This window comes from Neorhizobium sp. T6_25 (genome assembly GCF_002968555.1).
GTDB lineage: Bacteria > Pseudomonadota > Alphaproteobacteria > Rhizobiales > Rhizobiaceae > Neorhizobium.
Window position 1 is genome coordinate 1 of the sequence record NZ_PVBL01000032.1, and the last position, 56,664, is coordinate 56,664.

The 56,664-nt window shown below is 61.9% G+C and carries 53 protein-coding genes, 1 tRNA gene and 1 pseudogene (1 of these 55 only partly in view); 27 read left to right on the forward strand and 28 right to left on the reverse strand.

The window, feature by feature from the left end; translation table 11 throughout:
* From C5L10_RS29180 to C5L10_RS29205, 6 genes and pseudogenes are all read left to right on the forward strand, one after another.
* Positions 1-112, forward strand: a pseudogene (locus C5L10_RS29180) (IS630 family transposase); the annotation flags it as partial.
* Positions 113-135: 23 nt separating this feature from the next.
* Positions 136-1,266: a HAMP domain-containing sensor histidine kinase gene (locus C5L10_RS29185; RefSeq protein WP_245448275.1), complete on the forward strand. Its 1,131-nt coding sequence runs from the start codon at positions 136-138 to the stop codon at positions 1,264-1,266.
* Positions 1,263-1,580, forward strand: coding sequence for a hypothetical protein (locus C5L10_RS29190; RefSeq protein ID WP_172717248.1), 318 nt, complete (start codon positions 1,263-1,265; stop codon positions 1,578-1,580). Before C5L10_RS29185 ends, C5L10_RS29190 begins: the two co-directional genes overlap by 4 nt.
* A 61-nt stretch (positions 1,581-1,641) precedes the next feature.
* Complete coding sequence (locus tag C5L10_RS29195) at positions 1,642-2,310, forward strand: SOS response-associated peptidase family protein (RefSeq protein WP_105432532.1); 669 nt, start codon at positions 1,642-1,644, stop codon at positions 2,308-2,310.
* A gap of 28 nt (positions 2,311-2,338) precedes the next feature.
* Complete coding sequence (locus C5L10_RS29200) at positions 2,339-2,983, forward strand: SOS response-associated peptidase (protein WP_105432533.1); 645 nt, start codon at positions 2,339-2,341, stop codon at positions 2,981-2,983.
* Positions 2,984-3,100: 117 nt separating this feature from the next.
* Entirely contained in the window at positions 3,101-3,343 is a 243-nt protein-coding gene (locus tag C5L10_RS29205; RefSeq protein WP_105432534.1) for a DUF2934 domain-containing protein, read from the forward strand.
* Here the strand turns inward: C5L10_RS29205 and C5L10_RS29210 are convergent.
* From C5L10_RS29210 to C5L10_RS29260, 12 genes are all read right to left on the reverse strand, one after another.
* Entirely contained in the window at positions 3,323-3,667 is a 345-nt protein-coding gene (locus C5L10_RS29210; RefSeq protein WP_105432535.1) for a hypothetical protein, read from the reverse strand. The genes C5L10_RS29205 and C5L10_RS29210 overlap by 21 nt on opposite strands.
* A gap of 1 nt (position 3,668) precedes the next feature.
* Positions 3,669-4,466 carry a Ku protein gene (locus tag C5L10_RS29215; protein WP_105432536.1) on the reverse strand — a complete coding sequence of 266 codons (798 nt, stop codon included), beginning with the start codon at positions 4,464-4,466 and terminating at the stop codon, positions 3,669-3,671.
* An 11-nt stretch (positions 4,467-4,477) separates the two neighbouring features.
* Entirely contained in the window at positions 4,478-5,383 is a 906-nt protein-coding gene (locus C5L10_RS29220) for a Ku protein (protein WP_105432537.1), read from the reverse strand.
* Between the two features lie 1,183 nt (positions 5,384-6,566).
* A tRNA-Pro gene (locus tag C5L10_RS29225) sits at positions 6,567-6,640 on the reverse strand.
* Positions 6,641-6,924: 284 nt separating this feature from the next.
* Positions 6,925-7,248 (reverse strand): hypothetical protein, encoded by a 324-nt coding sequence (locus tag C5L10_RS29230; RefSeq protein WP_046636537.1) that lies wholly within the window; start codon positions 7,246-7,248, stop codon positions 6,925-6,927.
* 185 nt (positions 7,249-7,433) lie between these two features.
* Complete coding sequence (locus C5L10_RS29235; RefSeq protein WP_046636538.1) at positions 7,434-7,622, reverse strand: hypothetical protein; 189 nt, start codon at positions 7,620-7,622, stop codon at positions 7,434-7,436.
* A 104-nt stretch (positions 7,623-7,726) separates the two neighbouring features.
* Positions 7,727-7,876 (reverse strand): hypothetical protein, encoded by a 150-nt coding sequence (locus tag C5L10_RS33965; RefSeq protein WP_046636539.1) that lies wholly within the window; start codon positions 7,874-7,876, stop codon positions 7,727-7,729.
* 78 nt (positions 7,877-7,954) lie between these two features.
* Entirely contained in the window at positions 7,955-8,248 is a 294-nt protein-coding gene (locus tag C5L10_RS29240; protein WP_105432538.1) for a helix-turn-helix transcriptional regulator, read from the reverse strand.
* Positions 8,249-8,279: 31 nt separating this feature from the next.
* Positions 8,280-9,551 carry an O-antigen ligase gene (locus tag C5L10_RS29245; protein ID WP_105432539.1) on the reverse strand — a complete coding sequence of 424 codons (1,272 nt, stop codon included), beginning with the start codon at positions 9,549-9,551 and terminating at the stop codon, positions 8,280-8,282.
* Positions 9,548-11,101 carry an undecaprenyl-phosphate glucose phosphotransferase gene (locus tag C5L10_RS29250; protein WP_105432540.1) on the reverse strand — a complete coding sequence of 518 codons (1,554 nt, stop codon included), beginning with the start codon at positions 11,099-11,101 and terminating at the stop codon, positions 9,548-9,550. The genes C5L10_RS29245 and C5L10_RS29250 overlap by 4 nt, the downstream gene beginning before the upstream one ends.
* A 99-nt stretch (positions 11,102-11,200) precedes the next feature.
* Positions 11,201-12,361 carry a glycosyltransferase family 4 protein gene (locus tag C5L10_RS29255; RefSeq protein ID WP_105432541.1) on the reverse strand — a complete coding sequence of 387 codons (1,161 nt, stop codon included), beginning with the start codon at positions 12,359-12,361 and terminating at the stop codon, positions 11,201-11,203.
* A 7-nt stretch (positions 12,362-12,368) separates the two neighbouring features.
* On the reverse strand, positions 12,369-12,926 hold the full coding sequence (locus tag C5L10_RS29260) for a polysaccharide biosynthesis/export family protein (protein WP_172717254.1): 558 nt from the start codon (positions 12,924-12,926) through the stop codon (positions 12,369-12,371).
* Positions 12,927-13,139: 213 nt separating this feature from the next.
* Between C5L10_RS29260 and C5L10_RS29265 the strand changes: the two genes are divergently transcribed.
* Positions 13,140-15,371, forward strand: coding sequence for an exopolysaccharide transport family protein (locus C5L10_RS29265; RefSeq protein ID WP_105432542.1), 2,232 nt, complete (start codon positions 13,140-13,142; stop codon positions 15,369-15,371).
* On the opposite strand, the gene C5L10_RS29270 is transcribed toward C5L10_RS29265, so the two are convergent.
* Complete coding sequence (locus C5L10_RS29270) at positions 15,372-16,619, reverse strand: GNAT family N-acetyltransferase (protein ID WP_105432543.1); 1,248 nt, start codon at positions 16,617-16,619, stop codon at positions 15,372-15,374. It lies immediately after the preceding gene.
* A 118-nt stretch (positions 16,620-16,737) separates the two neighbouring features.
* Positions 16,738-16,950 (reverse strand): DUF2842 domain-containing protein, encoded by a 213-nt coding sequence (locus C5L10_RS29275; RefSeq protein ID WP_046667802.1) that lies wholly within the window; start codon positions 16,948-16,950, stop codon positions 16,738-16,740.
* A gap of 144 nt (positions 16,951-17,094) precedes the next feature.
* On the opposite strand from C5L10_RS29275, the gene C5L10_RS29280 reads away from it, so the two are divergent.
* Complete coding sequence (locus C5L10_RS29280; RefSeq protein ID WP_105432544.1) at positions 17,095-18,195, forward strand: COX15/CtaA family protein; 1,101 nt, start codon at positions 17,095-17,097, stop codon at positions 18,193-18,195.
* Positions 18,196-18,356: 161 nt separating this feature from the next.
* Positions 18,357-18,764 (forward strand): DoxX family protein, encoded by a 408-nt coding sequence (locus C5L10_RS29285; protein WP_046667800.1) that lies wholly within the window; start codon positions 18,357-18,359, stop codon positions 18,762-18,764.
* A 106-nt stretch (positions 18,765-18,870) separates the two neighbouring features.
* Here the strand turns inward: C5L10_RS29285 and argC are convergent, their stop codons facing one another.
* From argC to C5L10_RS29300, 3 genes are all read right to left on the reverse strand, one after another.
* Positions 18,871-19,803: an N-acetyl-gamma-glutamyl-phosphate reductase gene (gene argC / locus C5L10_RS29290; RefSeq protein ID WP_105432545.1), complete on the reverse strand. Its 933-nt coding sequence runs from the start codon at positions 19,801-19,803 to the stop codon at positions 18,871-18,873.
* Positions 19,804-19,867: 64 nt separating this feature from the next.
* Positions 19,868-20,827, reverse strand: coding sequence for an agmatinase (gene speB / locus C5L10_RS29295; protein WP_105432546.1), 960 nt, complete (start codon positions 20,825-20,827; stop codon positions 19,868-19,870).
* An 83-nt stretch (positions 20,828-20,910) separates the two neighbouring features.
* On the reverse strand, positions 20,911-21,702 hold the full coding sequence (locus C5L10_RS29300) for a phenylalanine 4-monooxygenase (protein WP_105432547.1): 792 nt from the start codon (positions 21,700-21,702) through the stop codon (positions 20,911-20,913).
* Between the two features lie 152 nt (positions 21,703-21,854).
* Between C5L10_RS29300 and C5L10_RS29305 the strand changes: the two genes are divergently transcribed.
* Positions 21,855-22,316: an Lrp/AsnC family transcriptional regulator gene (locus tag C5L10_RS29305; RefSeq protein ID WP_038541909.1), complete on the forward strand. Its 462-nt coding sequence runs from the start codon at positions 21,855-21,857 to the stop codon at positions 22,314-22,316.
* 66 nt (positions 22,317-22,382) lie between these two features.
* Here the strand turns inward: C5L10_RS29305 and rpsI are convergent, their stop codons facing one another.
* The 3 genes from rpsI to C5L10_RS29320 all read right to left on the reverse strand — a co-directional run bounded on the left by rpsI (position 22,383) and on the right by C5L10_RS29320 (position 24,468).
* A complete protein-coding gene (gene rpsI / locus C5L10_RS29310) occupies positions 22,383-22,850 on the reverse strand; it encodes a 30S ribosomal protein S9 (RefSeq protein WP_046667795.1) in 468 nt (155 codons plus the stop codon).
* 2 nt (positions 22,851-22,852) lie between these two features.
* Positions 22,853-23,317, reverse strand: a complete 465-nt coding sequence (rplM, locus tag C5L10_RS29315; RefSeq protein ID WP_037080613.1) for a 50S ribosomal protein L13 — start codon at positions 23,315-23,317, stop codon at positions 22,853-22,855.
* An 800-nt stretch (positions 23,318-24,117) separates the two neighbouring features.
* Positions 24,118-24,468 (reverse strand): hypothetical protein, encoded by a 351-nt coding sequence (locus tag C5L10_RS29320; RefSeq protein ID WP_105402993.1) that lies wholly within the window; start codon positions 24,466-24,468, stop codon positions 24,118-24,120.
* Between the two features lie 88 nt (positions 24,469-24,556).
* Between C5L10_RS29320 and C5L10_RS29325 the strand changes: the two genes are divergently transcribed.
* Positions 24,557-24,985 carry a CoA-binding protein gene (locus C5L10_RS29325; protein ID WP_105432583.1) on the forward strand — a complete coding sequence of 143 codons (429 nt, stop codon included), beginning with the start codon at positions 24,557-24,559 and terminating at the stop codon, positions 24,983-24,985.
* Between the two features lie 18 nt (positions 24,986-25,003).
* Here C5L10_RS29325 and C5L10_RS29330 read toward each other — a convergent pair whose 3' ends face one another.
* On the reverse strand, positions 25,004-25,441 hold the full coding sequence (locus tag C5L10_RS29330; protein ID WP_105432548.1) for a DUF6455 family protein: 438 nt from the start codon (positions 25,439-25,441) through the stop codon (positions 25,004-25,006).
* A 124-nt stretch (positions 25,442-25,565) separates the two neighbouring features.
* On the opposite strand from C5L10_RS29330, the gene C5L10_RS29335 reads away from it, so the two are divergent.
* Together C5L10_RS29335 and C5L10_RS29340 are read left to right on the forward strand one after the other, a co-directional pair.
* A complete protein-coding gene (locus tag C5L10_RS29335) occupies positions 25,566-26,849 on the forward strand; it encodes an O-acetylhomoserine aminocarboxypropyltransferase (RefSeq protein WP_105432549.1) in 1,284 nt (427 codons plus the stop codon).
* A 96-nt stretch (positions 26,850-26,945) separates the two neighbouring features.
* On the forward strand, positions 26,946-27,290 hold the full coding sequence (locus tag C5L10_RS29340; protein ID WP_105432550.1) for a cupin domain-containing protein: 345 nt from the start codon (positions 26,946-26,948) through the stop codon (positions 27,288-27,290).
* Here the strand turns inward: C5L10_RS29340 and C5L10_RS29345 are convergent, their stop codons facing one another.
* Entirely contained in the window at positions 27,291-27,779 is a 489-nt protein-coding gene (locus C5L10_RS29345; protein WP_105432551.1) for a MarR family winged helix-turn-helix transcriptional regulator, read from the reverse strand.
* A 204-nt stretch (positions 27,780-27,983) separates the two neighbouring features.
* Here C5L10_RS29345 and C5L10_RS29355 point away from each other — a divergent pair, with 204 nt between their 5' ends.
* Positions 27,984-28,793 (forward strand): SDR family oxidoreductase, encoded by an 810-nt coding sequence (locus tag C5L10_RS29355; protein ID WP_105432553.1) that lies wholly within the window; start codon positions 27,984-27,986, stop codon positions 28,791-28,793.
* Between the two features lie 54 nt (positions 28,794-28,847).
* Here the strand turns inward: C5L10_RS29355 and C5L10_RS29360 are convergent, their stop codons facing one another.
* Positions 28,848-30,116 (reverse strand): cytochrome P450, encoded by a 1,269-nt coding sequence (locus C5L10_RS29360; protein ID WP_105432554.1) that lies wholly within the window; start codon positions 30,114-30,116, stop codon positions 28,848-28,850.
* A 116-nt stretch (positions 30,117-30,232) separates the two neighbouring features.
* Between C5L10_RS29360 and C5L10_RS29365 the strand changes: the two genes are divergently transcribed.
* Complete coding sequence (locus tag C5L10_RS29365) at positions 30,233-31,054, forward strand: hypothetical protein (protein WP_105432555.1); 822 nt, start codon at positions 30,233-30,235, stop codon at positions 31,052-31,054.
* Here the strand turns inward: C5L10_RS29365 and ggt are convergent, their stop codons facing one another.
* A complete protein-coding gene (gene ggt, locus C5L10_RS29370; RefSeq protein ID WP_105432584.1) occupies positions 31,055-32,773 on the reverse strand; it encodes a gamma-glutamyltransferase in 1,719 nt (572 codons plus the stop codon).
* Positions 32,774-32,909: 136 nt separating this feature from the next.
* Entirely contained in the window at positions 32,910-34,160 is a 1,251-nt protein-coding gene (locus C5L10_RS29375; RefSeq protein ID WP_172717250.1) for a GGDEF domain-containing protein, read from the reverse strand.
* A 375-nt stretch (positions 34,161-34,535) separates the two neighbouring features.
* On the opposite strand from C5L10_RS29375, the gene clpP reads away from it, so the two are divergent.
* From clpP to C5L10_RS29400, 5 genes are all read left to right on the forward strand, one after another.
* A complete protein-coding gene (clpP, locus tag C5L10_RS29380; protein WP_105432557.1) occupies positions 34,536-35,168 on the forward strand; it encodes an ATP-dependent Clp endopeptidase proteolytic subunit ClpP in 633 nt (210 codons plus the stop codon).
* 285 nt (positions 35,169-35,453) lie between these two features.
* The gene (gene clpX, locus C5L10_RS29385; protein ID WP_046635404.1) at positions 35,454-36,731 is read left to right on the forward strand and encodes an ATP-dependent Clp protease ATP-binding subunit ClpX; all 1,278 of its coding nucleotides are present in this window, start codon (positions 35,454-35,456) and stop codon (positions 36,729-36,731) included.
* Between the two features lie 406 nt (positions 36,732-37,137).
* On the forward strand, positions 37,138-39,555 hold the full coding sequence (gene lon / locus C5L10_RS29390) for an endopeptidase La (protein WP_105432558.1): 2,418 nt from the start codon (positions 37,138-37,140) through the stop codon (positions 39,553-39,555).
* Between the two features lie 200 nt (positions 39,556-39,755).
* The gene (gene hupB, locus C5L10_RS29395) at positions 39,756-40,031 is read left to right on the forward strand and encodes a DNA-binding protein HupB (RefSeq protein WP_007753405.1); all 276 of its coding nucleotides are present in this window, start codon (positions 39,756-39,758) and stop codon (positions 40,029-40,031) included.
* Positions 40,032-40,211: 180 nt separating this feature from the next.
* Positions 40,212-42,401 carry an esterase-like activity of phytase family protein gene (locus C5L10_RS29400; RefSeq protein WP_105432559.1) on the forward strand — a complete coding sequence of 730 codons (2,190 nt, stop codon included), beginning with the start codon at positions 40,212-40,214 and terminating at the stop codon, positions 42,399-42,401.
* Positions 42,402-42,537: 136 nt separating this feature from the next.
* Here the strand turns inward: C5L10_RS29400 and C5L10_RS29405 are convergent, their stop codons facing one another.
* Entirely contained in the window at positions 42,538-43,524 is a 987-nt protein-coding gene (locus tag C5L10_RS29405; RefSeq protein ID WP_105432560.1) for an aldo/keto reductase, read from the reverse strand.
* A gap of 115 nt (positions 43,525-43,639) precedes the next feature.
* Between C5L10_RS29405 and C5L10_RS29410 the strand changes: the two genes are divergently transcribed.
* Both C5L10_RS29410 and C5L10_RS29415 read left to right on the forward strand, forming a co-directional pair.
* Positions 43,640-44,875: a DNA repair exonuclease gene (locus tag C5L10_RS29410; protein ID WP_105432561.1), complete on the forward strand. Its 1,236-nt coding sequence runs from the start codon at positions 43,640-43,642 to the stop codon at positions 44,873-44,875.
* 3 nt (positions 44,876-44,878) lie between these two features.
* Entirely contained in the window at positions 44,879-48,331 is a 3,453-nt protein-coding gene (locus C5L10_RS29415; protein WP_105432562.1) for a YhaN family protein, read from the forward strand.
* On the opposite strand, the gene C5L10_RS29420 is transcribed toward C5L10_RS29415, so the two are convergent.
* Positions 48,328-49,176 (reverse strand): DUF6030 family protein, encoded by an 849-nt coding sequence (locus C5L10_RS29420; RefSeq protein WP_105432563.1) that lies wholly within the window; start codon positions 49,174-49,176, stop codon positions 48,328-48,330. The two genes, C5L10_RS29415 and C5L10_RS29420, sit on opposite strands and share 4 nt — an antisense overlap.
* A 132-nt stretch (positions 49,177-49,308) precedes the next feature.
* Positions 49,309-50,094 carry a metallophosphoesterase gene (locus tag C5L10_RS29425; RefSeq protein WP_105432564.1) on the reverse strand — a complete coding sequence of 262 codons (786 nt, stop codon included), beginning with the start codon at positions 50,092-50,094 and terminating at the stop codon, positions 49,309-49,311.
* Positions 50,095-50,542: 448 nt separating this feature from the next.
* On the opposite strand from C5L10_RS29425, the gene C5L10_RS29430 reads away from it, so the two are divergent.
* The 5 genes from C5L10_RS29430 to C5L10_RS29450 form a co-directional block, all read left to right on the forward strand.
* Complete coding sequence (locus C5L10_RS29430) at positions 50,543-51,613, forward strand: polysaccharide biosynthesis/export family protein (protein WP_245448279.1); 1,071 nt, start codon at positions 50,543-50,545, stop codon at positions 51,611-51,613.
* A 138-nt stretch (positions 51,614-51,751) separates the two neighbouring features.
* A complete protein-coding gene (locus tag C5L10_RS29435; RefSeq protein ID WP_245448282.1) occupies positions 51,752-54,025 on the forward strand; it encodes a polysaccharide biosynthesis tyrosine autokinase in 2,274 nt (757 codons plus the stop codon).
* Between the two features lie 184 nt (positions 54,026-54,209).
* Entirely contained in the window at positions 54,210-55,316 is a 1,107-nt protein-coding gene (gene gmd, locus C5L10_RS29440) for a GDP-mannose 4,6-dehydratase (protein WP_371412003.1), read from the forward strand.
* On the forward strand, positions 55,309-56,280 hold the full coding sequence (locus C5L10_RS29445; protein ID WP_105432568.1) for a GDP-L-fucose synthase: 972 nt from the start codon (positions 55,309-55,311) through the stop codon (positions 56,278-56,280). Before gmd ends, C5L10_RS29445 begins: the two co-directional genes overlap by 8 nt.
* On the forward strand, positions 56,280-56,664 hold the 5' end (the start) of the coding sequence (locus C5L10_RS29450) for a WcaI family glycosyltransferase (RefSeq protein WP_105432569.1). It continues 923 nt past the right edge of the window; 385 of the gene's 1,308 nt are visible here — the first part of the coding sequence; its start codon is at positions 56,280-56,282; its stop codon lies off the right edge, out of view. Before C5L10_RS29445 ends, C5L10_RS29450 begins: the two co-directional genes overlap by 1 nt.

Here is a 56,664-nt window from a genome sequence, read left to right on the forward strand (position 1 = left end):
GGCGGAGCGAAAGGTCGATGCTCTATGGGATGCCGTCGGCGCCTTGATCCCCCGCTTCACACCGGCAGAATGCGCAAACTACTTCAGGGCTGCTGGATATGACCCGGATTGAACAGGATGTGCTCTAGGCAGCCGATGGACCACGATATCGATTTCCGCGATCTGTTCGACAACGCACCGTGCGGATACCTCGTTTTGAACGACAAGGGCCGCATCGTGCTCGTAAACGAGACGCTCCGAATATGGCTCGATCTGGTGGACGACGAGCTTCTAGGCAAACGCCTGCTCGATCTCCTGCCCGTGGCGGGCCGTGTGTTCTACGAAACCCATTTCGCACCCCTCTTGCGCATGCAGGGGTTTTTCCACGAGGTCGCTTTGGACGTAGTCCGGAGGGACGCTACGAGGCTCCCTGTCCTTGCCAATGCGACTCAGCGAGTCGATGCAGATGGCGAAGTCGTGGAAACGAGGATCGCTCTCTTCCAGGCGACGAGCCGACGCAAATATGAGCGGGAACTGTTCGAAGCAAACGAGGCCGGTGATCGGGCACGGAGCGAAATTGAGACCCTCAATAAGGCCCTGACCGAAACAGGTCGCCTGCGCGACGAATTCATCGCCATCCTCGGACATGATCTTCGGAACCCAGTCGCTGCAATCGGGGGCGGCATGCGCATCCTGTCAAAAGAGGACCTCAGTTCAAGAGGTCAGCAGGTCGTCCGACTGATCGATGGCAGCGTTGCCCGCATGGGAAGATTGATCGATGACGTACTTGACCTGACCCGTGGTCGAATGGGTGGCGGCCTTACGATTTCCCGTAAGGTCGAAGAGGAACTTTCCCTCCACCTCAAGCAAGTCGTGGCGGAGCTTTCCACTGGGAGCGGCAGACGCATCGACGTCGAGATTGACCTGCCTGAACCAGTGTTCGTGGATGCCGGACGCGTTGGCCAACTCGTCTCGAACCTTCTCGGGAACGCACTGTCTCATGGAGCGGAAGACAAACCCGTCGGGCTGTCGGCACGAGTGGCTGGACATGACCTGATCATTTCTGTCTCCAACGGCGGCGACCCAATCCCGCCCGAGACGATAGGCCGCCTGTTTCAACCTTTTTTTCGAGGAGGTGACGCTGCGGGACGTCACGAGCAAGGCCTGGGGCTCGGTCTTCATATCGCCTCCGAGATCGCAAAGGCACATGGCGGAACGCTCTCAGTGTCGTCGTCCGCGGAGAAAACAACATTTGAGTTTCGCATGCCGATCGGTGCGGAAAATTGAAGGTGCGCGGTGACGCGGTAACCGACTTCATTTCCGAGCTCGTCGAAGCCGCTAACACCCTCCCTTCGTTGGCTCCATCCGAGCGTCGGCGGCTGATCGAACGGGGCATCTCGACGGTGCAGGCCCAGAGAGAGCTACTGCACGTCAATGGAAACATGGTCGCAATCCAGCCCGGCTTCATGGCGGACATGCCAACGCTGGCCGGGATGGCCGGGGACAACGACGCCGTAGATGTCATCGTGAGCGCCGGGATGCTGATGCTCGCCGGAGAGATCAGGCGTCTGCGCATCCTCTGTAACGGGGACGGAGACTAGTTCGCGTTGTTCTTATTCCGTTCCTGTGTTATCCCGTTGCGCGTTTCTGTGGGACCAGTCAATGTCACGCCTGTATGCGATAACGCGAACCATGGACGAGATCGTCGCCCATTTCGGCGTGGACGTTCCGAGTCCGGCTGACCTCCCGAGCGAGACGATCGAGGGCACACAAGGACTGATCGTGCTCGAGAAGGACGGTCTCCGTCTGCTCAAGTCGATCCCGTGGGGCTTCCCGAGGCAGACACGCGAGATGCGGACAGGCGGGGAGCCGCCAAGTCGCATCGGTCTCGTAGCTGACCTCACCAATCCGCTCTGGGATCGTATTGTCGTTGATCCGCGCTATCGATGCCTGATACCGCTCACTCACTTCGCAAACCCCGACGGCCCCAAGGGCGAGAAGAAGAGGACATGGTTCTCGATGAACCGCCAGCCCTTGATGGCTTGGGCCGGGTTCTGCAAGAACACGGCCGACTTCGGACCCGTGTTTGCCGGAATGACGATGACAGCGAACGAGAAGATCAAGCCGTTCAACGACCGCATGCCGGTCCTTCTGAAACCAGACGAATACGACCGCTGGCTTCACGGTTCGATCCAGGACGTCATCGCGATTCAGTTTCGCGATCCCCCGCCTTCGGAAGACTTCGAAATCCTTTACACTCGAGACCGCTGGCAAAGCGGGAGCCCGCCGGGGAAAGCCTTGCCGCGCAGCGCCAACGACGCCATGTTCTAGCAACCCGCGACCTACCGGGAGACAACGCATGTGTAACTTGTATACCGTCCGCAAGTCCGCCGCCGAGGTTGCCGCACACTTCCGGGTGGCGAACCCGATGGCATCCAACGCTCCTGAGGAAGTTTACCCGGGGACACCTGGCATGGTCGTCACGGAAAACGAAGGCGTGCGGGAACTGCGGTCGATGACGTGGGGGTTTCCGATGCGGTTCGCGACTATGAAGCCGGACGCGAAGCCCAAGCCCGTCAACAACATCGCGGACTTGACCAAGGGTACTTGGGTCGGTCTGGCCCGCAAGCCGCAATGGCGTTGCTTAATCCCCCTTACGCATTTCGCTGAACCCGAGGGGCAGAAAGGTGCGATGACCAGGACGTGGTTTTCGTTGCCGGGCGAGCCCGTTTTCGCCTGGGCCGGACTCTGGCGCGTCAGCGACGAGTGGGGTCCGGTATACTCAGGCACGATGACTGACGCCAACGCGTTCGTGGCTCCCGTCCATAACCGGATGCCAGTGATACTCCGCCGCGATGATTACGATCGATGGCTACACGGAAGCTTCGAGGATGTACTGGCCTTCCAAAGGCGGTCCTTCCCGCCAGAGCTGATGTCGATGGAGAGGACGTCCGAACTCTGGGTCAAGAAAAAGACGGCGACGGAAAGTCCGCTACTCCTGTGACATGACCATTGAGCTCGCCCTCAAGCTTGCCCGTTGGCCAGGCGTCAGCTGGCCTTGACGTCAGGAACGACTTCGCGAGGCACGGGTTATATTCAGTGAGCCGTGGAGGAGCGCGAGATGGTAGACAAGGAACAGCAGCAGCGTGAGCGGGCTTACAAGATCTGGGAAGACGATGGTCGCCCGGAAGGTTCACACGACGAACATTGGCGGCGTGCCGAAGAACAGCATGAGCTGGCCGAGCAAGAATCCGAGGATGTGACGAAGGTCAATCAGCAGGCCGACGACAGGTTCGCGAGGGACGACACCGAAAGCACGTCGGTAGCAGACATAAAGCCGCCATCAGCGGTGAGCCCCGATTGATAGAGACGACAACTTCCTGCGGCCATTGAAATCCCGAGGCCTTTGCTTCGCTCGAAGTGCAAGGACGTCCTTTTCGAATATCCAAACCTTGCCGTCGTCGCCATCTCCCCGCGCCAACATGACTTCGGCCATGTCACGGTAGACATCTGCATAGCGTGCCAGGCGCTTTAGCGACGCCTCTGGAGGATCGGCGGTGGCGATCATCGCCTCGCGGGTTACGACGACGATCCAGACCGACGTGCCATCAGTCACTCCGAGATGGCCGTTCTCTCCGAAGAGAAAAGGGGAAGGTTCGCACAGTTCGATTTCGACGACATTGTCCATCCTATCCCGCCTTTTTGCTTTTGAGTTCGTCGGCCAATGACTTTTTCAATGCGTCCATGATGTTGATGACGTTGGAGGCCGGAGCGGCCGTCCCTTTGCCTTTAGTTGATTTCTTGGCAGGCTTGAGGGCTTTCTTCTTTTCAGCGATGAGTTTGAGGAGGCTCTCCTGGATCGGGTCGCTGACCATGTCCGGCGACCACCGCGCAGTCTTCTGCTTGATCAGCTTTTGGACCAGCGGCAACAGATCTGGATCGGCTTCGTCCTCGATGTCCTCGAAGTAGTTCTCCTCGGGTCTGACCTCGTCTCCGAAACGAAGCGACCAGAGTACGATGCCCTCACCGCGAGGCTCGAGGACGACAGCGCGCTCGCGGCGGCCGATGACGAGCTTCGACACACCGACAACCTTGTCAGCTTTCATCGCATCACGGATGACAGCGAATGCCTCGTTTCCGACGGCGTCGTCGGGCATCAGATAGTGCGGTTTCTCCAGATAGACCCACTCGATGCTGTCGGCGGGCACGAACTTCTCGATGTCGATCGTCTTCACGGTATCGAGGTCGTCTTCAGTCAGGATGACATAGTCGTTTTCGCCGCGGGCGTACCCTTTCGCCTCGTTCTCGTCGCGCACCGGTTTTCCCGTCACCGAGTCGAGGTACTGGGAGACGACGCGGTTGCCGGTCGCCTTGTTCAGGGTATGGAAGCGCACCTTCTCGGATTCGGATGTCGCCGGGGTCATCGCTACCGGACAGGTGACGAGGGAGAGTTTCAGATAGCCTTTCCAGTAGGGACGCAATGCCATGATCCGTCTCCTCAGCCTGCTTTGCGCTGTGGGGCTGTCTTCACCGCGGAGGACTTCGCGGCCGTCCCGCGCGCGGCGCGTTGCCGTCCGGTGCCAGCGTTGGCATTGGCGGCAGTGCGTTTCGGTTTGTCCGCTGCGGCCTTCATCATTCCGGCGCTTTCACGCAACGCGGCCAGCAGGTCGTTTGGCTTCGAGACTTCGACCTTCTTCTTTTTCGGGAGTGCCTTGCCTTCGATCTTTGCCTTGACCAGTTCGGCCAGCGCCGCTTCATAGCGGTCATCGAAGGTCGCAGGATCGAACTCGCCCTTCTTGGTGCCGATGATGTGCTTGGCGAGATCGAGCATCTCACCCTCGATCTTGATCTTCGGCAGTTCTTCGAATACCTTTTTCGACGAGCGTACCTCGTAGTCGTAGTTCAGCGTCGTGGCTATGAGGCCCTTGCCATGGGGCCGGATCAAGACGGTGCGCATCCTGCGGAACAGGACCGTGCGAGCGATCGCGGCGACATTCGATTTCCGCATGCCATCGCGCAGGGCTGCGTAGGCGTCGGAACCCATTCTGTCCGGCGTCAGGTAGTAAGGCTTGTCGAAAAATACGTCGTCGACATCGGAGCAGGGGATGAACGCCTCGATCTCGAGCGTCTTGTTGCTCTCGGGGATCGTTGCCGCCACCTCTTCGGGGTCGATGATGATGTATTGCCCGTTTTCGATCTCGAAGCCCTTGGTCTGGGCTTCTTTCGGTACAGGCTCCTCGGTCTCGCTGTCGATAAACACGCGGTTGACGCGGTTTCCGGTGGCGGTGTTGATCGTGTTGAAGGTGATGCGCTCCGATGTGGATGCGGCAGTGTAGAGCGCCACCCCGCATGACACTTCTCCGAACTTCACGAAGCCTTTCCACTGTGCCCGCTGACCTGCCATGACGCTAAACTCCGACTCGACTGATTGGCGACTCAATCATTACGCAACCGATTCGTTCCGAATCGAAACGAATCAGTTTTCAATGACTTAGCGATGCCTGCGGAATCGATCTCTGAATCCCGACGACCAGGCCAGGGATGCAATCAGCGACCGGCACCACTAAGACGTAGGCCGGCCATCAGCCGAGTGGTTCGCGGGGCACCCATCATGATTTCGCGGAATCCCGGGGCCATAGTCAGCTGATAGGTTTGCGCTGCTAAAAGATTGTGCAGACACTCTACCTCGGTCGGCCAATGGGACGAACGTCGTCGCCCCGGGGCCGTCGAGTTGGCATCAGCCAGCCGCGAACGCGCGTTGCTCGACGACAGCAGAGGGAGGTCGGACCAGCACTTTTCCGCCGGTCAGCATGATCTTGTTGAAATAGCTGGATACACACATGAGAAATCGATCACGACAGTATCTGAAGACCCCGATGCCTATTTCGAGCGCGCAATTGTTGATAGCGCGCGACAGGATGCGTTTGAGCGAAGTCGACCGTCATCGCTTCCCGTGTTAATCGCGAGAGGCTGTCACAATTATCGCGATCGTCCCGCTCGTGCTTGAATAGTTCGGTGACGTCTTTGAACATCTCCAAACCTATCTGCTTGCGAACTGACCCGCCGAAGCGCCCTTCGGCAGCAATTGCTGCAATCCCCTTCTCAACGTAAAGAAATTTTACGAGGGGAGAATGTAGAGTTTCTGGGGTAGGGGGACGTATCGCGAGAGATTTTCTAAGGTGTGGGAGTCCGATGGAACGCCGGGTTTAGGCGTACCAACCAACGCTACCTGAGAGCGGTTTCTTAAACCGGCGGGATAGGAACCTAAAAGCCCAGAGGGTCCGTACGGCTCCGCCGAAAATGACGGCCTAGCGGCCGGCTTTCTTAGGTCAAAGGTGTATCGGTGATCTTCCGGCTTTATCCGAGGCAATCGCCGGATCACCGATCCTTTGACAAAGCAGAATGCGGGAAAACCCGCATTAGTCTTTCTTCATGAGGGTCGATGGAATCTGAACACTTGCAGTTGAACAAATATTGTCCTGTCGGTGAAGCTCCTTCATTGAAGTTCACTCGTGTTGAGGACACGCACTCAAGTACTCATCAACATCAAGGCGAGTCCTAAGTTTTTGATTTTAAAGCGAAAAACCTCGGAATGGCCGGATTCGAACCGACGACCCCTTGACCCCCAGTCAAGTGCGCTACCGGGCTGCGCTACATTCCGTTATGGTTTCTCTACTCAGTCTGAACATAAGCCAGCGATCCCGCATAATGAACCGACGACCCCTTGACCCCCAGTCAAGTGCGCTACCGGGCTGCGCTACGCCCCGACCTGCTCAATGAGCATGTTTTCCCTAGTCGCTCCGCTATCGCGGCGCAAGCTCAAAATCCCTCGATCGGAAGAAAAAGAGAATGGCCGGCATGAGAATGCGCCGGTGAACATAAAAGCCGCGCCCAAGTTTAGGCGCGGCTTTCGCGGTCAATGGAGCGGTCAGCCTCGGCGACAGGTCAGATTTCCGGACAGCCGCGGCGGTTTGCAAACGTGATGCGATCCGGCCCGTTGCGCGTGAAGCCCTCGACGGTGACGCTGCGGCTCGTCACGCGGACGACCTGGGCGTCGCGAAAGCCTTCGTCGCGGGCTGCGGCACGCGCTTCACCGGGGCTGCAGCCGCGGCGATCGTAATCGCGATCCCGGTCACGGATCATAGGCCGCACGCCATCTGGTCCGACGCGCAGTTGGATATCCTGCGCGGAAGCGGGAAGGGAGAAGGCGCCGATGGCGCCTAACGAAAGGGCAACTGCAAGCCCCGCGTTCGAAATCAGTCTGATCATGGTTATCCTCCTTCTGCGCGGCGGTTCGACCGCCTGGGCGCCAATTGGTTCACGAGAGACCAACTAGAAGAGGATGACAAAGGTTCCGCTGGAGGAGGCAGTTTGAGTGCAAACCGACGTTACGCATGCTCTCGACTTCGGCTTGAAAGCCACGCAGAAAGATCGAGCGGGATATCTGGAAACGTCTAGCGGAAACGCGGCGCGCGGCTCGCGTTCATCAGCAGTTCCTGCTGGGACGCAAACGGCCCTAACAGCTTCAGCAATCGCGTTTCTTCTTCGCAGTCAAGACGATAACGCTTGGCGAACTCGGCAACGCTCCAGACTTTCTTCAGCCCTTTACTGTCGACCTCGTCGAGATTCATATGCCTGGTCATAAGTATCCCCTTTTCTTGCTTATTTGAAACTAAACGCACATGGTGAATTTTGTTCCGGACAACTCTGAGCTTCTATCGTTAATAATGTATCCTCTAACGAACCCTCACTTCTCTTGGACTTTTATACCATTCTGGCCGATGCTGAGTTCGACGCCCTTCGGCTGGGTTTCTTCGCGATAGACGTAAAACCCGAGGCCGATAACGGCGACAAGCAACGCGCCGATAACGAGATAGAGATTGTTTGTGCGTGTCATGCGTGACCCCCCTGCATATATCGTCTGACGGCGGGGAAACGCGTGAAATCTCAAAGAGTTCCCGCGCTGCAGCGATTTTCAGTCGTCGTTTGCGGCGTTGAGGTTCTGGGGGCGGATTCCCTCGTCGTGAAACTGCTGGCGCAGCCTCAACCCCGGCCCGGCACCCGCATCGTCCTCGCCTGCGCCAAGGAAAAGCACGCCCTTCGACTCGAAGATCGAACGGAGCCGATCGGTAACCGCGGCATTTGCGAAGACCTGCGAGGCCTCGGCTTCTTCGATTGCGGATTTGGAGAGCCCGGATGCGGCGGCGAGTTCCTCCACCGTCATTCCTGTCATCGCGCGTGCGGCGCGGAGTTGCGAGACCGTCAGCATGATAGAAAATCTGGAGCGCTGGACCTTAAAGTCAAGCGGTCCTGGCGGCCGGCGAGGGGGATCGCCGCTGCGACCGGACGAAACGGTGCTCCAGCGCAATGCAGCCCCAGACGATGCCGAGCAGGAGGTAGAAATGCCGCCAGTGGTCGGTGTCGATGACGTTACCGATGATCGCATGCCCCAATATCATCACCCAGGCGACCATCAGATAGGCCTGCCACGGGCGTTCACGCAGCATGTAGCGGAAGCCGAACCACAGCGTCGACCAGATCATGATCTGATAGGTGATCGCGCCGAGCCAGCCATAGGTGGTCAGCGTCTTCAGCCAGATATTGTGCTCGTCCTCGCCAAAGATCTTGCCGAATGCCATCGGGCCTAGCCCGAGCGGCCGTTCCATGGCCATCAGGAAGCCGATCTTGTGGCGCTCGAAACGGCCAAGGCGGGCGCCGTCATAGTCCTGCACCAGCTTGGCGCGGTTCGTGAACAGGTCGGAGACCTGCGGGAACTGCAGCGCGATCGCCAGGGCAAGGACAAGGAAGATCGCGGCTCCGCCGGCGATCGCCAGGATCTTGAACCGGAAGGCGGTGGTGCGCTCCTTGAGGAGCATGACGATCACCAGAGCGATACCGGCAAATATGAGAAGGCCCCAGGCGGCGCGCGAGAAGGAGAGGAAGATGCCGAGCGCCAGGACGAGGATGCCGGCGATCAGCAGCGGCGCCTTCATCAGCGGTCCGGTCAGCATCCGGTAGAGGAGGTAGAGGAGGGGGGCGACGAGATAGGGACCGAAGACGTTCGGGTCCTGGAAGGCGCCCATGGCGCGATTGTAGCGGGTGAACACATGCGAGCCCGGAAAGGCGTTGAAATAGCCAAGAACGCCGAGCAGCGAGGTGATGATCGCGGCGATCACCCAAGCCTTGAAGATCAGGTTGAGGCGCCGGTGGTCGTTCTCGATGATCGCCGCGTAAAACACCGAGCTTAGCGCCAGGAAGGTGGAGACGGCGAAATACATCGGCGCCTCGCTCATGTCCTTCATGACGAACATGGAGAACAGGCCGCTCATGTTGAACGTCAGCAACATCACGAGAAGCGGCGCGACGGTGCGCGAGATCTTCAGGCCGAGCAGGAACCAGATGCCGATCTGGATCACCATGATCAGTTCGTAAGGGGCAGGCTCGGAAATGACGAAGCCGGACAGGAAGACGCCAAAGGCGATCAGGCCGGAACCGGCCAGCTTCATAGCGGCAAGGCGGCTGTCGAAACCTGCTGGGTGGCTGCCTGGCCGGCTATAGTCGAGCGTGCTCAATAGGCGTTGTCCGTGTTGAGAAGCCGGATCGGCGTCATGAACAGGATCTTGAGGTCGAAGAGCAGCGACCAGTTCTCGATATAGTCGAGGTCGTAGGCCGTGCGGGCACGGATCTTCTCGTCGCTGTCGAGTTCGCCGCGCAAGCCATTGATCTGCGCCCAGCCGGTGACGCCCGGCTTGACGCGGTGGCGGGCGAAATAGCTCTCGACCACGTCGACATATTTGCGCGTGCCCGTCTGGGCGAGCACCGCATGCGGGCGCGGGCCGACGAGCGAAAGCTGGCCTCGCAGCACGTTGAACAGCTGCGGCAGTTCGTCGATCGAGGATTTGCGCAGGAAGCGGCCGACCGGCGTGACGCGCGGGTCGCCCTTGGTGACGGCCTTGACCGCCGTCTGGTCGCTGAGGTCGGTGTACATCGAACGGAACTTCAGGACGTCGATGATCTCGTTGTTGAAGCCGTGGCGCTTCTGGCGAAACAGGATCGGCCCCTTCGAGGTCGCCTTCACGGCGATTGCCGCAGCCAGCATGATTGGCCAGGTGAGAAGGAGGCCGACCACCGAAAAGACGATATCGAAGACGCGCTTGGCGACCGAATCCCAGTCGCGGATCGGCTTGTCGAAAATGTCGAACATCGGCACCGCGCCCACATGCGAATAGGAGCGCGGGCGGAAGCGCAGGCGGTTGGCATGGGCGGCAAGGCGGATATCGACCGGCAGCACCCAGAGCTTGCGCAGCAGCTGCAGGATGCGGGCCTCTGCACTGGCCGGCAGCGCGATGATCAGCATGTCGATGCGGGCGAGGCGGGCGAATTCGATGAGTTCGGCAAAGGTGCCGAGCTTCGGATAGCCGGCGACGACGGTGGGCGAACGGTCGCTGTTGCGGTCGTCGAATATGCCGCAGATGCGGATGTCGTTGTCGGGTTGCTGTTCGAGCTGGCGGACGAGCTGCTTGGCCGGTTCACCGCCGCCGACGATGATGGCGCGGCGTTCCATCACGCCGTTGCGACCCCAGTGACGGATCGCAAAGGCCGTGAGCTGCCGTTCGAGGAACAGGAAAGAGGCGCCGGTGACCAGCCAGGCGAAAAGGCCGGCAAGCGGATAGGGCTTGGGTTCGACGAGATAGAGGGTCGAGGCGGTTAGCAGGAAACCGATCGTCCAGCCGACGAAGACCCGCCTGGCGGTGCGCGAGGCACCGCGGAGCGACGGGATCTGATAGGTGTCGGCTACCTGCAGAAGCAGGACGGTGAGCGTCGAGCCCCAGGCGACGAAGGCGAAACGGGCGAAAAAGCCGGTAAGATCGATCGGCGCGAAAAGCGCCCCGACACCAAGTCCGATCGCGAGCATGGCCAGCAGTTCGAACAGCCGGAACAGGCCGATCAGCATCGTCGGCGAATAGCTGTCGTTGCGGAACTGCTCGGCGATCTGGCGCGCAAATGGATTGAGCACCGTGGCGTTCGCCGGATCATGCTTTTCGTCGGCTGCGCGGAGTTCCGAAACCTTCTTGCGAAGGCTTTCGACATCGAACTGCTCGGACTTGTTCGGCTGGTTCATGGACCGATCCCTTTGGTCTTCCAAGCCCGGCGGCGTTGGCAGCCCCGGCGACACTGGAAGCAATGGGAAACGCTTACCAAAAAGAGGTGAAGGAAGCCTTTAGCCGCGTCCCGAATCCGGCCTCGAACCTGTCAGGTCTTGATACAGGCCGAGCATCTCGCGGGCCATGACCGAGGCGGAAAACACCGCCTTGAAGGCTTCCGGTTTCGGCATCACCGCATCCTGCCAGCCGGGCGTCGTGACCGCTTGCGTCATGACGCGGGCGAGGTCCGCGGCGTCGCCGGGAATGGCAAGGGCTGCACTGGTGTCGCCGAGCACTTCCGGGATGCCGCCGACCCTCGAGGCGATCACCGGCTTGCCGGCCGCCAGCGCCTCGAGCACGATATAGGGCATCGCCTCCGCGCGGGAGGGGACGACGACGATCTTCGCCATGGCGAACGCGTCGCGCGCCGGCATGGCCGGCTTCATCTGGATGCGCCGGCCAAGCCCGCGCTCGGCCATCATCGCCTCGTAGCGGTCGCGATCCGGGCCATCGCCGACCATCAGGGCCGAAAGCGGATGACCGACCGCCCTTTCGGTGCGGGCGAAGGCGTCGATGAAGACGTCCGGTCCCTTGAGGTCGCGCAGCATGCCGATATAGAGGAAATGCGGTGCCGCCGGGTCGGTGGCAATCGGCTCGAACTCGGCGTCCTTGATGCCGTTGTAGATCACCCGCGACACCTTGCGCGGTTTGCCGACCTTGGCCTCGTAGGTGCGCCGCTCGTAGTCGCAGACGAAGACGAGAGCGTCGCCGAAATGCTCCTGGAAACGTTCCAGCCGCAGCACGGCCTGGCCGGAAAGGCTCGACCGGCTGAAATGCAGGCTGCCGCCATGCGGCGAATAGAGGCGGGCTACGCGATACCTGTTGACCCGCAGGGCTGAGCCGATCAGCCGGGCAATGGCGCCACCCTTGGCGCCGTGCCCGTGCAAAATGTCCGGCTGCAAGCTCTTGATGTGTTTGTAACTCCTGTAGATAGCCGCGAAATCGGAAGGGGCGATCGCGCGGCGCATCGGAATGCGGGTGAGGCCGAGCGAAAGCAGCGGCCTGACGCTGTCGAACAGCCGGTCCTCATGCGCTCCACCGGTCGAACTGTCGCACAGGATACCGACCTCGTGGCCGGCCGCCCGATGCTCCTCGACGAGATCGCGCACATGGCGGAAGATTCCGCCGACGGGCGACCTGAAGCAGTGCAGTATCCGCAAGGGAGGGCTCTCCGCCATGGACCGGTCAGAACAGCCGCTCGCGGACGTAGATCGTGTCGCCGGCAAGCACCGTGGAAGAGATGACGGTGCGGCCGGTGATCACCTGGCCGTTGATCTTGCGGGTGACGTCGACATCGCGCTGGTTGCCGCGGGAGGTGAAGCCGCCGGCGATCGCGATCGCGTTCTGGGCGGTCATCCCCGGCACGTAGGAATATTGCCCGGGCCGGCCGACTTCGCCCATCACGAAGACGGGACGATAGCGGTCGATCTCGGCGGTAACGTCCGGATCGCGCAGGTAACCCTGCTTGAGCCGGGAAGCGATCGAGCCTTCCAGCGCCGGCAGCGTCTGGCCGCGGGCAGCCACCTGGCCGATCAGCGGGAAGGCGATGTAACCCGCCTGGTCGACCGTATAGGTGTTGGTAAGGCCGGGCTGCTCGAAGACGCTGACGCGCAACCGATCGCCGCTATCCAGCCTGTACGGCTGCATGGCTGCCTGCTGGAAGCTTTTCGGGGCGGGCGCGTAGCTCGTGCAGCCGGCAAGCGCCGTCGCAGCGAGGGCTAACGCCAGCACCTGTTTGGCCATCACGCGTTTGAAGGGGGCGAAGGACATTTCCGCGGTCGAGGCTCCGGCTGTTCATACCATCTGTCCCCGTTATCGATCCGTTAGGGTTAATGCCCGGTAAAGAGGCTGGGAATTTGGGGATTTTCTTGGGGTGCCACCGCTGTACTTGGCCATTAACCCTCGCGTTACCATGATCCTTTACTCTTTGCCGAAACCGATCAGTTGGAGCGTATCATGTCAGGCGTAAACGGTGGCAATCAGGACGTGGACATCGACCTTGGGCGGGTCATATCGGCGGTCTGGGAACGCAAGGGCAGGATACTGGGCGCGACGGTCGTCGCGGCGGCGCTCGCCCTTGTCGGCACCACCCTGATGAAGCCAAGCTACAAGGGCGAGACGCGGCTCCTGATCGAATCCCGCTCCCCGAACCTGTCGGGAGGGGACGCCGCGGCACAGGCCAACGACCCGCTGCTGGACTCGCTTAACATCACCAGCCAGGCGCAGCTGCTGCAATCGTCCGACCTCATCAAGCGCGTTGCCCGCGACCTCAACCTCGCCAGGCTCAAGGAATTCGATCCGGCCGCGCAGTCCTTCCTGCCCGATCCGCTGGTCCTGATCGGCCTGAAGCAGGATCCGATGTCACTCGACCCCGAAGACCGGGTGATCCAGGAATTCCGCGAGAAGCTGGATGTCTATGCGGTCGAGAATTCGCGCGTCATCGCCATCGAGTTCTCCTCGCGCGATCCGAAGCTCGCCGCCGACATCCCGAACAGGATGGCGGAAGTCTATCTCCAGCTCCAGAGCGGCGCCAAGCTCGACACTCATTCAGAAACCGCCAAATGGCTGGAACCGGAAATCGCCAACCTGACCAGCAAGGTCAAGGAGGCCGAAAAGAAGGTGGCGGATTACCGCTCCTCCAACGGCCTGTTCCAGACCACCGAGACCAACAGCTTCTCGACCCAGCAGCTCAACGACATCTCGACCGAGCTTGCCCGTATCCGCGGCGAGCGCGCGAATGCCGAGGCTCGCGCGGAGAACGTCCGCACCGCCCTGAAGGCGGGCCGCGCTTCCGACACGCTGAGCGACGTCGTCGGCTCGCAGGTCATCCAGCGGCTCAAGGAGGCGGAGGCCAACCTTCAGGCACAGATCTCCGACTCCTCGACCTCGCTGCTCGAAGGCCATCCGCGGCTGAAAGGCCTGCGCGGCCAGCTTTCCGGCATCCGCCAGCAGATCGAGAGCGAGACCAAAAAGATCCTCGCGAGCCTCGAAAACGAAGCCGAGATGTCGCGCATCCGCGAGCGCCAGTTGATGGGCCAGCTCAACGGCTTGAAGGCGGATTCCGCCAAGACGGGCGAAGAGGAAGTGGGCCTGCGCGCGCTGGAACGCGAGGCCGCCGCCCAGCGCCAGCTGTTGGAAACCTATCTCGCCCGTTACCGCGAGGCGACCTCCCGCCTCGAGGGCAATTCGAGCCCGGCCGACGCCCGTGTCGTCTCGAAGGCCGTCGAACCGTCGGAACCCTATTTCCCGAAGATCATCCCGATCGTCATCGTCGTATCGCTCGCCACCTTCATTTTCGGCTGCCTGATCGTTATCGTCAGCGAGCTCTTCTCTGGCCGTGCCCTGCGTCCGTCCAGCGTTCGAGAGATTGATGAGGAGATTGTGCCGGCAGCTGCCGCATCCGCGCCCGCCGCTGCGGCCGCTCCGCTGCCGGTCCACCAGATGCAGGCCGAGGCCGCCCGTTTCGACCGGCCGGAACCGGCCCGCGAGAGCGCGAAGAACGCGGCGGCGCTCGCCTATGCCAAGATCGCCGAACAATCGCTGTCCGAAAAGGAGAGCGAAGCGGAGGAAGCCGTAGCGGAGGTCGACGATAGCGGCTTCACCCTCGGCTCGGTCGCGCATTATCTGCAGCGCCACGACGTGCCAGTCGCGATCGCCATTTCACCGGGCGGTGACGAGGGCTCGACAGCGACCGTCATGCTCGCCCGCGAGATTGCCGAGAGCGGCCGCACCGTCGTGCTGGTCGACATGACCGGTTCTGCGGCCCCAACGCAGATGATGGTGGAAAATCCGAAACTGCCCGGCATTACCGACCTTCTCTGCGGCGAAACCGCCTTCGGCGATGCGATCCATCCGGATCGGCTTTCCGAGGCACATATCATTCCGCACGGCGCTTCCGATCCGGCGCGTGCCATGCGCGGCGTGGATCGCCTGTCGATGGTCATCGATGCGCTTGCGGACGCTTATGACCTGGTGCTGATCGAATGCGGCCCGGCCGAGATCGCCGGCATTTCGCGCCTGACCCGCAACGCCATGGCGGAGATCGTCCTGTCGGTGCCGGGCTTCAAGGATGAGGAAGTCGCCGAGCTGGTGACGGACTTCGAAGCGGCCGGTTACAGCAACCTGCTGGTCATGGCGCAGACCTCCGACCGGCATTCGCCACGTCCCGGCAAGCGCCGCGCCGCCTGACTATTCGGCGTCGGAGGCGGGAGCTTCCGACGCTTTCGGGCACCGGCGGGACCGCCAGCGTTGCACCATCGCATAGAGGTGGGGACTGCGCTTGACTGCCGCCTTCGCCTTGGTCACTCCGATCAGGAACGGCCGGATCACCGAACCCTTCCAGGTCAGCGGCAGCAACATATCGTGCTGCACCGTTTCCTGGGTGCACCAGTTGCGCTTGTAGGGCTGGTCGCCGACGCCGAAATCAAACACCGACGCGCCTTCGCGGCAGGACTGCTCGATCATCAGCCAGAACAGCAACTCGCCGGGGCTCGCCTCCGGGCAGATCGTCTCGTCGATCGAGCTGAACTGGCAGATGACATGATCGCCCTTGCGTGACAGGCCGGCAATCGCCGCGATATGCCCCTCGTGTTCGCCGCGCAGCCGGATGGCATGCAGCATTAGCGGCGTGTCGGTTCCCCTGGCCGGGACATCCATGAGGCGGTGGAAGAAATCCTGGATGCCGGGCAGCTGGAAGACGTCCGGCAGGCCGAACAGTCTGAGACGCTCGCCTTTCTGGCGAAAGAAGATATCGAGCAGGGCATGTTTTTCGGCGGGGTCCGTCGGGATGAAATGGTCATAACCGCCGATCGCCTCGATCTTGCGGCTCTGCGAGCGGAACTTCTTGCGGCGGCTTTTCGCGTTGAGCTGCGCCAGCGTCGCCTCGAAATTCTGAAAGAGCGGCAACTGGAAGGAATGGTTCTGGTTTTCGATCGAAGCAAATGCGGACAGTGGATGTCGCATGCCCCGCCAGACAAGCGGGATATTGTCGAGAACGACCAGATCCGCCTTGTCGGAGAGGGCGAGCCTCAGGCCACAGGCGAAATTCTGCAGTTCTTCCGCATCGGGTGCGGCGAGCTCGGCATCGAACAGGCCGGTATTGACGTTGTTGAACCGGTGGCCGAGCAGGCGGGCGATCCGGGCGCGGCGTTCCGACACGATTTCGAGCGGCAGTATGAAAAGCGTGCGGCCATCGACAACGCCCTGGATGATCGCAAGTTCGCTGCGATGCGCTTGAACCCAGGCGAGACACCAGTCGAAACCCTGATGAAGGGAGTTCTTGCCAAGCCCTTCGAGCCGCCGCCACTCGGCTTCCACGGAATGGAGATCGTCTGTCGAAATGAGGGATAGCTCGGCGAGCCGGACGGTCTTCTGAGCCTTCGGCATGTCGAGCACGTCCTCGACCTGATCTTCGTGGTGGATCTTCTGCTGCTGCATGGCTTTGCCCGCTGATGCCGTTTGGCTGGCAACATAGGGGGAGGGCACCAAAATTCGGTTTACCGGCGGCCCACGCCCCGCGAAACCGCTGCCGCTGGTTAACCGATGGTAAAGCCGGCTATCCCTTGGGCTTCGGCCCGGCCATCCATTTGATGATCAGCATGGCCGGCAAAATCCAGAGGAGGCCGCTGATCAGGAAGTAGAGGAAATGCACCCACCACGGCGAAGTGGCGAGCAGCAGCGTCGCGAAAGTCGTCGCGGCAAGCGCATAGAAGATCACCAGAACGATGATCAGGATGGTGCCGATGAAACTTCTCAAACGCGGGACCAAAACGTCTTCTCCTATCCGCGACCGCATGCCGCAAAGCGCCGGGGCTTGTTTTGCATGGGTTGATGGGGCAAAGCAACGCGAAATGCTTGATGGATGCTTGGCCATGTGCCGCGTCCTTTTGGCTTGAGCGACAGGAGCATACCCATGTCGGCAACCGATGCAGTGATCATCGATGTCCTGAACCATACCAAGCGCCGCGAGCGCGACCGCAAGGCCGTGCGTATCTGGCTCGGCGCCGTTGTTTTCACGCTGTTCTGTCTGGTCCTTGTCGGCGGCGCGACGCGGCTTACCGACTCCGGCCTGTCGATCACCGAATGGAAGCCGATCCACGGCGTCATCCCGCCGCTGTCGGCCGAAGAGTGGGACGTGGAGTTCCGCCTCTACCAGCGCATTCCGCAATATCAGGAAATCAACAGGGACATGACGGTCGATCAGTTCAAGTCGATCTTCTGGTGGGAATGGGCGCACCGGTTCCTCGCCCGCTCGATCGGCCTGGTCTTTGCCCTGCCTTTGATGTTCTTCTGGCTAACCGGTCGCATCGAAAAGCGCCTACGGGGTCCGCTGGTCGGCCTCCTGGCGCTTGGCGGTTTCCAGGGGTTCATCGGCTGGTGGATGGTATCTTCCGGCTTGACCAAACTGGTCAGCGTCTCGCAATACCGGCTCGCGACACACCTCGTCATCGCCTGTCTGATCTTCGGCGCCTGCATCTGGATCATGCGCGGGCTGGCGCCGCATAGCCGCGATCTTCTGCCGACGGCAAGATCCAAATGGGCAGCCGGCGGGATCGCCTTCCTGGTCCTCTTCCAGATCTATCTCGGAGCGCTGGTGGCGGGGCTGGATGCCGGCCTTTCCTACAACACCTGGCCGCTGATGGACGGCGCCCTGGTCCCGGCCGACCTTTTCGTCCAGCAGCCCTGGTGGATCAATCTGTTCGAGAACCCGAAGACGGTGCAGTTCGTGCACCGCTGCGGCGCCTATGTTCTGTGGGCCGCCTCTCTCGTGCACATGATCGTCTCTCTCCGGCTGGCCCCCGGCTCGACCCATGCCCGCCGTTCCGTCCTGTTGTTCGGGCTGGTGACACTACAGGCCGTCATCGGCATCTCGACGCTTGTCATGCAGGTGCCGCTTGATCTGGCGCTGACGCACCAGGCCGCCGCGCTGATCGTGCTCGGCTTCGCGATCGCCCACTGGCGCGCCTTCGTCGGCGAATATCCGCCGGAGACTGCGATCGTCACGCGGAGCTGATCTGCCCGTACATTGACAAATATCTGCGAGAGGCGGGCGGATCGATTTCCGTCCGCCTTTTTTGCTGCGAAAAAATCTGCAGCCCGATGTCGGCCACAGTGTCTGTCGCCCGTCCTTGGGACATAGTTCAAACGGCTTCGGCCACAGGAGAGGGTAGGGTTATGGCAAAGACAATCGCAATTCTCGTCGCAAGGCTGATCTTTGGCGGCCTGTTCGTCATGGCGACGACGTTCAAGTTTCTCGATATGCAGGCGACGGCCGTCTTCATCTCAGGCGCCGGATTTCCATTTCCGCTGTTTCTCGCCTGGATTGCGGCGATCTTCGAGGTGGGGCTGGCCCTCGCATTCCTGACCGGCGCCTTCTTCTCCGAAGCGGCGCTGCTTGCCGGCGTCTATGTCATCTTCCTGGCCTTCGCTTTCCATGGCCCAAGCTTGTGGGAAGCCAACCAGGCGGAGTTCGGCTTCTTCGTCGACCACTTCACGTTCCTCGCCGGGCTGCTGTTCGCCGCCGTGCACGGTCCGGGCGAGAAGCTCGCCGTCAATCTGGGTCTGAAGCGGGTATTCGCTTAGGCCCGGAGCAATACGTTGCGGACGGTGCCGACGACGGTATCGGCAATCTGTCTGGCGGTTTCGATCCGCCATTCGCCAGGAAAGGAAAAGGGAATGCCTTCTGCCATCAAGCCGAAAGCATCAGGTCCATGTTCTGGACGGCCGCACCCGAGGCGCCCTTGCCGAGGTTGTCGAGCAAGGCCACCAGGTTGACATAGGCGCCGCCCGGCGTGCCGAACACGAAGAGCTTCATCGTGTCGGTATCGACCAGCTCTTCCGCATCGACGCGGGCAAGTGCCTTGCTCTCGTCGAGCGGCACGACGGTGACGATGTCCTGGCCGGCATAATGCTCGACCAGCACCTTGTGGATGCTCTCCATCGTCGCGCCGTCGCTCAGGTCTTCGAGGAAGAGCGGCACCTGCACGATCATGCCCTGCGCGAAGCGGCCGACCGACGGCGAGAAGATCGGCGCACGGTCGAGCTGGCCGTGGATCTTCATCTCCGGCACGTGCTTGTGCTTGAGGTTCAGGCCGTAGAGGAAGTTGTTGGCCGAGATCGCGTCTTCGCGCGACCGGTCTTCCATCTGGCCGATCAGCTGTTTGCCGCCGCCGGTATAACCGGAGACCGCGTTGACCGTGACCGGATAACCGTCGGGCAGGATGCCGGCGGCGCGCAGCGGCCGGATCAGGCCGATCGCGCCGGTCGGGTAACAGCCCGGATTGGCGACATGCCGGGAGGCCTTGATCTTGTCCGCCTGCGCCTTGTCCATCTCCGCAAAGCCATAGGCCCAGGAAGGATCGACGCGGAAGGCGGTCGAGGTGTCGATCACCCGCACCTTGTTGTTGCCGGCAAGCATGGTCACGGCTTCCCGCGAGGCGTCGTCCGGCAGGCAGAGAATGGCGACGTCGGCGCTGTTCAGGAGATCCTCGCGCATGGCGGCGTTGCGCCGTTCCGCTTCCGGGATCGACAGCAACTCGACGTCGCGGCGGCCGGCCATGCGGGTGCGGATCTGCAGTCCCGTGGTGCCGTGTTCGCCATCGATGAAGATTTTCGCTGTCATGGTCTTATCCTGTTAGATCAGTGCCTTGGATTGGATGCCGGATTCAGTTTACCAGCAAGTTGATTCAGAAATTTAACGCGCCCGCGCGGCGTTCCGCACGAAGCCCGAGCATATACATCGCAACCGTCGCCCCCGCAATGGCGGTGATATCCGCATGGTCATAGGCCGGCGCCACCTCGACGACGTCGGCGCCGCGGATATCGAGGCCCCCAAGCCGGCGCAGCACCGAGAGTATCTTGGCGCTCGAAGGCCCCCCGGCGACCGGCGTGCCGGTGCCCGGCGCAAAAGCCGGATCGAGGCAGTCGATGTCGAAGGTGAGGTAGGTCGGAGTTTCCCCGACATGATCGACGATAACCCGGGCGATCTCGGCTGCCGTCATCTCCTCGACCTCATGGCCATAGAGGAGGCGGACCCCGAAATCTTCCGGCGCGTGGGTACGGATGCCGACCTGGATCGATCGGGCAGGATCGATGATGCCGGCCCGCACCGCCCGCGCCACGAAGGAGCCGTGGTCGATGCGTCCCTCGTCGTCGAGCCACGTGTCCTGGTGCGCGTCGAACTGCACCAGCGCCATCGGCCCATGTTTGGCGGCATGCGCTTTGAGCAGCGGCCAGGTGACATAGTGGTCGCCGCCGAGCGTCAGCAGGAAGGCACCACTGTCGAGGATGACATTCGCCTGGGCCTCGATCGCCGCCGGGGTCTTCTGGTGGTTGCCGTAGTCGAGCAGGCAGTCGCCGTAATCGACGACGGCTATCTCTGCGAAGAGATCGCGCTGGAACGGATACTGCGGATCGTTGTCGAAGATCGCCGACGCCCGCCGGATCGCCTGCGGCCCGAACCGCGCGCCCGGCCGGTTGGAGGTCGCGGCATCGAAGGGAATGCCCCAGACGACCGTATCCACACCCGTCAAATCCTTGGTGAAACGGCGGCGCATGAACGACAGTGCGCCGGCAAACGTCGGGTCCGACGCGGCCGAGGTCGGGCTTTTTGCAGTGAAGGCATGGTCGATCGACTTTTCTGCCATGGCGTCCCTCCATCGTTAAGGTGGCGGGACGTTGGACAATAAGGGCCGACAAGGCAAGCCTGAACGAAACAAATGCCTCCCGTTCAGGAAGCCTTGGCTTCGAACACCGGCGGAAAGTCTCCCAGCACCTTGGCCTCGCTGATGCGCGCCCCGATATCCTCCTCGATGATCGATTCCAGCTGCGCAAAGCTGTCGATGACATAGTAGATCGGTTGGACGATATCGATGCGGTAGGGGGTCCTGAGCACCGTCATCAGATCGAAGGGCCGGAATTCGGCCTGACGGCCTTCCATAGCGGCCCGCGTCTCGTTGGGAGAGGAGACGATGCCGGCGCCGAAGCAGCGGCGCCCCTGCGGCGTGTCGATCAGGCCGAACTCGACGGTGAACCAGAATATCCGGAACAAGTGCCAGGAATATTCCCGGCCAAGCCCAACGGCTTTTTCGCCGAAGCGGCGAACGAAATTGGCATAACTCCGGTTGGTGAGGAGCGGGCAGTGGCCGAAGACCTCATGGAAGATATCCGGTTCCTCGATATAGTCGATGTGCTCGCGGCGGCGGATGAAGGTCGCCAGCGGAAACTTGCCCTGCGACAGCAACTCGTAGAAGCGCGACGGCGGGATGAGGGCGGGCACGCCCTCCACGCCGAATTCGGTGGTCTCGTTGAGGCGCCGGTCGACATCGCCAAGCTGCGGAACCTTGTCCGCCTTCAACCCGAGTGCCTGGACGCCGTCCAGATATTCCCGGCAGGCCTTGTCGGCCAACAGCCTCATCTGGCGCTCGTAGAGCTCGCTCCAGATCCGGTCTTCTTCGCGTGTGTAGTGGTAGATGCCGTCTGCATCCGGCAGGTTTGCCGTGTAGGTGCTTTGCTTGGTCATCAGCGCCTCCCGTTGCGTGATGGAATGGCCGGGTGCTCCAGACACCGTCGGCCGTCAGGTCACCAATATATCTCCGAAAGGGCGGGTAATCATTTCAGCTTTGCCGAATTGAGCGTAAATAATGGGAAGATATTTCGGGAGGAGAGGCCATCATGAAAGAAAACCTGCAGGCGGCCCGCAAGCTTCTGCAACTCGTGCAGACGGGCGACGGTTCGTCGCTCGCCGAATTGGCGGAGAAGGCCGGCATGTCGCAAAGCACCGCATGGCGCAAGATCCAGGAACTGGAGGCCGAGGGCGTCATCCGAAAGCGGGTAGCACTTCTCGATCCGGCAAAGCTCGACCTCAAGCTCTGCATCGTCGCCCATGTGACGCTGGAGGACCATCACGAGGAGGCGATCGAAGCCTTTGCCACGGTCGTGCGCGACCGGCCGGAGATCATGGAGTGTTATGCGCTGTCTGGAACCTTCGACTATATGCTGAAGATCCGGGCGCGCGACGTCGAAGCCTACGAGGCTTTCATGACCCGCCACCTGATGCGCAACCCGCATGTGCGCAACGTGGTCTCCAGCTTTGTCCTGCGCGAACTGAAATCGACCACCGAGCTGCCGATATGAGAAAGCCCATAAAACGAAAAGGCGGAGCCGAAGCCCCGCCTTTTGCAAGTCTGAAACCAGAAGCGATTAACGCTTGGAGAACTGGAAGGAGCGGCGGGCCTTCGCCTTACCGTACTTCTTACGCTCGACCACGCGGCTGTCGCGGGTCAGGAAGCCACCCTTCTTGAGCACGCCGCGAAGGCCCGGCTCGAAGTAAGTGAGTGCCTTGGAAACGCCGTGACGAACGGCGCCGGCCTGGCCGGAGAGACCGCCACCGGCGACGGTCGCGACGATGTCGAACTGGCCGGTGCGGGCAGCGGCGATAACCGGCTGCTGCAGGATCATCTGCAGGACGGGACGGGCGAAGTAGGTCGAGAAGTCACGGCCGTTGACCGTGATCTTGCCGGTGCCGGCCTTGATCCAGACGCGGGCGACGGCGTTCTTGCGCTTGCCGGTCGCGTAGGAGCGGCCGAGGCTGTCGACCTTGCGGACATAGACCGGAGCGGCAGCTTCGGAAGCCGGCGCGAGGTCCTTCAGGGAGGAAAGATCGGCCATTATCAGGCGCTCCTTACGTTCTTGCTGTTCAGCGATGCCACGTCGAGGGCGACCGGCTGCTGTGCTTCATGGGGATGGTTGGAACCGGCGTAAACGCGCAGGTTCTTCATCTGGCGACGGCCGAGCGGACCACGGGGAACCATGCGCTCGACAGCCTTCTCGATGACGCGCTCCGGAAAGCGGCCTTCGATGATCTGGCGCGCGGTGCGCTCCTTGATGCCACCCGGGTAACCGGTGTGCCAGTAATAGGTCTTGTCGGAATACTTCTTGCCGGTAAGGACGCACTTTTCCGCATTGATGATGATGACGTTGTCGCCATCATCGACGTGCGGAGTGAAGGTGGCCTTGTGCTTGCCGCGGAGACGGTTGGCGACGATGGTGGCGAGGCGACCGACAACGAGGCCTTCGGCATCGATGATCACCCACTTCTTCACCACCTCTGCAGGCTTCTGAACGAAGGTTGACATGTTTTTAACTCTTTCTTCTAGGACCCATGACATCCGAAACCTTCGAATGCAGGGCGTTTCTTGTTGCTTGGATTGCCTTGGCCGAGGCCGGCAAAAAGAAAGCGGGCCGAGACGGTCCGCGTTCTGGGGCGGCTTATACCGAGGGAGGCCAAAAGCGTCAAGGTGACGGTTTTCGCGGATCGAAAAATAGATGCAGCAAAATCAATAGGTTATCTATGTGGTCCTATGATACCACAATTTTCTGGGCAAAATACGAAGCAGTCAATGCTCAATCGTTGTCTCGTTCCCGCCGAGGGCGTCAGACCGGCCGTTCTGCCACTATCCGTTTGTCTCTCATGATGGGAAAGAAAACCCATCTTATATGCGTGAGCCGGGATTCCGCCGCGCGGCAACTCGGGCTTGGCAACGGCTGTCGGAAGCGTAAAAACCTGTTGGGATGGCAGGGTGAGTTGCGCCACCCATTGTGCTTGTCGCTCGTTCGAGCTAAATCCAGAGTTGTGCAGACAGAAGGACGGAGGACTGGAGTTCGAATTTGCGAAATCCGTCTTTTTGAAGCTTTCAGGTGGATTTTGCCGCGGCGATAGCTGTCACCTGCTCACATTTCAATGGGATGCACGACGGAAAAGAAAACCTGACAAATGTTCAGAGAACCAAGTTTGCCCCGGCAAAATTTAGTAGCAGTTTCTAATTCAACCATAAGATGGTGCTAATATGTGCGGGTACAAAGAGGGAATTTAGTCCGAACATTCGGAGAACTTCAGCGTCCGGGCATTCTCGATTTTTTCACTCAAGAAGCCCGCCTAGAATCTCAGGCACCCGGCCTGGAGAGGAAAACAATCTTCGGGATCGGGTCTCCTTTTGCACGCCCGAACGGGACAGCTCGGCGTGTCGGCCGTTGGCACGGTCACCCGATCGGCGAACTCATGGCCATCGCAGTAGCCGCTGTCGATGACATAGCGGTCGTAGAGCGTCATTCGCGCCTTGTTGCGCGACGGGTAACGCAGGATCACAGCACCCTCGCGTCCGATCGCCCGCTGTACGGCGGCGCAGGACATGCCGGTGGAATTGTAGCGCGATATCGCGGCGGCCGGCTCAGCCGAGAGCAGGGTGCCGGAGGCAATGATCGCAAGACAGCCGAGAAATTTTTTCATGATCCTCATCCCTTTTGACGAGACGCGGACCTACATAGCGCAGAAGCACTGCGCCGCCAGAGGCGCACTATTTGCAGGAGGCGCCGTCATGAACCATGACCATTACGACAATGCCTATATCGCCGATATCCTGAAGGGCACCAGGACGATTGCGCTGCTCGGTGCATCGCCCAATCCCGACAGGCCGAGCAACCGGGTCATGGGGTTTCTGCTTTCCAAGGGCTACACGGTGTTTCCGGTCAATCCCGGCCAAGCCGGCAAGCAGATCCTCGGCCAGACGGTCTACAGGACGCTTTCGGACGTGCCGCAGCCGGTCGACATGGTCGACGTTTTCCGCGCCGCTGAATATCTGGACGGCGTGGTCGACGAGGCGATCGGGCTCGAAACCAGGCCGAAGGTGATCTGGGGCCAATTGAGCGTGCGCGACGACAAAGCTGCCGAAAAGGCGGAAGCGGCCGGCATCAAGGTCGTGATGGATCGCTGCCCGGCGATCGAATATCCCCGCCTCGTTGCCTGAGACGACCGTCGAAGCGAGCTACTTGGCGAGCAGTTCCGGCCGGTTGCGCATGTCGTCGAGCAGTTCGGCATTACCGCAATAGCTTGCGAAGTCAGCGGCGGCGCTGCCGTCCGTGAGTTCGCGGCGACAGCGGGTCTTCTCGCCGCAGTGGACGCAGGTGATGTGCATGTCCCGGAATTCGGCCGGCTCCTCCAGCCTGGCTTCCTCCGGATCGATGTTGAGCAGCTTCATCAGCGCCAGCATTTCGTCGGCCGCATGCGGGCCTTTGGCGATGAGCTCGCGCAGTTCCTGCTCCGACAAGGCGTTGTCCTGTGCCAGCAGCTTGACGGTTTCGTCGTCGAGGCTGGCGAGAAGCTTGGCTTCGTTGATCACCGCCCATGTGACGGAACACCAGCGCTTCAGCCTGCCGGTGAGATTTTCCCGGGTGGGGTCAAGGGTCGGAATTGTGTTGTCCATTGCAATCTCCTCTCTATTTCTTCGGAGGATAGATTCCGGAGAACGATATACCTTGATCGCGATCAACCGCCGGGGTCTGCTGGAGCGCTAACAAACAGGCGCCAATTCAAGGGGAGGGACTAAAATGCCGACACTCAATCCGGGTTTTTCGACGCTGGCCGTGCATGCGGGCGCCCAGCCCGATCCGACGACCGGCGCGCGGGCGACGCCGATCTACCAGACCACGTCTTTCGTCTTCAACGATGCGGATCACGCCGCCGCCCTGTTCGGCCTGCAGCAGTTCGGCAATATCTACACCCGCATCATGAACCCGACCCAGGCGGTGCTGGAGGAGCGGGTGGCGGCACTTGAGGGCGGGACTGCGGCGCTCGCGGTCGCCTCCGGCCATGCCGCGCAGATGCTGACCTTCCATACGATCATGCAGCCCGGCGACAATTTCATCGCGGCGCGAAAACTCTATGGCGGCTCCATCAACCAGTTCGGCAATGCGTTCAAGAGTTTCGACTGGCAGGTGCGCTGGGCAGATAGCGACGATCCGGCAAGCTTCGAGGCCGGCATCGACGAGCGCACTCGCGCGATCTTCATCGAGAGCCTCGCCAATCCCGCCGGCACGTTCGTGGATATCGCGGCGATAGCCGAGGTGGCGCATCGTCGGGGCATTCCGCTGATCGTCGACAACACCATGGCGACCCCCTACCTCGTCCGGCCGCTCGAGCACGGCGCCGATATCGTCATCCACTCGTTGACCAAGTTCATGGGTGGCCACGGCAATTCCATGGGCGGCGTGATCGTTGACGGGGGCACCTTCAACTGGTCGAAATCGGGCAATTATCCGATGCTCTCGGAACCGCGCAGCGAATACGGCGGCATCGTTCTGTACCAGGCTTTCGGCAATATCGGCTTCGCCATCGCCTGCCGGGTGCTGGGCCTGCGCGATATGGGGCCGGCGATCTCGCCCTTCAACGCGTTCATGATCCTGACCGGTATCGAGACGCTGCCGCTCAGGATGCAGAAACACTGCGACAACGCCGCTGCCGTCGCCAAATGGCTGAAGGCGCATCCGAAGGTCGCCTGGGTCAGCTATTCCGGCCTGGAGGACGACCCCAACCACGCCCTGCAGATCAGGTATTCGCCGAAGGGCGCCGGCTCGGTCTTCACCTTCGGCGTTACCGGGGGCTACGAGGCTGGCAAGACGCTGGTGGAAGGCCTGCAGCTGTTCTCCCACCTCGCCAATATCGGAGACACCCGTTCGCTGGTCATCCATCCGGCCTCGACGACCCACCGGCAGCTGAGCGAAGAACAGCAGATCGCCGCCGGCGCCGGGCCAGACGTGGTGCGCCTGTCGATCGGCATCGAGGATGCTGCCGACATCATCGCCGACCTCGACCAGGCTTTGTCGAAGATCTGATGATGATTGCCCGCAGGCGGCCCGATCGGGCGCCTGCGGGCGATCATCGTGATCGCGTCAAACAGCTCGAAAACATGCAGCCGAGAGGACCAAATAATGAGCGCCTGGATCAAATTCGACCTCTCGTCCATCGAACCGGAAGAGGGCGCGCCGGCACCGGATCGGCTGGTCTCCGGCACCCCGACGTTCCGTACCTGGAACTTCGAGGAAGCCGAGGCCGGGCTTTATGCCGGCGTCTGGGAGGCGACGCCCGGCAAATGGCGGATTGTTTATGACGAGTGGGAATATTTCCACATCCTCTCCGGCCACTCGATCGTCACCGAGGAGGGCGGCGAGGCGGTCCAGTTGAGGGCCGGCGACAGCATGATCCTCAGACCCGGGTTCAAGGGAACCTGGGAAGTGGTTGAAACGACTCGCAAGGATTACGTGATCAGGGTTTGATCAGGCTTCTTCATCCCGCTTGAAGGCCTTGGCGAATTCACCCGACGAGATGAACGCCAGCGTCCGCCGCAATTCCTCCGACTTCTCCTTGCCGAATGCCTTGTCGAAACGGTCCTGGGCGACCTGCCAGCGGCCGGTGAGGTCGCGCTGGGTGGCCGCGCCCGTCTCCGTCAGGCGGACGCGCTTGGCGCGGCGGTCTTGGGCATCGGGTACCAGTTCCACCAGTCCGTCGCGGATCAGAGGCTTCAGCGTATGGCCGAGCGCCGAGAGGTCCATGACCATCGCCTCCGCGAGGTTTTTCAATGTTGGCTGGTTGGATCCGGCGATCTGGGACATCAGGGAGAACTGCGTCCCCTTGAGGCCGGTATCGCCCATCGCATCCTCGTAGAGCTGGCCGAGATGCCGTGAAGCCCGGCGCACCGCGCTGTTGCTGCAGTGAAGCCAGATGCCGTCCTCGATCTGCCCTTGCTTGTCCTGTTTGTCCGTCATGTCTCGTTCCGATCTTGCCGCGGGACAATGCCCGCTTTTGGCTGGCCCTTCCACTCCGGATAAAAATTTGCCGCCACCCCTTGCAGGTTCAAATCCTCCTTTTCATATATGGTGGCATATACCAGTAAATTCCAGATGCCGAAACGCTGGCCGCGACACCACTCGAAGAACCTCTGCCCGAAAAACCTCTGAAGGAGATGGACCATGACCAATAATTCAAAACTCGGAACCGCACTCGTGACTGGCGCATCGTCGGGCATTGGGGCGACCTATGCGGAAAAGCTCGCCAAGCGCGGCTATGATCTTATCCTCGTCGCCCGCGACGCGGATCGCCTGAAGGCGCTTGCCGGCCGGTTGACGAGCGAACATGGCATCAAGGCGGACGTACTGCGCGCCGACCTCAGCCAGCGTGCCGATGTGCTCGCCGTCGACAAGCGCCTGCGCGAAGACGGCTCGATCACCCTCTTCGTCAACAATGCCGGCATCGGCCCGAACGGTCCGCTGCTGAAAGCCGATCCGGATTACCTCGACCAGATGGTCGATCTCAACGTCACCGCCGCCAACCGTCTCGCAATCGCAGCCGCGCAGGCTTTCGTTGCCCGGGGTGAGGGCGCCATCGTCAACATCGCCTCCGCCGTGGCGCTCGCCGCCGAATTCTTCAGCGGCACTTATGCCGCCAGCAAGGCCTTCGTTCTGGCCCTGACGGAAGCCCTCGCTGCAGAGCTGAAGGACACCGGCGTCAGGATCCAGGCAGTCCTGCCCGGTTATACCCGCACCGAAATCTTCGATCGCGTCGGAGGCTCGATGGACAGTCTTGACCCGAATTCGGTCATGGAAGTCGGCGACCTCGTCGATGCGGCGCTTGTGGGGCTCGACCGCGGCGAACTGGTCACCATGCCGTCGCTTGCCGATACGCAGCTTTATGAGACCTACACGACCGCCCGCGGCGGGCTGCGCCCCTATCTGTCGCTCAACAAGCCGGCAACCCGTTACGGAATTGTCGCCGAAGCCTGATTGCGAAGTGCAGCTGCGGCATAATCCGCAGTTGCACACCGATTTCGGGCGCTATCAGAGAGCCGAGCTTGCCTGTTCCCAAGCTAGGTCCAGCCGCTCAAGCCCATGGAAATGGTAGATGTCCTTCACCACCGGCGTTCCGGCAATCCGCATGCCGGGCAGCCGCCGGAAGAGGATGGGCAGCACGGTATTGAGTTCCAGCCTTGCCAGCGGCGCCCCGATACAGAAATGAATGCCGGCTCCGAAGGAGAGGTTTGCACCTTCCTGCCGGTCGGGCTTGAAGGCCAGCGGAGCGGAGAATTTTTTCGGATCGAGATTGGCGGCGGCGAGGATAAGGCTCACCTTGTCGCCGCGTTTGAACTCGAGCCCGTCGATCTCGACGTCTTCGAGCGTCCAGCGCTGGAAGATATGCACGGGCGCGCAGATGCGCAGCGTTTCCTCGACCGTTCGCTCGGTCGCCGCCTCGTCGCGGAAAAGGTCTGCCGGGGACAGGCCGCTCTCCAGGATTACCCGCACCGAATTGCCGATCTGATGCACCGTCGCCTCGTGGCCGGCGTTGAGCAGCACGATGGTGGTCGAGACCAGTTCGTCGTCGGTGAGGTACTGGCCCTTGTGCTCCGTATGGATCATGTGGGTGAGAAGGTCTTCGCGCGGCTCCCGGCGACGCTCGGCGATCAGGCCTTTGACATAGTTGGAAAATTCTCTTGCTGCCCGGTCGGCGGCATGTTCGTCCTCCTCGGTCCGCTTGAACATGTACATGCCGACATAGGCATGTGACCATTTGAGAAGCTGAGGTCCCATCTCGTCCGGAATGCCGATCATCCGGGCGATCATCGTTACCGGAATGATGTCGGCGAAGGCGGAAAGCAGCTCCGTCTCGCCTTGGCCTTCGAACCCGTCGATCAGCTTTTCGGCAAGTTCTGCGATATCCGGCCGGAGCCTTTCGATATGCCGCGACACGAAGGAGCGGTTGACGAGCGTGCGAAGCCGCGTGTGCTCAGGCGGCTCAAGCTCCAGCAACGAATACCGCTCGGCGAGATCGAAATTTTCGAGATGAGCCAACGGCTCGGGCAGGCCAAGCTCCTCACGGCTGGCGATATGCAGGATCTGCCGGCCGAATCGCCGGTCGCGCAGCAGCCCGTTCACATGGTCGTAACCGGTGAAGAACCATTGCCGCTGCTCTTCCCAGTAGAAGGTCGGACAATGTTCGTGGAGGAGGGCGTAGACGCAGTTCGGATCGCTGTAGAAAGCCGGGTTGCGGCCGTCGAGCGAGACGCGGCGGGTTTGAGGGTCGATGCGGAGAAAATCGGGCAGAATGGTCATGTCCGGAGACCTAGCGAATTTCAGCGGGTGGGGAAAGTGGGCCGAATTGACACTATTCAGGATTGTGCGCATGGTCGGTGATGCACGGGGTGCAGCGGCCCTGGGGGAGGGAATAAATGAAACTGTCGTCTCGCGAGTACAAGCTGACGCTGCACGCCCGGGAGTTTGCCGGAGACGAAGCCGCCTACCGTTCGAAGGCCGCGGATTTCTGGACGGACACGGTCAATCGGCTCGGCGAAGCCGGGATCGGCGCAAGCGGCAAGCTCAATCTGTTGGAGCCCGACAAGCAGCGAAACGTGCTTTTCCTGGATACGCCGGACAACGCCCTCTACGAGCGATCGGACCTCGTTTTCCGCCTGCGGCGGCCAGTCGCATCCGATGGCGATTGGGATGCGACGCTGAAATTCCGCCATGGGGACGGTCTGCTCGCCGGGGCGCAGGCGTTCCGGCTGCGGGAAGGGCGCGGACGGGGCAAGTTCGAGGAGGACGTCAAGGCGGTTCCGCGATCCGGAATGCCGAGCTTCTGGGCGCTTTTCAGCCGCTCCGTCGAGGCCCGGTTCGGTCCCAGGAAAAAACTCCTGACCGTTGGCGACTGTCTCGCCCCTTTCGAGAAACTCGACGGGGCGTCGCTGCCGCCGCTGAAGGAAAAGGTTCAGACCGTTTCGGGCCTGAAAGTCACCGAGCACGTCTTCGAGGACGGCTGGCTGGGCCTCTCGAAAAAGGTGAAGGCCGAGTGCGCGTTGATCCTCTGGTGGAAGGAAGACGAGGCGCTGGAGCCGATCGCCGCCGAATTCAGCTTTCGTTTCCCTCTCGATGACGGCGAGGCGGATGCCAAGGTCGCCCAAAACGCCTGGATGGCGATGACCGTGCTTAGCGGTTCGCCGTTTGTCGATCCGAAGGGAAGGACAAAGACGGCGCTTGTTTACGGCGCCGATTGATCATTCGCCGACCGCCACGCCCTCGCGACGCGGGTCCGCGCTGCCCACTAGACCGCTCGCGGTGATCTCGATCGCATGCAGCCCGGAATTCATCTCGCCCGGCTTCACCTCGTACCCCAGCGCCTTCAACGGTTCGGCAAGCTTTTCCGCCTCGGTGCCGGCCTCGATCTCGTAAGTCCCGAACCGGTTGATGAAATGCGGCTGGGCGACGATCTGCTCCACAGGCATCCCCCAGTCGATATAGGCGATCACGGCCTGCGCCACATAGCCGATGATCTGGCTGCCGCCGGGTGAGCCGATCGCGAGCAGCGGCTTGCCGTCCTTCATCACGATCGTCGGCGCCATCGAGGAACGCGGCCGCTTGCCCGGCTCGACGCGGTTGGCGACGGGCAGGCTGCCGTCATGGGTCTTGAAGGAGAAGTCGGTGAGCTCGTTGTTGAGCAGGAAGCCGTTTGTCATCAGCCGCGAGCCGAAACCGCTTTCGATCGTCGTGGTCATCGACACGACGTTGCCCTCTCTGTCGACGATGACGAAATGGCTGGTGGAGGGCATCTCGATCGCCGCATCGCGGCCGAACAGCAGCGCATGGTCCCATTCCGGCTCGCCGGCCTTCACCTGGTCGCCGCTAAGAGCCTTGGTGCCGTCGAGCAGGCCGGCGCGCTTGCCGAGATAGTCCTTCTTCAACAGGCCCTTGATCGGCAAGGGCTGGAAATCCGGGTCAGCCAGGTAGCGCTCGCGGTCGGCAAAGGCGAGGCGCTGCGCGTCGCCGATGATCCGCCAGCTCTCGGCGTTCCGTGGGCCGAGAGCCTTGACGTCGAAATTCTCGATCACGCCGAGCATTTGGCCGACCGCGACCGCGCCGGAGGAGGGCGGTCCCATGCCGCAGATGTCGAGCGCCCGGTAGGCGGCGCAGACCGGCTCGCGTTCCTTGACTCGGTAATTGGCGAGATCGGCGAGAGACAGGACGCCGGGATTGCCCGGGGCTTCGCGCACCGTCTTGACGATCGCCTCGGCGATCGACCCTTTGTAGAAGGCATCCGCGCCGCCGGTCGCGATCGCCTTCAGCGTCTCTGCATAGGCAGGGTTCTTGAGCACCGTGCCGGCCTTCAGCGGCGCGCCGGATGCGTCATAGAAGTAACCCTTCGGACCATCGTGTTTCTTCAGCCGGTCACCGTCGGCGGCGATCAGCAAAGCCAGACGGGGGGAGACCTGGAAACCGTCGGCGGCAAGCTTCTCCGCCCGTTCGAACAGGCTCGCCCAGTCGGCCTTGCCGTAGCGCCTGTGGACTTCGGAGAGGAGGCGCACGGTACCTGGCGTGCCGACCGAACGGCCGCCGATAACCGCGTCCATGAATTTCAGCGGCTGGCCCTGAGTATCGAGGAAAAGTTTTGGCGTTGCCTCCATCGGCGCCGTCTCGCGGCCGTCGAACGTGGTGAGCTTGCTGGCGGCCGCATCGTAATAGACGAGGAACGAGCCGCCGCCGAGGCCGGAGCTCTGCGGCTCGACAAGGCCGAGCACGGTTTGAACCGCGATCAATGCGTCGATCGCATTGCCGCCCCTGGCGATGACGTCGCGCCCGGCTTCGGCCGCCAGCGGATTGGCGGCGGCGACCATGAAGCTTTTCGTCTCGACGCGCTTGGCGGACGTGAACCCCGTTGCCCGTTCCGGCGCAACGGTATCGGACGCCTGCTGGGCAAACGCCGTACCGGCCGAAAACATCGAGACGGAAAGCACTGACGAAAGAAAAATGCCCGCGAAAAGTCTGATCCCCGAAAATCCTGCCCGCATGACCCACTCTCCGCGTTTTATCCCTGCGGACGAATGTGGGTTTCAGGATGAAGAGGACAAGGGGAGGTCAGCGCTTGCCGAGCGACGCCAGACGTTTGAGAGCTGCGACCTGGTGGCTGGCACGCATGTCGGTCGGTGCCTCGTCCTCACCCTGTCGGTCGACGGCCGGAACGACCGAGGCGTCGGTGCCGGTATCAATCGCGGTGCGATCGCGACCGCTGTTCTTTGCGGTATAGAGCGCCCGGTCCGCGGCGTTGAGCAGAAGGTCGAGGTCGGCGGTTTCCGCTGCTGCGAGCGCGATGCCGGCACTGACGGTGACCCTGATGTTGTGCTCGCCCGTGACGATGGTCTGGCGCTTGAGCGTCAGGCGGATCGCCTCGGCGATGCTCGCGGCCTCGATCATGTCGCCGACGCGCAGGATGGAGGCGAATTCCTCGCCGCCCATGCGACCGAAGAAGCCGCGGCCGCGCATCGAGGTCTGGCCGACCTGGGAGAAGGCGACCAGCACCGAATCGCCGGCCTGATGGCCGCAGCGGTCGTTGATCTGCTTGAAGCTGTCGAGATCGAAATGCAGGAAAGCAATCAGCGGCTTTTCCTCGTTCACGAGTTTTCTCAAGGCATGGAACTCGTCGATCAGTCCGCGCCGGTTGAGAACGCCGGTCAGCGGATCGGTGACGGCAAGCGTCTTGAGTTTCTCTTCCGACCGCTCGGTCAGCAGCTTGGCGCCGGTCATGATGCTGGCGATGAAACAGACTGCTGCCGGGAAGAGCAGCCAGGCGGAGTGCGGCGACGCGCCGATGGTTTTCGCCTCGCCGACGACCACCAGAACTGCGACGACGCCGTTTGCGCAGAATTGTACGGCGATGAAGGCCGCAAGCACCCGTCGCGTCATCTTCGACGCGCCCTGATTCCTGAGGAGGATGGCGATCATGATCGCATGGCCGACCATCGTTGCGACATTATGGAGAGCCACCCGGTTGGCGAAGTTCTCGCGCACCGGATAGAGGAACATGCCCGCGACCCAGAGAAGCGCCGGAATGGCGATGTAGGCTTCCACGGGCTTTCGGTCGAACTGCAGGAGGCCGGCGATCCACAGGCCGACACCGGCGAGCACCAGCGTATTGGCGATCTGGATGGAGACGAAATCGGGGATGTCGCCGCGCAACGCAACCAGGATGACGCCGATCCCGTGCAGCGCAAAACCGCTGCCCCAGCTCAGGTAGAAGCGGTCCCGCTCGTAATACCAGCGTGAGCACAGGAGGACGGCAAGCGTCAGCGCCTCCGCTGCCCAGATCATCAGGCCCGTTAAAATATCCACCCGAAACTCCAATACTCGATGTCGAGCGCGGCCAGAATGCCATGCAGTCTTTAAGACGACGTTGCACGGATCACGGAAAATCCGGCGCTCGGACCGGCGGCGGTGGGATTTTCGAGACAATGTTCACGCCTGCTTTACCCTGATCGGGCAAAAACCTGTGCCATCAGCCGAAACCGGGGCATCTGCCGGCTGTGGTCGGGCACGAATCGTAATAGCGGTCAGCCTCGCGCATCCCCGGGCAGTTAAGGATATCGGATGCTCCGTCTTGAAGTACCGGGCGTTGACACTCTATGTAGGGATGACCCATTCCATTTGATTCCGGAGCGCCTTTCTGCCTTCGGCCAGGGATCAAGAGAAGCTTGACAAAGGACGGACATGAGAAATCCAGTTGATACCGCAATGGCCTTGGTGCCAATGGTCGTCGAACAGACCAATCGCGGCGAGCGCTCCTACGACATCTATTCGCGTCTTCTGAAAGAGCGCATCATCTTCCTGACGGGCCCCGTCGAAGACTATACGGCGTCGCTGATCTGCGCCCAGCTTCTTTTCCTGGAAGCGGAAAATCCGAAGAAGGAAATCGCCCTCTACATCAATTCGCCCGGCGGCGTCGTGACGGCCGGGATGGCGATCTACGATACGATGCAGTTCATCAAGCCGGCGGTTTCGACGCTCTGCATCGGCCAGGCCGCCTCCATGGGCTCGCTACTTTTGTGCGCGGGCGAAAAGGGGATGCGCTTTGCCACCCCGAACGCGCGCATCATGGTGCACCAGCCGTCCGGCGGCTTCCAGGGCCAGGCGTCCGATATCGAGCGCCATGCCCGTGACATATTGAAGATGAAAAGACGTCTTAACGAGGTCTACGTGAAGCATACGGGCCGCACGTTGGAGGAAGTCGAAAAGACCCTCGACCGCGACCATTTCATGACGGCCGACGAAGCCCAGGATTGGGGCGTCATCGACAAGATCCTGACATCGCGTCAGGAAATGGAAGGTGGCTCCGGAGACTGAGTCTGATGGCGCGACCTGTGCACCTCACCCCGATGTGAGCAAAAAGGGGTTTCAAGTCGCACGGAAAGCGCTATTAGTACTTATTAATGCTGTGTTGAACTTTTATGACATAGCATTCGTTTCTTAGGGGTTTCGTTGCCGCTGATCCCGCATGATGTGCGCAGGATCGGTAGAGTACCCTTAAGGCAAGGCAGGCGCGCAAGGCCCGTCGGGCGCGCGCCGGCAAGCGGTAGAGTGGACCGCGCCCGTTTTGACGTGAGTGCGGAGTGCTGGAAGGAAAGTGATATGAGCAAAGTCAGCGGCAGCAACGGCGGCGACTCCAAGAATACCCTGTATTGCTCTTTCTGCGGAAAGAGCCAGCACGAAGTCCGGAAGCTGATCGCCGGACCGACCGTATTCATCTGCGATGAATGCGTCGAGCTGTGCATGGACATCATCCGCGAAGAGAACAAGACCTCGATGGTCAAGTCCCGCGACGGCGTGCCCACGCCTCAGGACATCATCAAGGTCCTCGACGAATACGTCATCGGCCAGAAGCAGGCCAAGCGTATCCTGTCGGTCGCGGTGCATAACCATTACAAGCGCTTGGCGCACGCCTCCAAGGGCGGCGACGTCGAGCTTGCGAAGTCGAACATCATGCTGGTCGGCCCGACCGGCTGCGGCAAGACCTATCTTGCCCAGACGCTCGCCCGCATCATCGACGTTCCCTTCACGATGGCTGATGCCACGACGCTGACCGAAGCCGGCTATGTCGGCGAGGACGTCGAAAACATCATCCTGAAGCTTCTGCAGTCTGCGGATTACAATGTCGAACGCGCCCAGCGCGGCATCGTCTATATCGACGAAGTCGACAAGATCTCCCGCAAGTCCGACAACCCGTCCATCACCCGCGACGTGTCGGGCGAGGGCGTGCAGCAGGCGCTTCTGAAGATCATGGAAGGCACGGTTGCCTCGGTCCCGCCGCAGGGCGGCCGCAAGCATCCGCAGCAGGAATTCCTGCAGGTCGACACGACGAACATCTTGTTCATCTGCGGCGGCGCCTTTGCAGGCCTCGACAAGATCATCTCGGCCCGCGGCGAAAAGACCTCGATCGGCTTCGGTGCCTCCGTGAAGTCTGCGGAAGACCGTCGCGTCGGCGAAGTGCTGCGCGAACTGGAGCCGGAAGATCTGGTGAAGTTCGGCCTCATTCCGGAATTCATCGGCCGTCTGCCGGTTCTGGCGACCCTCGAAGACCTCGACGAGGACGCGCTGATCCAGATCCTGTCCGAGCCGAAGAATGCGCTGATCAAGCAGTACCAGCGCCTGTTCGAGATGGAAGACGTCGATCTGACCTTCCACGAGGATGCGCTGCGCGAGATCGCCAAGCGGGCGATCACCCGCAAGACCGGCGCGCGCGGCCTGCGCTCGATCATGGAGAAGATCCTTCTCGACACCATGTTCGAACTGCCGACGCTCGAAGGCGTGCGCGAAGTGGTCATCTCGGACGACGTCGTGCGTGGAAACGCCCGGCCGCTCTACATCTATGCCGACCGGCAGGATGAAAAGGCGAACGTTTCGGCCTGATCCGCCCGTTCCGGACCGCACAATGCAAGAGGCCCTGTCGGGGCCTCTTTTTTATGTTGGTAGATAGCCTTGCTTATTTTGATTTTTCCACCATTTTTGCCTCGCGAAGAATTGCACCATATTCGTCTTGCATTAGAGACGGTGCGGGAAGATCATCAATGTTCGGGCTGCTTCGCCTGCATGTGATCGCAGGTTGGCAGTTCCGGTGAGTCGCGTCCCGTGTCCTTAGGCGTTCCGCGTGGCGTAATGTGCGCACGCTTTGTAATACCCCTGTCACAATCCCAGCGGCGGCGGCCTTGCAAGGCTTGAAATCAAATTTCGAAAACTCCACTTTGGGCGAGAGTGAAGTGCCCGGGTGATTTGCCCGGGACGTATCCCGGAAACGGGACGATGGAAAGGAAATGAAATGACGAATTCAACGTCTGCGACTGGTAGCGAAACCTATCCGGTGCTGCCGCTGCGCGACATTGTGGTCTTTCCGCATATGATCGTGCCTTTGTTCGTCGGACGGGAGAAGTCTATTCGCGCGCTCGAAGAGGTGATGGGTTCCGACAAGCAGATCATGCTGGTCACCCAGATCAACGCCGGCGACGACGATCCCGAACCCTCGGCAATCTACAAGGTCGGCACCGTCGCTAACGTGCTGCAGCTCCTGAAGCTGCCCGACGGCACCGTCAAGGTTCTGGTCGAAGGCCGCTCGCGCGCCAAGATCGACGGCTATACCGACCGTGAAGAATTCTACGAGGCGACGGCGAGCGTTCTTGCCGAACCCGACGAGGATGCGGTCGAGGTCGAAGCCCTGTCGCGCTCCGTGGTTTCCGAGTTCGAAAACTACGTGAAGCTCAACAAGAAAATCTCGCCGGAAGTGGTGGGCGCCGCAAGCCAGATCGAGGACTATTCGAAGTTGGCCGATACGGTCGCCTCGCATCTGTCGATCAAGATCACCGAAAAGCAGGAAATGCTGGAAACGGTTTCCGTCAAGCTGCGCCTCGAAAAGGCGCTCGGCTTCATGGAAGGCGAGATCTCCGTCCTGCAGGTGGAAAAGCGTATCCGCTCGCGTGTAAAACGCCAGATGGAGAAGACCCAGCGCGAATACTACCTCAACGAACAGATGAAGGCGATCCAGAAGGAGCTCGGCGACGGCGAGGAAGGCCGTGACGAGATGGCCGAACTGGAAGAGCGCATCGCCAAGACCAAGCTGTCCAAGGAAGCCAAGGAAAAGGCCGATGCCGAGCTGAAAAAGCTCAAGCAGATGAGCCCGATGTCGGCGGAAGCCACCGTCGTGCGCAACTATCTCGACTGGCTGCTCGGCATTCCGTGGGCCAAGAAGTCGAAGGTCAAGGTCGACCTCAACAATGCCGAGAAGATCCTCGAAGCCGATCACTTCGGCCTCGACAAGGTCAAGGAACGCATCATCGAATATCTCGCCGTGCAGGCCCGCGCAACCAAGCTCAAGGGTCCGATCCTGTGCCTCGTCGGCCCTCCGGGCGTCGGCAAGACCTCGCTCGCCCAGTCGATCGCCAAGGCGACCGGCCGCGAGTACGTGCGCATGGCTCTCGGCGGCGTCCGTGACGAAGCCGAAATCCGTGGTCACCGCCGCACCTATATCGGCTCGATGCCCGGCAAGGTCATCCAGTCGATGAAGAAGGCCAAGAAGTCCAACCCGCTCTTCCTGCTCGACGAGATCGACAAGATGGGCATGGATTTCCGCGGCGACCCGTCTTCGGCCTTGCTCGAAGTGCTGGATCCGGCGCAGAACTCGACCTTCATGGACCACTACCTGGAAGTCGAATACGACCTGTCCGACGTGATGTTCATCACCACGGCGAACACGCTGAACATCCCGGCTCCGCTGATGGACCGTATGGAAATCATCCGCATCGCCGGTTACACCGAAGATGAGAAGCGCGAAATCGCCAAGCGTCACCTTCTGCCGAAGGCGATCAAGGAACATGCCCTGCAGCCGAACGAATTCTCGATCACCGACGATGCCCTGATGGCGATCAGCCAGCAGTACACGCGGGAAGCCGGCGTTCGTAGCTATGAGCGTGAGCTGATGAAGCTCGCCCGCAAGGCGGTCACCGAGATCATCAAGGGCAAGACCAAGTCGGTTGCGATCACCGCGGCCAACATCTCCGACTACCTCGGCGTTCCGCGCTTCCGCCACGGCGAAGCCGAGGGCGAGGATCAGGTCGGCGTGGTCACGGGTCTCGCATGGACGGAAGTCGGTGGCGAGCTGCTGACGATAGAAGGCGTGATGATGCCGGGCAAGGGCCGCATGACGGTCACCGGCAACCTCAAGGAAGTCATGAAGGAATCCATCTCGGCGGCGGCATCCTATGTCCGCAGCAGAGCCGTGGATTTCGGCATCGAACCGCCGCGCTTCGACAAGTCGGACATCCACGTCCACGTTCCGGAAGGTGCCACCCCGAAGGACGGCCCGTCGGCCGGTGTCGGCATGGCAACCGCGATCGTCTCGATCATGACCGGCATTCCCGTTCGCAAGGACGTGGCGATGACGGGCGAGATCACCCTTCGCGGCCGCGTGCTGCCGATCGGCGGCCTCAAGGAAAAGCTGCTTGCCGCCCTTCGCGGCAACATCAAGACCGTTCTGATCCCCGAAGAAAACGCCAAGGATCTGGCCGAGATTCCGGACAACGTGAAGAACAACATGGAGATCATTCCGGTTTCCCGCATGGGTGAGGTGATCCGTCACGCGCTCGTTCGTCAGCCGGAAGCGATCGAGTGGGATGGTACGGTGGAAACGCCGCTGATCACCACGGTCGAAGGCGTGGACGACGCAGGCGTTGCCGTCGCACACTGATCGATAGCCTTTTGGTTATGCCAAATTGGCACCAGCAATGAAAAAAGCCGGCAAAACGCCGGCTTTTTTTGTGAAAAATAACGCGGACCCCTTGTTTTTCAGGCGATTGCGGAGCTTTTGGGTTGCCACGGGCGGGCGCCTGACTATTGTCTGCCCCGATTACATGAGTCGTTCCAAAACCGTTTGAAAGGGGTGGAAACATGAATAAGAATGAGTTGGTATCCGCAGTGGCCGAGAAGGCCGGCCTCTCTAAGGCTGATGCCGCATCCGCTGTAGACGCCGTTTTTGAGACCGTACAGGCTGAACTGAAGAAGGGCGGCGATATCCGTCTTGCCGGTTTCGGCAGCTTCTCCGTTTCCCGTCGCGAAGCGTCCAAGGGTCGTAATCCTTCGACCGGCGCCGAAGTCGACATCCCGGCACGTAACGTGCCGAAGTTCTCGGCCGGTAAGGGCCTGAAGGACGCAGTCAACAGCTAACGCGCTGCCTTTAAGGCATCCTGTTACAGTCTCGCATTTGAAAAGGCCCGGGTTTTTCCCGGGCCTTTTTTACGAATTGCTAATCTCCGCCGGCCAGGACGCCGGATGCGAAAACTGTCATCTGCCTGTCACGACCGTGGCTCACAAGCCACCTGTGTTTCATGGACAGGAGGGCTTCCCATGACGTTTTCACTTCGTGCCGCGTTGACCGCAGCACTTCTTGCTTCGGTCGCCGTGCCGGCGAGCGCCGAGCAGGTTTTCAACCGCATCGCATCTTTCCCCGTCGCCGCCAATCTTCCCGCCGACAAGGACAAGCTGAGCGTCAGCTCGGCCGAAATCGTCACCGCCAGCGAAGACGGCATGACGCTCATCTATACCGATAGCCCGCTCGGCGCGATCGGGTTCATCGACATCACCGATCCGAAGGCCCCGAAGGCGCTTGGCGCGCTCACTTTCAAGGGCGAGCCGACCTCGGTTGCGTCGGTCGGCAAGAAGGTTCTCGCCGCCGTCAACACCGGCGAAAGCAAGCAGAAGCCGACCGGCATCCTCGCCGTCGTCGACATTGCGACGAAGAAGGTCGATCTGACCTGCGATCTCGGCGGCCAGCCGGACTCGATCACCGTCTCCAAGGACAAGACCTTTGCCGCGATCGCCATCGAGAACGAGCGCGACGAGGACGTCAACGATGGCGCCATTCCGCAGATGCCGGCCGGCGACCTGGTGATCGTCTCCCTGAAGGACGGCACCGCCGACTGCGCCTCGATCAAGCACGTGACGCTGACCGGCCTTGCCGGTGTCGCGCCGGAAGATCCGGAGCCGGAATTCGTCGCCATCAACGACAATGGCGAAATTGCCCTGACAATGCAGGAAAACAACGAGATTGTCATTATCGACGGCAAGACCGGCCAGGTCACCGGCCACTTCTCCGCCGGCAAGGCCGATCTCGAAGGCATCGACAACAAGACCGACGGCCAACTGTCCTTCACCGGCAAGGCTTCGGCGCTGCGCGAGCCTGACGCCGTCAAGTGGCTCGACAACAACCGCCTCGTGGTCGCCAACGAAGGCGACTGGAAGGGCGGCTCGCGCGGCTTCACCATCTTCGACCGCACCGGCAAGGTTCTCTACGAATCAGGTGCCTCGCTAGAGCGCGCGGTTGCCCGTCTCGGCCATTTCCCGGAAAAGCGCGCGCGCTCGAAGGGCATCGAGGTCGAAGGCATGGAAGCCGCGACCTTCAACGGCCAGAAGTATCTCTTCCTGCTCGCCGAACGCGCCTCTGTCGTCGCCGTCTACAAGGACACCGGCGCCGAGCCGCAGCTCATGCAGATCCTGCCCTCGGGCATCTCGCCGGAAGGCGCCGTCGCCATTCCGGGCCGCAACCTGTTTGCGACCGCCAATGAAGTCGATCTCGGCAAGGACGGCGGCGCCCGTTCGCATGTGATGATCTACGCCCTGGAAGAAGGCGTGGCCAACTATCCGAAGCTCGTCTCCAAGGACGTCGATGGCAACGTGCTCGGCTGGGGCGCTCTCTCGGGCCTGGTCGGCGACGCCCAGAAAGACGGCATCCTCTATGCCGTCAGCGACTCGGTCTACACCATGCAGCCGTCGATCTTCACCATCGACACCACCAGGAAGCCCGCCGAAATCACCGGCGTCCTGCGCATCACCCGCGGCGGCCAGCCGGCCCAGAAGCTCGACATCGAAGGCATCGCGCTCGACGGCAAGGGCGGTTTCTGGCTGGCGTCGGAAGGCGACTCCGCCAAGCTGACCGGCCATGGCCTCTACAACGTCGACGCCAAGGGCGAGATCAAGGCCGAGATCGGCCTGCCCGCAGACCTGCTCGCCGGCGAGACCCGCTTCGGTTTCGAAGGCGTGACGACGGTCGGGTCAGGCGACGACATGGTCCTGTGGATGGCGATGCAGCGCGAATGGAAGGATGACCCGAAGGGCACCGTCAAGCTCGTCTCCTACAAGCCGAAGTCCAAGGAATGGGGCGCCGTGCGCTACCCGCTCGACAAGGCCGGGGCAGGCTGGGTGGGTCTTTCGGAAATCACAGCCCATGGCGATTATGTCTACATCATCGAGCGCGACAACCAGATCGGCGATGCCGCCAAGCTGAAGAAGCTCTATCGGGTGGCGATCGCCGACCTGAAGCCGGCCAAGATCGGCACCGAACTGCCGGTGGTGAAGAAGGAAGAAGCCCACGATTTTATCCCGGATCTGAAGGCTTCGAACGGCTACGTGGTCGACAAGCTCGAAGGCTTCACCTTCGACAAGTCCGGCAAGGCCTTCGCCGTCACCGACAACGACGGCGTCGACGACAGCTCCGGCGAGACGCTGTTCTTCCCGGTCGACCTCAAGGGCACTCACTGAGCACCTCAAGACTGAAACGGAAAAAGGCCGGGTTTTGCCCGGCCTTTTTGTGTTTCTGGGAGGGCGTAACCGGTAGCCCTCAGTGCTCGATCTGCCATTTTTGAGGGGCAGGCCCCTTTTTGCCTTGGCAAGTTCCCTACCAGCGCTGATGCACGTGCGGAGCAACCAGCCGCGCATAAATTTCCATGGTCGCCGTCATCACGTCGGCCGAAAGTGCGGCAAGCTCTGCCGCCGCCGCATTGCCCTTGGCCTGCGCCTCGTTGCGGGCGCCCGGAATGACGACGGTAACGGCCTCGTTCATCAGGATCCATTTCAGCGCGAAAGCCGCCATCGACGCTCCCTGCGGCACCAGCTTGCGGACTTCCTCGACCGCCTGGAGGCCGACTTCGAACGGTACGCCGGCAAAGGTCTCGCCGACATCGAAGGCATCGCCATGACGGTTGAAGTTGCGGTGGTCGTCCTTGGCAAACGCCGTGTCGCGGGTGATCTTGCCCGAGAGCAGCCCGCTGGCGAGCGGCACGCGCACGATGACCGCGACGTTCTTCCGCCTGGCCTCATTGAAGAACAGGTCGGCCGGGCGCTGGCGAAAGATGTTGTAGATGATCTGGATGCTGGTGACGTCGGGATACTCGATCGCCTTCAGCGCTTCCTCGACCTTCTCGACGCTGACGCCGTAATTCTTGATCTTGCCAGCGCGACGCAGATCGTCGAGCGCGCCAAAAACTTCCGGACGGTAGAGGACTTCGGTCGGTGGGCAGTGGAGCTGCACGAGGTCGAGGCTGTCGATTTCGAAGTTCTTAAGGCTGCGGTCGATGAAGCCCTCGAGATTGCCCTTGGTATAGCCGTCAGCGACATGCGGGTTCAGGCGACGGCCCGCCTTGGTCGCAACCATCGGGCGATCGCCTCCGCGCGATTTCAGGACGCCGGCAATGATCTTTTCCGAGCGGCCGTCGCCATAGACGTCGGCGGTATCGATGAAGGTGACGCCGGCATCGAGCGCCGCTTCCAGCGCCTTGGCCCCGTCCGCTTCGGCGACGTCGCCCCAGGAGCCGCCGATCTGCCAGGCGCCGAAACCGATCTCGCCGACGGTGAAGGATGTGCGTCCGAACGCGTGGTTTCTCATGATGTCCTCCGAATAAGATTGGGCTATCCACAGGCTGCGGAACCCTGAGCTTTCTTCGTGCCCGGCATTTGCCTAAAACACCTGATCTGCTCCGGCAACCGAAACAAGCGATTCGATGACCTCCTTCCGATTCATTCACGCCGCCGACCTGCATCTCGGCAGTCCTTTCCAGGGGCTGGCGTTGAAGGATGCCGCGATTGCCGAACTGTTCATCGAGGCGAGCCGCAGGGCGTTTTCAGGCCTGGTCGACCAGGCGGTCGAACGCAAGGTGGACTTCTTTATCGTCGCCGGCGACGTCTATGACGGCGACTGGAAGGACAACAAGATCGGCCTGTTCTTCAACCGCGAAGTGGCGCGGCTGGAACGCGCCGGTATTCCTGTCTTCCTGCTGAAGGGCAATCACGACGCCGAAAGCGTCATCACCAAGACGATCACCCTGCCGAAGAATGTCAGCGAGTTCCCGGTCAACAAGCCGGGCAGCTTCAGGCTGGACCACTTGAAGGTGGCGCTGCACGGCCAGGGCTTTGCCGAACGTTCGGCGGTCGAGAACCTGTCGCTCGCCTATCCGAGGCCGGAACAGGGCTGGTTCAATATCGGCGTGCTGCACACCTCGCTCACCGGCCGCGAGCCGCACGCGCCCTATGCGCCGTGTTCGGTCGAGGACCTGCGCTCGCGCGGTTACGACTACTGGGCGCTCGGCCACGTGCACGATTTCGAGATTGTCGCCGAAGACCCGCTGGTGGTCTTCCCCGGCAATCTCCAGGGCCGCTCGATCCGCGAGCAGGGGGCGAAGGGCGCGGTCTTGGTGACCGTCGAGGACGGTCGTATCACCCATGAGCGGATCATCACCGACAGCGCCCGCTTTGCCGAACTCGTGGTCCTGGTCGAACCGGACGACAACATCCCGGCGATCCTGCGCCGCATCGAGAATGCGCTGGAAGATGTCGTCGAACGGATGGAAGGCCGGCCGCTGGCGCTGCGCATCCGTCTCACGGGCAAAAGCCGCTTCCGCAACGAAGTCATGGCCCGTGCCGAGGATTTTCGCGACGAGGTGCAGGCCGCCTGCCATCGCTCCCACCAGGATATCTGGCTCGAAAAGCTGGAAGTGCGGCTGGAACCGGCAACCAACGGCGCGCGCGTCGCGGCCGACATGCTTGGCCTCGAAGGCCTCATCCCCATGGACGGCTTCCCGCCGGAACTGCTCGCCGATGCCAACGCCAAGATCGCCGAGATCACCGCCCGCCTGCCGGGCGGCATCGGCGCCGGCGACCTGGCGCTCGGCGATGACGCTGAAGCCCTGCTGGCGGAGGCCCGCGATCTCCTGCTCTCGCGTGTGGCGAGGGCTGGCTGATCCATGCGTTTCAACCGCCTCGACATTCTGCGCTACGGCGCACTGACCGACCGGACGCTGACTTTTCGTCCGGACGCCAGACTGCATGTGATGTACGGACCGAACGAGGCCGGAAAATCCTCGGCGCTGTCGGCGATCTCCGACCTGCTGTTCGGTTTCCCGACTGCCGCCGACTACAGCTTCCTGCATGATGCGACAGCGCTCCGCGTCGGTGCCGCGATCACGGCGCGCGACGGGCAGGCGCTCGAATTCCGCCGTCGCCGCGGCCGCAAGAACACGCTGCTCGCCGCCAACGAGGCGGAAGAGGCCTTGGCGGAGGATGCCCTGGCACCGTTCCTCGGCACCCTGTCCCGCGATGTGTTCGAACGCGCCTTCGGGCTCGATTCCGCGTCGCTCAGGGCCGGTGGCGAGACGATGCTGAAAAGCGGCGGCGAGATCGGCAGCCTGCTGTTTTCCGCAGCCTCCGGCCTGACCGGACTTTCGGACCTGCGCAAGTCGCTCGATGCGGAAGCCGACGGCATCTATGCGCCGCGCCGCTCCAAAGACCGCTCGTTCTATCAGGTCCTCGACAGCCATGATGAGGCGCGCAAGGCCGAACGCGACAACGAGCTGAAATCCGGCGACTGGAAAAAGCTGCTTGCCGAACAGGCCGAGATCGAAGCGAACCTTGGCGCCGTGCAGGCCGAGCGGCAGGAAACCAAGCGCGCCCTCGATCGGTTGCGCAAACTGCTGCGGCTGGAACCGGTGCTGCGGGAGATCGACCGCGAGCGGGAAATGCTTGTGCAATACGAAGCGCTGGCTGCGTTGCCTGCCGGCTTCGAGGAGCGACTGGCCGGGGCCCTGGAGGCGGAGCACAAGAACGCCGAAGCGCTCAAGGCGGCGGAGGCCGAGGTATCGCGCCTGCACGATGAAATCAGCGCCGTGCATGTCGATGAGGCACTGATCGCCGCGGCGCCGAGGATCCTTGCCGCCCATGCGGACAAGGGCGCCTATCTGAAGGCTCGGGAAGATATAGCCCGGGTACGCGGCGAGGTCGACGACTTCGATCAGCGTATCGCGCAGGCGGCCCGCCGGCTCGGCTTCGGCAAATTCGAGGAGCTTCAGCGCGCCCAGCCAGCTGATGCCGATCTTGTGCGCCTCCGCAAGCTTGTCGAGGAGGGCAGCGAGCTCGACCGCAGCCTGAAGCAGCTTCGCCAGCAGATCGAGGACGCCCAGGATGTCTTGCGGCGGCTCGGAGACCATGGGCCGGATGGCCGCCTGATCGACCCGAAATCGTGGGCGGAACAGCTCGCTGTGCTGCGTCCCGACGTCAGCGAGCTCTCCGGCATCGAGGCCCTGCAGGTGCGCGTCGCCCGTGCCGAAAGCGATCTTGCCGCGGCGGCTGCGCGCCTCGACCCGCCGGTCAAGGATATCGCCCGTCTTCTCTCGGTGCCGCTGCCGGATATCGCGACCCTCACCCATCACCGCCGGCTGATCGACGCGGCCAAAGCGGAGAGCGCCCAGGCGGCCCAGAAGCTCGCCGGCATCCGCGAGGAAGCCAAGGCGATCGCCGGCCAGCTTGCGGCGCTGGAAGGGCAGGGGCGGATCGTCTCCCGCGAGGATATAGCAGCGGCAAGAGCCGGCCGCGACGAAAAGGTCGATACGTTCGGGGCAAAACCTTCTGCCGAAAAACTGAGCGAACTGAAGATCGTCGTGGAGGATGCAGACCGGCTTGCCGATGCGGCGCTCGCCGATGCTGAACGTGTCTCGCGCCATGCCCACCTCAGACTACGGCAGCGGGAACTGCTTGAGGCGGTTGGCGCGGCCGAGAGCGCCGCCAGGGAAAGCGACATTGCCGCCGCCGATGCGGTCACCGAATTCGAAGACCTTTTCCATGCAGCGCCTGTCGCGCCGTCGACGCCGGAGCGGATGATCGAATGGCGACGTGCCGTCGACGGACTTTCCCTGCTGTCGGGTGCATTGGACGAAGCGCGCGACGAGCTGGAGACGCTCCGCCTCAGGGAAGAAAAACTCAAGCCGGCCTTGCTGGTGCTGGCCGATGCCATCGGCCTTGCCGCATCGGCGCTGCCGCCGCTGGCACTCGCCCGCGGGCTGGAACGCCGGATCGGGGAACTGACCGAGCGCTGGACCGAAAGCCGTTCGCTGGAAGGCAAGCGCCATTCCGCCGAGGAGACGCTGGAAAAGCTGGAGGAACGCGAGACCTGTCTGCGCCGGGATATCGAACGCTGGCGCTCGACGTTCTCCAATGCCACGGTCCTGGCGGGGCTCTCGGAAGACGCGACGGTCGACATGGCTCTCGCGGCGCTGGATGTCTGGCGCACCGTTCCCGATCTTCTCTCCGAACGCGAAAACCGGGATCGCCGCGTCAAGGGCATGGCGCGGGACATGGAGGATTTCGAAGCGGAGGTGAAAGCGCTCGCCGCCGCGGTGGCGCCGGATCTGGTCTCGCTGCCTGCCGATGTTGCGGCAGGCATGCTGAATGACCGCGCAACAGACGCAAAGACCGCCGCAAACCAGCGGGCCACCCTCACCACAGCGCTGGAGCGCGCCGAACTCGCGGTGGCCCGGCACGCCGCCGACGCGGAAAGACTTATGGCGGACCTGCGCGGCCTTGCCACCGCCGCATCCAAGCATATCGAGGAGGCAGACGGCCTTCTCCGTGATCTTCGCGAGCGCAACCGGCTGGAAGCGAGCCTCGCGCAATGCCGCAGCCGCTTTGCCGAACAGGCGGACGGTGCGACCGAGGACGAGGCCCGTGCCGCGCTCGTCGGCTTCGACAGGATCGCCGCCGGCCTGGAAATCGAGCGGCTGGATGCCGAGGATGCCCGGCAGGTCGAGCGGATGAAGACCCTCGGCATTGCCCAGGCCGATAGCGAGCGCCGCCGCCGGGAGCTGGAAACCGGCATCGGTGCCGAACGCGCGATCTTCCAGAAGCTCGCGGCGGAGACGGAAGCCAAGGAGTTGGCGCGGCGCTGGGTGGTGCTGAAGCTCGCCGCCGGTCTTCTGGCGAGCTCGATGGACGCCTATCGCGAACGCCAGGCCGACCCGGTCATGCAGCGGGCAGGGCAGGTCTTCGCCGATCTCACCGGTGGCCGTTTCTCGCGCCTCGTCCAGGTTTATGACGAGCGCGACGAGTTGCAGCTCGCGGTCGAACGCCAAACCGGCGAGCAGGTGAGGCTTGACGGCTTGAGCGAAGGCACCGGCGATCAGCTTTATCTGGCGCTGCGGCTCGCCTTCCTGGAGGACTATTGCAGCCGCAACGAGCCGGCGCCGCTGATCCTCGACGACATCTTCCAGACCTTCGACGACGAGCGGACCGCAGCGGGCATCCGGACGCTCGCGGCGGCCGGCGAAAAATTCCAGACGGTGCTCTTTACCCACCAGATGAGCCTCGTCGAAGCGGCGCGCCGCGAGCTGGGGGACGGGCTGGACCTCGTCCAGCTGGAACGAGCCTAAGACGCGGATTGCGCCGGAGCTGTACTGCGCAGCGCCAGGCAGCCGACCGGCATGCGATAGGTCGGCGTAGCCCACCTGTCCGGCGGGGCCGACGGGCGTTCGCCGCAGCCGGCCGTCTGCCGGCGCGGCAGGATCAGCAGATTGTAGCGCCGTGCGTCGGTGACCTCCCGGCTGAACGTCATCCGGTAGTTTTCGACGATCGAGCTGAACTCGGTGCGTCCCGCCAGTTTCTCGATCAGATAGGTTCGCGTCTCCGGCGTCATCGGCAGCCCGAAACGCTCGGTGGCTCCAATCGCTTCGCTGAGCACCGCAAGCTCCGTGGTCAGATCCGTCAGGCTGACCTTGATGCGAAAGCTGCTGACGGTGCCGGGCTCCATGCCGCGGGCCTGGATGAACAGCGCAGCCGGTTCAGGCGCATTCCCGAATTCCTCGAAGAACAGGCATTCCCAATCGCCACCCGAACGGCTGAAGGTCGGTGCCGTGCCTCTATCGTCCCGCAGCAGGTCGCAGCGCTCCTCGGCCGAAAGCGCCTCGGTCTTCTCGAACACCGCCATCCGCTCGAGGCCTGCCTTGAGAAGCCAGGGCGGGTAGTGTTTCTCCGGTGGCAGCGATCTATGCCTGCCGACCCGCAGGGGCGGCGCCGGTGGCGCGGGTAGAAGGTATTGCTCCAGCGCGAGTTGCCGGACCAGCCGCCTGTAGTTCCGGCCATCGTTGACCGTGAGCACCGTCGTCGCGAGGGCGGCCAGCACGACCGCAAGGAAAAAGCCGAAAACCGAAACAGCCGAACGCTGCCTGCGGCGGCGGTCGGCTGGTGTCTGTTTGTCTGCCTTACTCTCCTCCGGCATGGCTCCGCTTCCGATCGAGGATGGCCCGGCGTTGGGTCCCCGCCGACAACATAACGCGCCTCTACGGCTCGATGATCAAGCCTCTGCTGTTCCGGTGGTATCGGCGTCGGTTCGCCCGATGTCTCCTGTCGTTCAAAGGAACGAGAAGCGGCCGCCGTCGATCTTGAGGATCGTGAGCCTGCCGGAATAATAGGCGCCCGTATCGATGCCGATCCGGCCGGGTCCGAAATCCGGTTCCGGCTGCGGCGTGTGCCCGTGGATGACGAGAAGCGGCAGCTGCGGTCCGGTCGCAAGAAAGGCGTCTCGGATCCAGAGCATGTCTTCATCGGTCTGCTGTTTGAGCGGTATGCCGGGCCTCAGGCCCGCATGGACAAAGACGAGCTTGCCGATCGTCAGGCTGGCCGGGAGATTGGCGAGGAATTTCCTGTGCGGCACCGGCACGGCTTCCATCAGCAGGTCGCCGAACCTGGCGCCGCGCTTCCTGCCGCGTGCGCCGAACTGGTAGGGGTCCAAGCCGTAGGATAGCAGCGTCTGTTCGCCGCCCATTCCCAACCATTCGGAATAACGTTCCGGATCGTCCACGAACCTCATGAAAGTATCGTCATGATTGCCGCAGAGCGCTATCCGTCTCAAGCCGTGCTCGCTGGGCCTGATCAGGTGTTCGAGGACGTGGCTCGAAGCCGGCCCACGATCGACATAGTCGCCGAGCAGGATGACCATGCCGGGACGTCGGTTTTCTTCGATGTCGTGAGCGATGCGCGCCTCGGCATCCCGAAGCAGGTCGAGGCAGCCGTGCACATCGCCGATCGCATAGATCGGATATGAGGGCGGGTTCTGACCGAGATCGATCCGGCGGCGGCGAAGCCGGATCGGTCCGGCCGGCCGGCGTCCCCAAAACCAGTCCGTCAACTTTCGCATGCTTACCGCCATCCGCCTGATATGTACGATCCCGCCGCCAATGAGAAGTGGATGCCCCAAGGAGTGTTAACAACGTCCAAAGTGCTGGGCTTTCCATACGGGTATCGGTAATTGCCGCCGCCATCTGTGGGACAATTCCGCAAGCGGACAAGGCCGTTCAACAGGGTTGGCAGCGGAGGACCTGTATTCTGTGGATAGTAAATGATTAACCAACCATGTTGTTGATTTGCCACAGCATGCGGATTTTCGATTCGCCCCCGGTTTTCCCCTTAGAATCACCGGGTCCCCCCGTCGGCTAAACCGATACCATACTTTGGGTTGTATGGCGGGGCGTATGTTTAGTTCCTTGGGTGCTGTTTTAACGCTTGCTACTGTTGCGTTTCTGTCCGGCTGCACGGGACTTCCGAGGTCCGGCCCGGATCCGCACGCCGTTGAAGCCAATGCAACCGTGAAGGCATTTTCCGCCGCCGGCAACAGGGTCGGCATCGACTATGCGCTCGTCGACATCAATCAGTCCGTCCTCGCCCATCTGCCGAAATCGGCCAGGTCTAGCCTGAGCGCCGGTTTCGGCTCTGGCAGCAGCGGTCCGCCGCCACTCACTCTCGGTGTTGGCGATGTCGTTCAGGTCTCCGTGTTCGAGGCGCAGAGCGGCGGCCTGTTCATTCCCGCCGATGCCGGCGCCCGTCCGGGCAATTACATCACCCTGCCGAACCAGACGATTGGTCGTGACGGCACATTGAGCGTCCCTTACGCGAACAGGGTGAAGGCCGCCGGCCGTCCGGTCGATGCCGTGCAAATCGATATTGCAGAGCGTCTGGCCAATCGCGCCATCGAGCCTCAGGTGGTCATCTCGACGGTGACGAGCCGTTCGATGGGCGCATCGGTCCTTGGCGACGTCAAGCAGGCGAAGAAGATCGAGCTCAGTCCCGCCGGCGAACGCATCATCGACGTGATTTCCGAGGCAGGCGGCTTGAGCATCCCCAAGGAAGAGGCGACGGTGACGCTCCAGCGCCGCGGCCGCAGCGTCACCGTCGCCTATCGGACGCTGAGCGAGCATCCGCGGGAGAATATCTATGTGCAGCCGGGCGATACGATCTTTGTCGATCGCAACCGCCGGACTTTCCTGGCCTTCGGCCTGACCGGTGAAAGCGGACGCTTCGATTTCGACGATTCCAATCTGTCGCTCGGGGAGGCTTTGGCGAAGGCCGGCGGGTTGCTCGACGACAAGGCCGAGCCGCAATCGGTCCTGCTCTACCGCCTCGTGGAGCGTGATCTCCTGCGCAATATCGGCCTCGACGTCAGCCGGTTCAGAGCCCGGGACGTGCCGGTGATCTTCCGCGCCAATCTGCGCGATCCGGCAGCGTTCTTCGCCGTCCAGCAGTTTCCCATGCAGGACAAGGACGTGATCTATGTTTCGACGGCCGATGCGGTCGAGCTGGTCAAATTCCTTACCATCCTCAATTCGGTCACCGCCTCCACCCGGGATATCGCGAGTACTCATGATGCCTGGCGCGACTGACATTCAGGCCGCGTGCGGCCGCTCCGGGTCGGTTTGGGCCGCTGCGCGCATCGGTCGGGTGGTGCGATGAACCAGCGGCCGGTTTTTCTCTCTCGCCACCAGCCGGAGCCCCGCAACGAAGAGGCTCCGGAACTGGACATGGACGGCCTGATCGCCATCGTTCGGCGGCAGTGGCGGGTGGTCGCCCTCTGCATCGCGGTGTTTGTGGCGCTCGGCATCGGCTACCTGCTCACTGCCGTGCCTCGATATACCGCCAGGACCAGCGTGCTGATCGACCGCGGCAACCGGCAGGTCGTCGAGCAATTGTCGACGATCGGCGGGGTTCTTGATGATGAGGCGTCGGTCCTCAGTCAGGTCGAACTGCTGCGCTCCGAGACGATAGGCCTGTCGGCTGTCGACAAGCTGAAATTGTCGGATGATCCGGAATTCATGGCGGGCCGCCGAAGCCTGCTGCTCGCGGCAGTATCCGACATACGTTCGATACTCGATATCAGGCGATGGCTGGGCGGTGGCGAGGTTCGTTTCGATCAGATCGAGGCGAAACGCCGCCAGGCGCTCGCCAACCTTCTCGGCAATATGAAGGTTTCGCGCGTCGGGCGTTCCTACGTTCTGGAAATCTCCTTCACGGCCCCATCGCCGCGCCTTGCCGCAGCGGTCGCCGGCGCGATCGCGGATGCCTATCTGACCGACAAGCTCGATGCCAAATACGATGCCACAAGGCGGGCCGGCACCTGGCTGCAGGAGCGCATCGAGGAACTGCGGCAGCGCTCGCTGGAATCGGATCTGGCAGTCCAGAGATTTCGCGCCGCCAACGGCCTCGTCACCGCCAACGACAGGCTCGTCTCCGACCAGCAGCTCACCGAGCTGAACAGCGCCCTAATCGTGGCACGGGCGGATACAGCGAGAGCACAGGCACGCTCCGACCGCATCGAGGCGATCATCGCGCGGGGTCAAAACGAGGCGATCGTCACCGACGCGCTGGACAGTTCGGTGATCAGTTCGCTGCGCGAAAAATACCTGGACTCGTCGAAGCGGGAAGCCGAGATATCGAGGCGGCTGGGGCCGGACCATGTCCAGGCTTTCCGCCTTCGCCAGGATATGGCGGAATATGACCGGCTGATGTTCGACGAGATCAGGCGGATCGCCAGGAGCTATCAAAGCGAGCTGGAGGTCGCCCGGTCGCGCGAGCGCCAGATCACCCAAGGGGTACGCAACGCCACCGACATCAGCGTCACCGCAGGGGAAACGCAGGTACAGCTGCGGGAACTGGAACGGGCGGCGGAAACCTACCGGAACCTCTATCAGACTTTTCTGCAGCGATATCAGGAGGCCGTGCAGCAGCAGTCCTTTCCGGTCACGGAAGCGCGTATCATTTCCCGTGCGGTGCCGCCGACGGGCGCCAGCGAGCCGCGGCTGACCCTGGTGCTTGCGCTTTGCCTCGCACTCGGCTGCGGCGTCGGCGGAGCGGTCGGGGCATTCCGCGAGTTCCGGGACCGGTTCTTCCGCACCGGCGAACAGGTGAGGGATGTTCTGGGCTTGGAATATCTCGGGTCGGTACCGCTGGTGGAACCGCAGACCGGCTCGAGACCGTCGACCGAGTCGGTGAAGGGAGAAATCTACAGGAAAAACGAGCTGTCCGGTTTTGCGACCGAGCATCCGTCCTCTGCCTTTGCCGAAACGCTGCGTAGCGCCCGGATCGCGGCGGATGTCCAGATCGACAGGCCCCACAAGGTCATCGGCATCGTCTCTATGCTGCCGGGCGAGGGTAAATCGACGATCGCGGTCAATTTCGCCCAGTCGCTTGCCAGGACCGCGAGGGTTCTGCTGATCGATGCGGACCTGCGCAATCCGGGCGCGACGCGGGCGCTCGGCTCGCATGCGGAAGAAGGCTTGCTTGAAGTGCTTCTGGAGGGCCGTCCGCCGTATCCTGCGCTATTGATCGACCCGGTCACCGGCCTGAAATTCCTTCCGGCGGTCGTCCGGCGGCGGATACCGCATTCATCCGAGCTGCTGGCGTCGGCGGCGATGACCAGGCTGCTGGCACAGGTCGCCAGAGAGTTCGACTATATCGTTCTCGACCTGCCGCCGCTCGGCCCCGTCGTCGATGCGAGGGCCATCGCCCCGCGTGTCGACGGCTTCATCATGGTCGTCGAATGGGGCGAGACATCCCGAAAAGCCGTCAAGGATACCCTGAATGCAGAACCCCAGATTGCCGGCCGTTGCCTCGGCGTCATCCTCAACAAGGTCGATGCCGCCAGGATGAAGCTTTATGAGGGATACGGTTCGCCGGACTATTATGCATCGCGTTACACGCAGTACTACCATGAAACGCATCCTGATCCGACGCCGGTTTCCATCGGCGCCGCAACCAGGATCAAAACGGCAGGGGAGAAGCCTGACAACAGCCGATGATCTTTTCTGAAGCGTTTCACTGCAATGTTTGGCATAAGCCCGAGATGCTACGAATCACTGTATGTCTCGGATTCGCCGCATTCCGGGGGACATCACAATGGTGTTCTCAGTGCTTGCGACTGGCACATTGCGCGGATAGACGTGCACGTTTCACTTAAAGACTGACGGGTTCCGTTAGGGGGATATGATGACTGGAAATGTGAAGAGCAACGGCAAGGTAGCATTGATCACCGGGGTAACGGGCCAGGACGGCGCTTACCTTGCGGAACTGTTGCTGTCCAAGGGCTATACCGTCCACGGCATCAAGCGGCGCTCTTCCTCGTTCAACACCAACCGCATCGAGCATCTCTACGAGGATCCGCATGTGGCCGACCCGCGCTTCATCCTGCATTTCGGCGACATGACGGATTCGACCAACCTCATCCGTGTCGTGCAGGAAGCCCAGCCGGACGAAATCTACAACCTAGCCGCCCAGAGCCACGTGCAGGTCTCGTTCGAGACGCCGGAATATACCGCCAATGCCGACGGCACCGGCACTCTGCGCCTGCTCGAGGCGATCAGGCTCCTCGGCCTTTCCAAGAAAACCCGCTTCTACCAGGCCTCAACCTCGGAACTGTACGGCAAGGTGCAGGAAGTGCCGCAGAGCGAGACGACGCCTTTTTATCCGCGCTCGCCCTATGCGGTTGCCAAGCTCTACGCATACTGGATCGTCGTCAACTACCGCGAGGCCTACGGCCTGCATGCCTCTAACGGCATCCTGTTCAACCACGAGAGCCCGATCCGCGGCGAGACCTTCGTCACCCGCAAGATCACCCGCGCGGCCGCCGCCATCCATCTCGGCCTGCAGGAACGCCTCTTTCTCGGCAATCTCGACGCCAAGCGCGACTGGGGTCATGCCCGCGAATACGTGCGCGGCATGTGGCTGATGACGCAGCAGGACGAACCGGACGACTACGTTCTGGCGACCGGCGAGACCCATACTGTACGGTCCTTCGTCGAAAAATCCTTCGCCAAGGTCGGCATGCCGATCGAGTGGCGCGGCGAGGGCGTCGAGGAGAAGGGCTACGACACGACATCCGGCGAATGCGTCGTGGCGATCGACCCGCGCTATTTCCGCCCGACGGAAGTCGACCTCCTGATCGGCGACCCCGCCAAGGCGCACCGGAAGCTCGGCTGGAAGCACGAGACCAACCTCGATCAGCTGATCGCCGAAATGGTCCGGGAAGACCTGAAGGTTATGGCGCGCAACGTGCCGACCTCGGGCGGCAACAAGGGTCTCTCCCATGCCTGAGACGATCTACAGCCTTGCGGGGAAGAAGGTCTATGTCGCGGGACATCGCGGCATGGTCGGCTCGGCGATCGTTCGCCGTCTGGCCTCGGAAGGCTGCGAGATCCTGACGGCGTCGCGCGGTGATGCCGATCTGACGCGCCAGGCGGAAGTCGAGGCCTGGATGGAGAAGAACCGCCCGGACGCAGTGTTCCTGGCGGCCGCCAAGGTGGGCGGCATCCTCGCCAACGATACCTATCCGGCAGATTTCCTCTACGACAACCTCATCCTCGAGGCGAATATCATTGAGGCCGCCCACAAGGTCGGCGTCGAAAAGCTGATGTTCCTCGGCTCGTCTTGCATCTACCCGAAATTCGCCGATCAGCCGATCGTCGAGGAGTCGCTGCTGACGGGTTCGCTGGAGCCGACCAACGAATGGTATGCGATCGCCAAGATCGCCGGCATCAAGCTCTGCCAGGCCTATCGCAAGCAGCATGGCAGCGACTTCATCTCGGCGATGCCCACCAACCTTTACGGCCCCGGCGACAATTTCGACCTGAAATCCAGCCATGTCATGCCGGCGCTGATCCGCAAGGCGCATGAGGCGAAGACCGGCCACCTTCCGGACATCACCGTATGGGGCACCGGCACGCCGCGCCGCGAATTCCTGCATGTGGACGATTGCGCCGACGCCTGCGTCCATCTGATGAAGACCTATTCGGCGGAAACGCATGTCAATGTCGGGTCCGGCGAGGACGTGACCATCGTGGAACTCGCGAAACTGGTGTCCAAGGTCGTCGGTTTCCAGGGGGATATCTCTCATGATCTCACCAAACCCGACGGCACGCCGCGCAAGTTGATGAGCGCGGCCAAGCTGCGGGCGCTCGGCTGGTCGCCGAGGATCGGGCTGGAGCAAGGCATAACAGATGCCTACCAAGCCTTCCTCAAGGGCGAATATCTTGAGCGCAAACGCGGAGATGCTGCCTGATGACAGCAGCCGCCCAGCCCCTCAGCGACGAATGCGAACAAACGTTCGACGCCGCACCGGGGCTGGCCACGGCAGCTGCCACATCGCCACGCAAAAGCGTGGTCGTCTATGCGATGAACTACGCACCGGAAACCGCCGGCGTCGGGAAATATACCGGTGAAATCGCCGAATTTCTCGCCGCCGAGGGCATGGACGTCACGGTGGTGACCACTCCGCCGCATTATCCCGGCTGGGCGGTCCAGCCTGGATATCGGAACCGCTATTCCTCGAAAGTCGAGGGCCGGATCTCGGTGTTGCGAGCGCCGTTGATGTTACGGCGGAAGATGGGTGGCATCTGGCGGCTCCTGGCGCCGCTCTCCTTCGCACTCACCTCGGCGCCCCTGG

Bases quoted from the DNA above. Each gene is read 5' to 3' on its own strand.
- C5L10_RS29185 (WP_245448275.1), top strand. From the start codon at position 136: ATGGACCACGATATCGATTTCCGCGATCTGTTCGACAACGCACCGTGC.
- C5L10_RS29195 (WP_105432532.1), top strand. From the start codon at position 1,642: ATGTCACGCCTGTATGCGATAACGCGAACCATGGACGAGATCGTCGCC.
- C5L10_RS29200 (WP_105432533.1), top strand. From the start codon at position 2,339: ATGTGTAACTTGTATACCGTCCGCAAGTCCGCCGCCGAGGTTGCCGCA.
- C5L10_RS29205 (WP_105432534.1), top strand. From the start codon at position 3,101: ATGGTAGACAAGGAACAGCAGCAGCGTGAGCGGGCTTACAAGATCTGG.
- C5L10_RS29210 (WP_105432535.1), bottom strand. From the start codon at position 3,667: ATGGACAATGTCGTCGAAATCGAACTGTGCGAACCTTCCCCTTTTCTC.
- C5L10_RS29215 (WP_105432536.1), bottom strand. From the start codon at position 4,466: ATGGCATTGCGTCCCTACTGGAAAGGCTATCTGAAACTCTCCCTCGTC.
- C5L10_RS29220 (WP_105432537.1), bottom strand. From the start codon at position 5,383: ATGGCAGGTCAGCGGGCACAGTGGAAAGGCTTCGTGAAGTTCGGAGAA.
- C5L10_RS29230 (WP_046636537.1), bottom strand. From the start codon at position 7,248: ATGATCAGACTGATTTCGAACGCGGGGCTTGCAGTTGCCCTTTCGTTA.
- C5L10_RS29235 (WP_046636538.1), bottom strand. From the start codon at position 7,622: ATGACCAGGCATATGAATCTCGACGAGGTCGACAGTAAAGGGCTGAAG.
- C5L10_RS33965 (WP_046636539.1), bottom strand. From the start codon at position 7,876: ATGACACGCACAAACAATCTCTATCTCGTTATCGGCGCGTTGCTTGTC.
- C5L10_RS29240 (WP_105432538.1), bottom strand. From the start codon at position 8,248: ATGCTGACGGTCTCGCAACTCCGCGCCGCACGCGCGATGACAGGAATG.
- C5L10_RS29250 (WP_105432540.1), bottom strand. From the start codon at position 11,101: ATGAACCAGCCGAACAAGTCCGAGCAGTTCGATGTCGAAAGCCTTCGC.
- C5L10_RS29255 (WP_105432541.1), bottom strand. From the start codon at position 12,361: ATGGCGGAGAGCCCTCCCTTGCGGATACTGCACTGCTTCAGGTCGCCC.
- C5L10_RS29260 (WP_172717254.1), bottom strand. From the start codon at position 12,926: ATGGCCAAACAGGTGCTGGCGTTAGCCCTCGCTGCGACGGCGCTTGCC.
- C5L10_RS29265 (WP_105432542.1), top strand. From the start codon at position 13,140: ATGTCAGGCGTAAACGGTGGCAATCAGGACGTGGACATCGACCTTGGG.
- C5L10_RS29270 (WP_105432543.1), bottom strand. From the start codon at position 16,619: ATGCAGCAGCAGAAGATCCACCACGAAGATCAGGTCGAGGACGTGCTC.
- C5L10_RS29280 (WP_105432544.1), top strand. From the start codon at position 17,095: ATGTCGGCAACCGATGCAGTGATCATCGATGTCCTGAACCATACCAAG.
- C5L10_RS29285 (WP_046667800.1), top strand. From the start codon at position 18,357: ATGGCAAAGACAATCGCAATTCTCGTCGCAAGGCTGATCTTTGGCGGC.
- argC (WP_105432545.1), bottom strand. From the start codon at position 19,803: ATGACAGCGAAAATCTTCATCGATGGCGAACACGGCACCACGGGACTG.
- speB (WP_105432546.1), bottom strand. From the start codon at position 20,827: ATGGCAGAAAAGTCGATCGACCATGCCTTCACTGCAAAAAGCCCGACC.
- C5L10_RS29300 (WP_105432547.1), bottom strand. From the start codon at position 21,702: ATGACCAAGCAAAGCACCTACACGGCAAACCTGCCGGATGCAGACGGC.
- C5L10_RS29305 (WP_038541909.1), top strand. From the start codon at position 21,855: ATGAAAGAAAACCTGCAGGCGGCCCGCAAGCTTCTGCAACTCGTGCAG.
- rpsI (WP_046667795.1), bottom strand. From the start codon at position 22,850: ATGGCCGATCTTTCCTCCCTGAAGGACCTCGCGCCGGCTTCCGAAGCT.
- rplM (WP_037080613.1), bottom strand. From the start codon at position 23,317: ATGTCAACCTTCGTTCAGAAGCCTGCAGAGGTGGTGAAGAAGTGGGTG.
- C5L10_RS29320 (WP_105402993.1), bottom strand. From the start codon at position 24,468: ATGAAAAAATTTCTCGGCTGTCTTGCGATCATTGCCTCCGGCACCCTG.
- C5L10_RS29325 (WP_105432583.1), top strand. From the start codon at position 24,557: ATGAACCATGACCATTACGACAATGCCTATATCGCCGATATCCTGAAG.
- C5L10_RS29330 (WP_105432548.1), bottom strand. From the start codon at position 25,441: ATGGACAACACAATTCCGACCCTTGACCCCACCCGGGAAAATCTCACC.
- C5L10_RS29335 (WP_105432549.1), top strand. From the start codon at position 25,566: ATGCCGACACTCAATCCGGGTTTTTCGACGCTGGCCGTGCATGCGGGC.
- C5L10_RS29340 (WP_105432550.1), top strand. From the start codon at position 26,946: ATGAGCGCCTGGATCAAATTCGACCTCTCGTCCATCGAACCGGAAGAG.
- C5L10_RS29345 (WP_105432551.1), bottom strand. From the start codon at position 27,779: ATGACGGACAAACAGGACAAGCAAGGGCAGATCGAGGACGGCATCTGG.
- C5L10_RS29355 (WP_105432553.1), top strand. From the start codon at position 27,984: ATGACCAATAATTCAAAACTCGGAACCGCACTCGTGACTGGCGCATCG.
- C5L10_RS29360 (WP_105432554.1), bottom strand. From the start codon at position 30,116: ATGACCATTCTGCCCGATTTTCTCCGCATCGACCCTCAAACCCGCCGC.
- C5L10_RS29365 (WP_105432555.1), top strand. From the start codon at position 30,233: ATGAAACTGTCGTCTCGCGAGTACAAGCTGACGCTGCACGCCCGGGAG.
- ggt (WP_105432584.1), bottom strand. From the start codon at position 32,773: ATGTTTTCGGCCGGTACGGCGTTTGCCCAGCAGGCGTCCGATACCGTT.
- clpP (WP_105432557.1), top strand. From the start codon at position 34,536: ATGAGAAATCCAGTTGATACCGCAATGGCCTTGGTGCCAATGGTCGTC.
- clpX (WP_046635404.1), top strand. From the start codon at position 35,454: ATGAGCAAAGTCAGCGGCAGCAACGGCGGCGACTCCAAGAATACCCTG.
- lon (WP_105432558.1), top strand. From the start codon at position 37,138: ATGACGAATTCAACGTCTGCGACTGGTAGCGAAACCTATCCGGTGCTG.
- hupB (WP_007753405.1), top strand. From the start codon at position 39,756: ATGAATAAGAATGAGTTGGTATCCGCAGTGGCCGAGAAGGCCGGCCTC.
- C5L10_RS29400 (WP_105432559.1), top strand. From the start codon at position 40,212: ATGACGTTTTCACTTCGTGCCGCGTTGACCGCAGCACTTCTTGCTTCG.
- C5L10_RS29405 (WP_105432560.1), bottom strand. From the start codon at position 43,524: ATGAGAAACCACGCGTTCGGACGCACATCCTTCACCGTCGGCGAGATC.
- C5L10_RS29410 (WP_105432561.1), top strand. From the start codon at position 43,640: ATGACCTCCTTCCGATTCATTCACGCCGCCGACCTGCATCTCGGCAGT.
- C5L10_RS29415 (WP_105432562.1), top strand. From the start codon at position 44,879: ATGCGTTTCAACCGCCTCGACATTCTGCGCTACGGCGCACTGACCGAC.
- C5L10_RS29420 (WP_105432563.1), bottom strand. From the start codon at position 49,176: ATGCCGGAGGAGAGTAAGGCAGACAAACAGACACCAGCCGACCGCCGC.
- C5L10_RS29425 (WP_105432564.1), bottom strand. From the start codon at position 50,094: ATGCGAAAGTTGACGGACTGGTTTTGGGGACGCCGGCCGGCCGGACCG.
- C5L10_RS29435 (WP_245448282.1), top strand. From the start codon at position 51,752: ATGGACGGCCTGATCGCCATCGTTCGGCGGCAGTGGCGGGTGGTCGCC.
- gmd (WP_371412003.1), top strand. From the start codon at position 54,210: ATGATGACTGGAAATGTGAAGAGCAACGGCAAGGTAGCATTGATCACC.
- C5L10_RS29445 (WP_105432568.1), top strand. From the start codon at position 55,309: ATGCCTGAGACGATCTACAGCCTTGCGGGGAAGAAGGTCTATGTCGCG.